General features: G+C 52.2%; 45 protein-coding genes and 3 tRNA genes (1 of these 48 running past the window's edge). 16 read left to right on the forward strand and 32 right to left on the reverse strand.

Translation table 11 applies throughout. From position 1 onward, the window contains the following. The 6 genes from BUB13_RS14555 to BUB13_RS14580 all read right to left on the reverse strand — a co-directional run. A partial coding sequence (locus BUB13_RS14555) for a helix-turn-helix domain-containing protein (protein ID WP_072909505.1) occupies window positions 1-275 on the reverse strand: 275 nt, incomplete at its 3' end. A gap of 98 nt (window positions 276-373) precedes the next feature. Continuing rightward, window positions 374-1,042 (reverse strand): hypothetical protein, encoded by a 669-nt coding sequence (locus BUB13_RS14560; protein ID WP_072909506.1) that lies wholly within the window; start codon window positions 1,040-1,042, stop codon window positions 374-376. Between the two features lie 76 nt (window positions 1,043-1,118). Further along, window positions 1,119-1,277 carry a rubredoxin gene (locus BUB13_RS14565; protein ID WP_072909507.1) on the reverse strand — a complete coding sequence of 53 codons (159 nt, stop codon included), beginning with the start codon at window positions 1,275-1,277 and terminating at the stop codon, window positions 1,119-1,121. A 14-nt stretch (window positions 1,278-1,291) separates the two neighbouring features. Then, on the reverse strand, window positions 1,292-3,721 hold the full coding sequence (locus tag BUB13_RS14570; RefSeq protein WP_072909508.1) for a methionine synthase: 2,430 nt from the start codon (window positions 3,719-3,721) through the stop codon (window positions 1,292-1,294). Beyond that, window positions 3,718-4,641: a homocysteine S-methyltransferase family protein gene (locus BUB13_RS14575; protein WP_072909509.1), complete on the reverse strand. Its 924-nt coding sequence runs from the start codon at window positions 4,639-4,641 to the stop codon at window positions 3,718-3,720. The genes BUB13_RS14570 and BUB13_RS14575 overlap by 4 nt, the downstream gene beginning before the upstream one ends. Window positions 4,642-4,676: 35 nt before the next feature. After that, the gene (locus tag BUB13_RS14580; protein ID WP_208610180.1) at window positions 4,677-5,918 is read right to left on the reverse strand and encodes a NupC/NupG family nucleoside CNT transporter; all 1,242 of its coding nucleotides are present in this window, start codon (window positions 5,916-5,918) and stop codon (window positions 4,677-4,679) included. A 228-nt stretch (window positions 5,919-6,146) separates the two neighbouring features. On the opposite strand from BUB13_RS14580, the gene BUB13_RS14585 reads away from it, so the two are divergent. The 3 genes from BUB13_RS14585 to BUB13_RS14595 all read left to right on the forward strand — a co-directional run bounded on the left by BUB13_RS14585 (window position 6,147) and on the right by BUB13_RS14595 (window position 9,737). Then, the gene (locus BUB13_RS14585; protein WP_072909511.1) at window positions 6,147-7,319 is read left to right on the forward strand and encodes a cyclic di-GMP-binding domain-containing protein, MshE-related; all 1,173 of its coding nucleotides are present in this window, start codon (window positions 6,147-6,149) and stop codon (window positions 7,317-7,319) included. A gap of 8 nt (window positions 7,320-7,327) precedes the next feature. Beyond that, window positions 7,328-8,119, forward strand: coding sequence for a hypothetical protein (locus BUB13_RS14590; RefSeq protein WP_072909512.1), 792 nt, complete (start codon window positions 7,328-7,330; stop codon window positions 8,117-8,119). Window positions 8,120-8,204: 85 nt separating this feature from the next. Beyond that, window positions 8,205-9,737: a sensor domain-containing diguanylate cyclase gene (locus BUB13_RS14595; RefSeq protein ID WP_072909513.1), complete on the forward strand. Its 1,533-nt coding sequence runs from the start codon at window positions 8,205-8,207 to the stop codon at window positions 9,735-9,737. A gap of 12 nt (window positions 9,738-9,749) precedes the next feature. Here BUB13_RS14595 and BUB13_RS14600 read toward each other — a convergent pair whose 3' ends face one another. Continuing rightward, the gene (locus tag BUB13_RS14600) at window positions 9,750-10,352 is read right to left on the reverse strand and encodes a DUF924 family protein (RefSeq protein WP_072909514.1); all 603 of its coding nucleotides are present in this window, start codon (window positions 10,350-10,352) and stop codon (window positions 9,750-9,752) included. Between the two features lie 149 nt (window positions 10,353-10,501). On the opposite strand from BUB13_RS14600, the gene BUB13_RS14605 reads away from it, so the two are divergent. From BUB13_RS14605 to BUB13_RS14625, 5 genes are all read left to right on the forward strand, one after another. Then, complete coding sequence (locus tag BUB13_RS14605) at window positions 10,502-11,641, forward strand: ABC transporter permease (RefSeq protein WP_072909515.1); 1,140 nt, start codon at window positions 10,502-10,504, stop codon at window positions 11,639-11,641. A gap of 1 nt (window position 11,642) precedes the next feature. Beyond that, complete coding sequence (locus BUB13_RS14610; RefSeq protein WP_072909516.1) at window positions 11,643-12,392, forward strand: ABC transporter ATP-binding protein; 750 nt, start codon at window positions 11,643-11,645, stop codon at window positions 12,390-12,392. Between the two features lie 32 nt (window positions 12,393-12,424). Then, the gene (locus BUB13_RS14615; RefSeq protein WP_072909517.1) at window positions 12,425-13,480 is read left to right on the forward strand and encodes an MlaD family protein; all 1,056 of its coding nucleotides are present in this window, start codon (window positions 12,425-12,427) and stop codon (window positions 13,478-13,480) included. Beyond that, entirely contained in the window at window positions 13,477-14,052 is a 576-nt protein-coding gene (locus tag BUB13_RS14620) for a PqiC family protein (protein ID WP_072909518.1), read from the forward strand. Before BUB13_RS14615 ends, BUB13_RS14620 begins: the two co-directional genes overlap by 4 nt. A 61-nt stretch (window positions 14,053-14,113) precedes the next feature. After that, a complete protein-coding gene (locus tag BUB13_RS14625) occupies window positions 14,114-15,010 on the forward strand; it encodes a ComEC/Rec2 family competence protein (RefSeq protein WP_072909519.1) in 897 nt (298 codons plus the stop codon). An 80-nt stretch (window positions 15,011-15,090) separates the two neighbouring features. Here the strand turns inward: BUB13_RS14625 and BUB13_RS14630 are convergent, their stop codons facing one another. Then, on the reverse strand, window positions 15,091-15,570 hold the full coding sequence (locus BUB13_RS14630) for a DsrE family protein (protein ID WP_208610181.1): 480 nt from the start codon (window positions 15,568-15,570) through the stop codon (window positions 15,091-15,093). A gap of 341 nt (window positions 15,571-15,911) precedes the next feature. Here BUB13_RS14630 and BUB13_RS14635 point away from each other — a divergent pair, with 341 nt between their 5' ends. Next, on the forward strand, window positions 15,912-17,222 hold the full coding sequence (locus tag BUB13_RS14635; protein ID WP_072909520.1) for a peptidoglycan DD-metalloendopeptidase family protein: 1,311 nt from the start codon (window positions 15,912-15,914) through the stop codon (window positions 17,220-17,222). A 31-nt stretch (window positions 17,223-17,253) separates the two neighbouring features. Here the strand turns inward: BUB13_RS14635 and ptsP are convergent, their stop codons facing one another. After that, window positions 17,254-19,503, reverse strand: a complete 2,250-nt coding sequence (ptsP, locus tag BUB13_RS14640) for a phosphoenolpyruvate--protein phosphotransferase (protein WP_072909521.1) — start codon at window positions 19,501-19,503, stop codon at window positions 17,254-17,256. Between the two features lie 207 nt (window positions 19,504-19,710). Here ptsP and BUB13_RS14645 point away from each other — a divergent pair, with 207 nt between their 5' ends. Further along, window positions 19,711-21,555, forward strand: coding sequence for an SLC13 family permease (locus BUB13_RS14645; RefSeq protein ID WP_072909522.1), 1,845 nt, complete (start codon window positions 19,711-19,713; stop codon window positions 21,553-21,555). Window positions 21,556-21,690: 135 nt separating this feature from the next. On the opposite strand, the gene BUB13_RS14650 is transcribed toward BUB13_RS14645, so the two are convergent. Together BUB13_RS14650 and ppk2 are read right to left on the reverse strand one after the other, a co-directional pair. Next, window positions 21,691-22,659 (reverse strand): zinc transporter ZntB, encoded by a 969-nt coding sequence (locus BUB13_RS14650; protein WP_072909523.1) that lies wholly within the window; start codon window positions 22,657-22,659, stop codon window positions 21,691-21,693. Between the two features lie 15 nt (window positions 22,660-22,674). Next, complete coding sequence (gene ppk2 / locus BUB13_RS14655) at window positions 22,675-23,412, reverse strand: polyphosphate kinase 2 (protein ID WP_139249399.1); 738 nt, start codon at window positions 23,410-23,412, stop codon at window positions 22,675-22,677. 269 nt (window positions 23,413-23,681) lie between these two features. On the opposite strand from ppk2, the gene BUB13_RS14660 reads away from it, so the two are divergent. The 5 genes from BUB13_RS14660 (at window position 23,682) to BUB13_RS14680 (ending at window position 28,685) form a co-directional block, all read left to right on the forward strand. Then, window positions 23,682-24,749 carry a mechanosensitive ion channel family protein gene (locus BUB13_RS14660; RefSeq protein WP_084092172.1) on the forward strand — a complete coding sequence of 356 codons (1,068 nt, stop codon included), beginning with the start codon at window positions 23,682-23,684 and terminating at the stop codon, window positions 24,747-24,749. 88 nt (window positions 24,750-24,837) lie between these two features. After that, a complete protein-coding gene (locus tag BUB13_RS14665) occupies window positions 24,838-25,650 on the forward strand; it encodes a hypothetical protein (protein WP_072909524.1) in 813 nt (270 codons plus the stop codon). Between the two features lie 22 nt (window positions 25,651-25,672). Then, on the forward strand, window positions 25,673-26,551 hold the full coding sequence (locus BUB13_RS14670) for a mechanosensitive ion channel family protein (protein WP_072909556.1): 879 nt from the start codon (window positions 25,673-25,675) through the stop codon (window positions 26,549-26,551). A 98-nt stretch (window positions 26,552-26,649) separates the two neighbouring features. Continuing rightward, window positions 26,650-27,624 (forward strand): calcium/sodium antiporter, encoded by a 975-nt coding sequence (locus tag BUB13_RS14675; protein ID WP_072909525.1) that lies wholly within the window; start codon window positions 26,650-26,652, stop codon window positions 27,622-27,624. Window positions 27,625-27,659: 35 nt separating this feature from the next. Beyond that, complete coding sequence (locus BUB13_RS14680) at window positions 27,660-28,685, forward strand: DUF21 domain-containing protein (protein ID WP_072909526.1); 1,026 nt, start codon at window positions 27,660-27,662, stop codon at window positions 28,683-28,685. A 74-nt stretch (window positions 28,686-28,759) separates the two neighbouring features. Here the strand turns inward: BUB13_RS14680 and BUB13_RS14685 are convergent. The 9 genes from BUB13_RS14685 to BUB13_RS14725 all read right to left on the reverse strand — a co-directional run bounded on the left by BUB13_RS14685 (window position 28,760) and on the right by BUB13_RS14725 (window position 39,310). After that, window positions 28,760-28,835 (reverse strand) — tRNA-Gly (locus BUB13_RS14685). Window positions 28,836-28,872: 37 nt separating this feature from the next. Beyond that, window positions 28,873-30,162, reverse strand: coding sequence for a tRNA nucleotidyltransferase/poly(A) polymerase-related protein (locus BUB13_RS14690; RefSeq protein WP_072909527.1), 1,290 nt, complete (start codon window positions 30,160-30,162; stop codon window positions 28,873-28,875). A 186-nt stretch (window positions 30,163-30,348) separates the two neighbouring features. Further along, window positions 30,349-31,296 (reverse strand): tetratricopeptide repeat protein, encoded by a 948-nt coding sequence (locus BUB13_RS14695; protein ID WP_072909528.1) that lies wholly within the window; start codon window positions 31,294-31,296, stop codon window positions 30,349-30,351. Window positions 31,297-31,493: 197 nt separating this feature from the next. Continuing rightward, a tRNA-Gln gene (locus BUB13_RS14700) sits at window positions 31,494-31,568 on the reverse strand. A gap of 58 nt (window positions 31,569-31,626) precedes the next feature. Further along, entirely contained in the window at window positions 31,627-32,817 is a 1,191-nt protein-coding gene (locus tag BUB13_RS14705; RefSeq protein WP_072909529.1) for an amino acid aminotransferase, read from the reverse strand. Window positions 32,818-33,015: 198 nt separating this feature from the next. Further along, complete coding sequence (locus BUB13_RS14710; RefSeq protein WP_072909530.1) at window positions 33,016-36,117, reverse strand: efflux RND transporter permease subunit; 3,102 nt, start codon at window positions 36,115-36,117, stop codon at window positions 33,016-33,018. A 4-nt stretch (window positions 36,118-36,121) separates the two neighbouring features. Further along, window positions 36,122-37,183 carry an efflux RND transporter periplasmic adaptor subunit gene (locus BUB13_RS14715; protein WP_072909531.1) on the reverse strand — a complete coding sequence of 354 codons (1,062 nt, stop codon included), beginning with the start codon at window positions 37,181-37,183 and terminating at the stop codon, window positions 36,122-36,124. Then, complete coding sequence (locus BUB13_RS14720; RefSeq protein WP_072909532.1) at window positions 37,170-38,714, reverse strand: TolC family protein; 1,545 nt, start codon at window positions 38,712-38,714, stop codon at window positions 37,170-37,172. The genes BUB13_RS14715 and BUB13_RS14720 overlap by 14 nt, the downstream gene beginning before the upstream one ends. Beyond that, entirely contained in the window at window positions 38,711-39,310 is a 600-nt protein-coding gene (locus BUB13_RS14725) for a TetR/AcrR family transcriptional regulator (protein ID WP_072909533.1), read from the reverse strand. Before BUB13_RS14725 ends, BUB13_RS14720 begins: the two co-directional genes overlap by 4 nt. 175 nt (window positions 39,311-39,485) lie before the next feature. Here BUB13_RS14725 and BUB13_RS14730 point away from each other — a divergent pair, with 175 nt between their 5' ends. Next, window positions 39,486-39,887 (forward strand): PilZ domain-containing protein, encoded by a 402-nt coding sequence (locus tag BUB13_RS14730; protein WP_072909534.1) that lies wholly within the window; start codon window positions 39,486-39,488, stop codon window positions 39,885-39,887. A gap of 41 nt (window positions 39,888-39,928) precedes the next feature. Here the strand turns inward: BUB13_RS14730 and gltX are convergent, their stop codons facing one another. The 12 genes from gltX to BUB13_RS14790 form a co-directional block, all read right to left on the reverse strand. Further along, window positions 39,929-41,323 carry a glutamate--tRNA ligase gene (gltX, locus tag BUB13_RS14735; protein WP_072909535.1) on the reverse strand — a complete coding sequence of 465 codons (1,395 nt, stop codon included), beginning with the start codon at window positions 41,321-41,323 and terminating at the stop codon, window positions 39,929-39,931. 80 nt (window positions 41,324-41,403) lie between these two features. After that, window positions 41,404-42,207: an AmmeMemoRadiSam system protein B gene (gene amrB / locus BUB13_RS14740; RefSeq protein WP_072909536.1), complete on the reverse strand. Its 804-nt coding sequence runs from the start codon at window positions 42,205-42,207 to the stop codon at window positions 41,404-41,406. Between the two features lie 10 nt (window positions 42,208-42,217). After that, a complete protein-coding gene (locus BUB13_RS14745; RefSeq protein WP_072909537.1) occupies window positions 42,218-43,033 on the reverse strand; it encodes a sulfite exporter TauE/SafE family protein in 816 nt (271 codons plus the stop codon). 56 nt (window positions 43,034-43,089) lie between these two features. After that, window positions 43,090-43,163 (reverse strand) — tRNA-Cys (locus BUB13_RS14750). Window positions 43,164-43,224: 61 nt separating this feature from the next. Further along, window positions 43,225-44,019, reverse strand: a complete 795-nt coding sequence (locus BUB13_RS14755) for a hypothetical protein (protein WP_072909538.1) — start codon at window positions 44,017-44,019, stop codon at window positions 43,225-43,227. Between the two features lie 3 nt (window positions 44,020-44,022). After that, on the reverse strand, window positions 44,023-45,399 hold the full coding sequence (locus tag BUB13_RS14760) for a PQQ-dependent sugar dehydrogenase (protein WP_084092173.1): 1,377 nt from the start codon (window positions 45,397-45,399) through the stop codon (window positions 44,023-44,025). 78 nt (window positions 45,400-45,477) lie between these two features. Then, a complete protein-coding gene (locus BUB13_RS14765) occupies window positions 45,478-46,149 on the reverse strand; it encodes a 4'-phosphopantetheinyl transferase family protein (protein WP_072909539.1) in 672 nt (223 codons plus the stop codon). A 3-nt stretch (window positions 46,150-46,152) separates the two neighbouring features. After that, on the reverse strand, window positions 46,153-47,142 hold the full coding sequence (locus tag BUB13_RS14770) for an NAD-dependent epimerase/dehydratase family protein (RefSeq protein WP_072909540.1): 990 nt from the start codon (window positions 47,140-47,142) through the stop codon (window positions 46,153-46,155). Next, window positions 47,139-48,794 carry a fatty acid CoA ligase family protein gene (locus BUB13_RS14775; RefSeq protein WP_072909541.1) on the reverse strand — a complete coding sequence of 552 codons (1,656 nt, stop codon included), beginning with the start codon at window positions 48,792-48,794 and terminating at the stop codon, window positions 47,139-47,141. The genes BUB13_RS14770 and BUB13_RS14775 overlap by 4 nt, the downstream gene beginning before the upstream one ends. Further along, window positions 48,791-49,702, reverse strand: a complete 912-nt coding sequence (locus BUB13_RS14780) for an alpha/beta fold hydrolase (RefSeq protein ID WP_072909542.1) — start codon at window positions 49,700-49,702, stop codon at window positions 48,791-48,793. The genes BUB13_RS14775 and BUB13_RS14780 overlap by 4 nt, the downstream gene beginning before the upstream one ends. Further along, window positions 49,702-50,745, reverse strand: coding sequence for a 3-oxoacyl-ACP synthase III (locus BUB13_RS14785; protein WP_072909543.1), 1,044 nt, complete (start codon window positions 50,743-50,745; stop codon window positions 49,702-49,704). Before BUB13_RS14785 ends, BUB13_RS14780 begins: the two co-directional genes overlap by 1 nt. Window positions 50,746-50,904: 159 nt before the next feature. Then, window positions 50,905-57,671: the 3' portion of a type I polyketide synthase gene (locus tag BUB13_RS14790; protein ID WP_072909544.1), read on the reverse strand. Its footprint extends 160 nt past the window's final position; 6,767 of the gene's 6,927 nt are visible here — the last part of the coding sequence; its start codon lies beyond the right edge, outside the window — the gene reads right to left on this strand; its stop codon occupies window positions 50,905-50,907.

A 57,671-nucleotide genomic window follows, 5' to 3' on the forward strand; every position in this document is an offset into this window, starting at 1 on the left:
GCAAGTTCGCGCTCAAGTCGCTTGATTTTCTGGGCGGGAGTCTCTTTGTCTTTGGGTGATTGGGGCATAACGTGCCTCACAGGCTGGGTCCAGTCCATCTTTCCATGCTTTCTCAACCATGTTAGCACGGTTGAACGCCCCTGAATGCCATAGATCTTCTGAGCTTGCTTGTAGCTCATGTCGCCTTTTTCTACGGCATCAACCACCTTCAACTTAAAGCCCATGGTGTAATCACGCTGAGTACGTCTCTTTCGCTGTCTGTCTGACTTGTCCATCATAAGCCTCCAAGGTGTAAACTTATTTCAGGACGGGACATGCTATTAAAAGAGGGCGCATCGGAAGATGTGCCCTCTTTTAATTTACGAGCAAAGGATCAGTTTAGAATTGCTTTGAGCTCCTGCTCCATTTCCCCAATCTGCACATTATTGATAAACGCCAGTGTTCCCCAGTTCGTCTGTTTGTCTTTAACCGATCGATAAATCTCCGGAGCTGGCTCTCCTGTTCTTTTCGCTAAAAAGAAACAGAGGATCGCTTCTCGGTTGTCGGCTCCGGCCTGGCGAACCGTTGTCAGCTGTTCACTGTCAACACGCATCAGGTAGAGTAATGCTTCATCCACCACGGCGGTCGCAAGCTGCTCATCGTCAGCTTTTTCGAGGGCTGCGCCGATTGCAGACGACAGCTGTTCCTCCAACAACCCGGCTTCCTTCAGTGCCCCACGCCAACTGCCTTTGATTTGTCGCATGGTCATCACGGATTTCGTATCGAGCCCGGAACGAGCGGCGACATAATGGCTGATCCAAAGCTGTTCGGACGGCACTCCACTCATCAGATCTTTGACCAGACGAAATTTTTGCGCGTTAAATGCAACGGCAAGAAAGGAATTCTGCGTGGTCGCAAGCAGGTACGGCACCACTTTTTCCGGATTCTGATGGTCGAAAGTCCGATCAGTAAAACAGTGACAGTTGATGGTCGATTCTTCTGCAACCGCACTATGGGCCAGCAGAACAAAAACTATGAAAAACAAGACAGTCAGTTTGCGCACGGGTCACCTCTTCAGAAGGATTGATTTCCTCTCAACTTAGCAGAAGTTTCCCGTTACGCTTTGACCTAAGTCAACTTCAGTCAAGTGGATCAAACTGATCTTTAGTCGCATAGCACAATGGGCAGACCCAGCTATCCGGCAGATCGTCAAACTCGACGCCCGGCGCGACCTGGTTCATTTCATCCCCCTTGGCGGGGTCGTACGTGTAGCCACAGCAGGTACAGATGTAACGCATCGCTGATCCTTTACTTAAACGGCAAAATACTTGGCTTGTGGATGATGAACGACAATTGCAGAAGTGCTCATCTCCGGCACCATCTCGAAAGATTCGGTCAATCCGACGCCGATCTGCTGCGCCTTGACCAGTTCAAACAGCGGCAGGTGCGCTTCCAGATCGGGACAGGCGGGGTAACCGAACCCGTAACGCGACCCTTGGTATCCCTGAGCCACATAAGCTGCGACATCGGCCTGAGCCTGTTGCTGAAGCCCCATTTCAATGCGCATCTGTTCGTGCCAGTACTCAGCCAGGCCGTCCGTTAATTCAACCCCCAGCCCATGCAGCATCAGGTAATCGTGATAGCTGTCCGATGCGTACAGTTCGCTGGTCATTTCCGCCAAGCGATCACCAATGGTGACGACGAAAAAGCCGACCTTGTCACCGCCCTCTTCCGCACTGCGGAAATAGTCGGCAATACAGAGGTGCGGTGGAGCAGGCTGGCGTGGGAAGTCGAATCGTTTTTCACCACTCGTGGAGTGTACCAGCAGGCTGTCACCCTCGCTGCAGCAGTCAAAATACCCGTAAGCGACTTTCGGCTGCAGCCAGTTCTCGCTCAGGGCCTGATCTTTCAAACGGGCGTACAGCGGCAGTACCGTCTTATCCGTGAGCTCGGCATATTCCTCTTTCGACATTTTCCCACGCCGATAGCCCCAGCGGCCACGGAACAGGGCCGCCTGATTGAGATAGTTGAACAACGGCTCTGCCGGCAGGTCTTCGATAATTTTCTCGCCTAAAAAAGGAACGCTCGGGGGAATCTGTGAACGATCAATCCCTTCCTGCTGTGGTCCCGGTTTATTTGCCGCAACAGCCGCTGATTCCCAACGGGTCGATTGGAGCGATCCCGATTCAAAGTCCCGGATCGCTTTCAACCCGGCAAAAGCATCTGCACAGTAGACCACTTGATTTTCATAGCCGGGGACACAATCCTCGGCGACGAACTTCGGTGTCAGCGCCGCGCCACCGAGCAGCACCGGCTGGGTCAGTCCGGCAGCCTGAAACTGCAGCATATTCTCTTTCATCAGCAGCGCCGATTTGACCAGCAAACCGGAAAGACCGACGACATCAACCTGCAACTCTTTCGCCTTGGCGATAATTTCTTCCGCCGGAACCTTGATGCCGATATTATGCACCTTGTAACCATTATTGGAGAGGATGATATCGACCAGGTTTTTGCCGATATCATGCACATCCCCGGCAACCGTCGCGAGCAGAATACTGGTTCGCCCTTCATCAGAGAGTTTTTCCATGTATGGTTCGAGCAGGTTGACCGACTGTTTCATTACTTCAGCCGACTGCAATACGAACGGCAGCAGCAACTCGCCGCGACCGAACAGCTCACCAACCTCACGCATCGCCGGCACCAGCAGACCGTTGATGATATCGAGCGGCTGCCAGCGACCACGCAACTCGGTCAACAGATCTTCCAGCCCCTCTTTATCACCCTTCAAAACCTTTTGTCGCAGCTGTTCCTCCAGCAACGTATCGCTCTCTTCTTCGTCGCTTTCTTCAACCGCCTGTTCGAAATGCTCGATGAAATTCATCAGCGCATCGTCGCTGCGGTTGAAAAGCAGATCGAGACAAAGCTGCCGATCTTCATCACTGATCGCGACATAAGGCAACACTTTGGCCGCATCGACAATCGCCGTATTCAGACCCGCAGCGACCGCTTCGTGCAGAAACACAGAATTCAACACCTTGCGTGCGGCCGGGCGCAGACCGAAACTGATGTTGCTGACGCCGAGAGTAAAGCCGACGCCGGGCAACTCTTTTTTAACCTGCTTGATGGCATCGAGGGTCTGAATCGCGGCATCGCGCATTTTTTCGTCGCCGGAACCGACAGTGAAGGTCAGCAGATCGAAAAGGATGTCCTGCGCGCGCAAACCATGCTTTTCGACTGCCAGGCGATAAATTTCCTTCGCTGCGGCGACCTTCTTTTCACAGGTCAGCGCCATACCCTCTTCGGTGATCGTCAACGCGACCACGGCAGCACCGTATTTTTTCGCCAGCGCACAGATTTTGTCCAGATTGGCGCCACCGTCTTCTAAATTTATCGAGTTGATAATCGCCCGCCCCGGGTAGAGCGGCAGCACCGCTGACAGCGTTTCCGGGCTGGTTGAGTCGAGCATCAGCGGTGCTTTACAGGAACCGGCGAACAGTTTGACCAGCGTGTTCATGTCGCTCAGTTCGTCACGTCCGGCATAAGCGACGCAAAGATCGAGCACCTGTGCACCCCGTGCTTCCTGATCGAGAGCCATTTTCAGGCAACTATCCCAGTCCTCGGCCAGCAACGCTTCGCGGAAGGCTTTCGAGCCATTCGGGTTGCAACGCTCACCGATCAGCAGCGGAGGAATTTCCTGGTTCAGTTCGACGGCCTGGTAAAGACTGGAGACAGAGACTTTCATCGGCTCACCTCCCGCTGCAACGGCTTAATACCGACCAGCTTTTCTGCCAACGCTTTAATGTGCGCCGGGCTGGTCCCGCAACAGCCACCGACCACGCTGACGCCCTGCTCGGTGACGAATTGATACATCTGCTCGGCAAACTCGTCCGGCGTCATCGGATAGACCGTCTGCCCATCGACCACCTCCGGCAATCCCTGGTTCGGGATACAGGAAATTCTCTGCGGCCAGTGCTGACTAAGATAGTGGATGTGGGAGCGCATATCCTGCGGACCGGTAGCGCAGTTGAGGCCGAGAGAGAAAAGCGGGTACGGCTCCAGTGTTGCCAGCACGGCTCCGATATCGGAACCGACCAGCATGGTGCCCTGCTGCTCGATAGTCACCGAGGCCAGCACCGGCAGCTCCATTTTTGCCGACTCAAGCACTTCAAACACACTGATCAGCGCTGTTTTGGTCTGTAACAGGTCCTGGCAGGTTTCGACAATCAGGCAGTCAACGCCCGCTTCAAGCAGAGCATCAGCCTGTTGACGGGTTGAATCCGCCAATTCGTCGACGTTGATATGTCCGAGCGAGGGCAACTTGGTACCAGGTCCGATGGAACCGGCGACGTAACGACCGGACTGGTCCCCCGCCGCTTTGCGGGCATTTTCTACCGCACGCTGGTTGATCTCTTTGACCTTACCTTGCAAACCGTACTCGCCCAGCACAACACTGCTGGCACCGAAGGTATCGGTTTCGACCACCATCGCTCCAGCATCGTACATGCTCTTGTGCAGTTCCACAATAATCTCGGGCGCGGTTATGTTCAGTACCTCGTTGCAGCCTTCGCAACCGTCCCAGGCCTGCAGGGGAATGTCCATCAACTGCAGGTTAGTGCCACAGGCTCCATCGAAGATCAGTAGTTCATTTTCAGTTAAAGTCATTTATCAACCTTTCTGTCTTAACAGCCTGTCTTTTATCAATATATTAAGCCGACAACTGCGCCTGTCATACAGGTCGCAAAAACTCCGGCAACAATTGATTTCATTCCCAGCGAAATAATTTCATCTCTCCGATCAGGAGCCATGGCCCCCAGTCCACCGATCATGATGCCGAGACTACCGAAATTGGCGAAGCCACACAAAGCATACACCATGATCAATCGACTGCGTTCGCCGAGTTGCTCAACGGGAGTTGCGACCAGCTGCAGGTAAGCGACGAATTCATTGAGGATGGTCTTGGTGCCGAGCAGGCTCCCGGCGACAAAGGCTTCATCCCAGGGGACGCCAAGCAGCCAGACAACCGGGGCAGCAACAACACCCAGAACCCTTTGCAACGTCAGTGGTTCACCAGCCACGTCGGGCAACAGTCCTAGCAGCTGGTTACAGAAGCTGACCATCGCCAGCAAGACGATCAGCATGGCGATAACATTCAGCAACAGCTTGATACCATCCGCGGTTCCCCGGGTGATCGCATCCATCGCACCTGTCGCTTCGCTTCGCTCCATCTCACGGCCGACGGTTGCTTCTCCGACATGCGGCACCATCACCCCGGCGATAACGAGCGCAGCAGGTGCGCTGATGATCGATGCCGTCAAAATATGGCCCAGGGAATCGGGCAGGGTCTCGCGCAGGATGCTGGCGTACAGCACCAGAACTGTGCCGGCGATCGTGCTCATACCACAGACCATCAGCGCAAACAGCTCGCCCCGCGACATCTTCTTCAGGTAGGGGCGGACCAGCAAAGGCGCTTCAACCATGCCGACGAAGATGTTGGCCGCCGCGGAAATACCGACCGCTCCACCAACCTGCAGGCTCTTTTCCAACAGCAACGAGCAGCCTTTCACCAGCAAAGGGAGGATCCGCCAGTAAAACAGCAATGACGATAACGCACTGACCACCAGTATGATCGGTAAAGCACGAAAAGCAAAAACAAAGGATGCCCCCGGAGCCGTTTCGGCGAAAGGCAGGTTCCCACCGCCGAGAAAGCCAAACACCATACTGGTCCCTTCTGTCGTGGCTTTTTCCAGCGCGAGAGTCAACGTGTTCAGCAACAGGAACAGATCCTTGATCGGCGGAAATTTCAGTAGCAATGCTGCCACCAGAAACTGCAGCACGACTCCCGTCACCACCAGCCGCCAGTTGACTTTGCGCCGCTGTTCACTGGCAAGCCAGGCCAGCAGGAGCAGCAGGAGAACACCAAGAACACCTCGATACGCCATCAGTACTCCATCATCAGGTCATGGAAAGAAAAACAGGCACCACTTTACGCAGATGCAGGTTTTCTGTCCAGCACAAGGAAGTGATGTAAACGGGTAAAATAATAAGACTTATGTTCCAACCAAAGATATTTTTTGATAGGCTTACATGATCTGCCACAATGAGTGAACGGTCTTTCCACTGCCTCATTCGAAACAGATGTTGCCAGTATCAAATGAAAAGAGGGGATTATGAGCCAATCTGAACATCGTGTTCGCGAAAGACAGCTGCAAAAGCGACTGGGAGATTACCTGCTATCCAAAGGAACAATTTCAGCTGAACAGCTCGAAGAAGCGATCGAGAATCAATGCATCTATGGCGGCCGTCTCGGCACCAGCCTGATTGAACTCGGGCTGGTTGGGGAAGATGAGCTTGCAAGAATCCTCAGCCAGCAGTTGAAGCTGCACTACATCAAGCCGGAAGCATTGATGAACGTGCAAAGCAATGTCATCAAACTGGTTCCGCGGAAACTCGCCCTGCAGTACCAGATCGTCCCCTACCATAAAGACAAGGGCAAGCTTTATATCGCTATAAGCGATACTTCAGACCTGAAAACCATCGACGAACTCTCGTTCCAGCTTGGACATATCCTCGTCCCCCTGGCGGTACCAGAGTTCCGCCTGATGTTGGCGCTCCACAAACACTATGGCCAGAATCTGACCCCACGCTACGAAAACCTGGCTCTTCAGCTTAAGGTACGCAGCAAAGCAGAAGAAAAAATAAAAAGATCCCAGAGCTTGAAAAAAGAAGCTGTGTCAACAAACACAAATTCTGACGAGGAGGCCTGGCCGCTGCTTGGAGATGACAACTTTGAAGACCTTGGCGGCCCCGCTCCTGATGACGAAACGTACTTCAGCCTGCCAAGCAGTCAACAGAACAAAAACCAGCCTGATTTCAATCATCGCCTGGTCGCGGCCAACGAGCGCAATGAAATCGGCAACGCTCTGATCGAGTTCCTTGCTGAGAAATTTCAGGGCTGTGCTTTAATGCTGGTACGCGACAACCTGGCGACTGGCTGGCTTGGACGACATCAAAATCAGGAACTGTCAACCTTGGCGCAGCTTCAGATCCCATTGCGGGAAGCTTCGATTTTCAATCAGGTGGTCGTCAACCAAGGTCACTACATTGGCATTGTCGGGGATCTCCCTCATAACAGAAGCCTGCTGAGCCACTTCTCATGCAGTCCACCACAAACTGCCCTGGCTCTTCCGCTGATGGTCAGAGAACGCCTGGTCAGCATTCTTTACGTTCAGGACAGCCTTGAGCAACTGGAAAAGAATTTTCACCTCTTGATCAACGCGGCAAGGAAAACTGAAATGGCCTTTTCCATGCTGATTCTCAAGAACAAGATTCTGGCAACCTGATAAAGACAATGGCAACAAACCCGGATCATATTGATCACCAACTGGCTGAACTGCTACAACAGGCTCTCACGGCAAGTGAAGAAGAACTGTTTCAGACTGTCCTTCATAGTGACTTAAGAATTGTCTCAGCGGCACTGAAGAATCGATCCTGTCACGAAGACCACTTACTCGCGCTGCTAAAAAGACGTGATCTGAACGAACAGATCTGTGACAGAATTTACAAGCGGCACAAAAAATCTCTCAGCCATCGGCTATTGCTGGCCCTGGTCAAGTGCAACGCCTGTAGCGATATCACCTTCAGAACGTTGCTACCCTACTTACGCCTGTTCGAATTAGTCGATTTCTGCTTTTTACCGGGCGCCTCCATTGATCGCAAAGTTGCTGCAGAAAGAAATATCCTGCAACGCCTGCCGACGACACCCCTCGGCAATAAAATGACTCTGGCACGCAGAGCCTCTGCACCGATCGTCGCTGAACTGCTGAAGGAAGCGAATCCCAGCCTGACCGAAGCCTGCCTGGGGAGCCCACGGGTTAAAGAAGCGGCAATCTTCCAACTGTTGAACAGCTCACGGGCAACAGCTGATATCATTTCCATGATCGCGCGTCACAGTCGCTGGAAAAACCGCCCTAACCTGCAGCTGGCAATCCTGAAAAATTCACGCACCCCGGCAGTCTGGTTCACTCTCTGGCTTCCCAAACTGTCCCTGCCTGTGCTTAAACAATTGGCGGCTGGGCAGCGACTTAACCCGCAGCAAAAGCAGTTAGTAAAGAAGGAATTAAAAAAACGTGGCGGACATTAGCGTTTGATCGTTTTTTTTGCTTTCATTTCCAAGTACCTGCTCTATAATTAGACATCACAAATCTTCTTCCCCATAGAAAACTGAAATGAATAATACTGATATGGCACTAAAGATCAGAGAAATGATCGAAGAGCAGATAAACCTTCCATCGCCACCGGCTGTCGCAGTGCAAATTCTTAATGCCGTGCAAAAGCAGGATACTTCCCTGCACGAACTGGCCCGGATTATTACTGCCGACCCAGCACTGACAGGGAAGATGCTGAGCATCGCCAATTCCGGTTTCTATGCGTTACCCAACGAGGTTACCAGCATAGAGCGTGCTCTTTCCGTCCTCGGCACCAACCTGATCAAAAACATCGCGCTTTCATTTGTCATTGCCGCGGAGCTACGGGGCGACAAAGCGTCCAGCTTCGATTTTGAATATTTCTGGAAACGCTCTGTCACTTCTGCCGTTGCCGCAGAGTTGCTTGCAAAGCTTCTCAATGCAAATAATGAGGATATCTTCGTAACCGGCCTGCTGCATGACATCGGTGTACTGGTGATGTACCTGAGCAAAGGCGATGAATACACTGCCTTGCTACACGAGCGAAAAAGAATGGTAGCCTCACTCACCGAGCTCGAAAAGCAGAAATTCGGTTTTGACCACCAGCAACTTGGCTTCACTCTCGTCTGTGACTGGGGCCTGCCGGACAAAATAGCGGAACCTATTCGCTATCATCACCTTGCGAGCGAAGCGCCTGAACAGCATCGACAAACCACACAGATCCTTTGGTTTGCCGACTTGCTGTCATCCATCTATACGGAGTCGGACTCAGGGGAAAAAGTCCGCGATCTGCAAAATAAAATGTCGGAAACATTCAATCTTGACGAGGATGCTATCCGTGAATTGCTCGATGATGTCGCAACCAAAAGCATCAGGATTCTAAAAACTTTTGAAATTGACCCCGGTGATTTGAAACCCTACTCGCAGATGCTGCAGGAAGCCAACGCTGAGCTTGGCAAGCTGAATCTTTCTTATGAGCAGTTGGTGATGGAGCTCAAAGATGCAAAGGAAAAAGCCGAATCGCTGGCAAGTGAATTGCGCGATGCTAACTCTCGACTGAAAGAGCTCGTCTCCCGAGATGGGCTGACCGGGCTCTACAATCACCGCTACTTTCAGGAGATCCTCGACAAAGAGATGGCCCGGGCACAGCGCTATCAGTCATCGCTCTCCCTGATTATGTTCGACATCGACTTTTTCAAGGACGTCAACGACAGTTTCGGCCACCCGGCAGGTGATCTTGTCCTGATGAATCTGGCCCGGGTTGTAGAAGGTGCGGTGCGCCCGAGCGACATTGTCGCCCGCTACGGTGGAGAAGAATTCGCCGTGATTCTGCCTGAAACCAACAAGGCAGGGATGCGTGTCTTCAGCGAACGTCTGCGCCGTTGCGTTGAGGGGGTAACCACGCTGGCAGATAATCAACAGATCCAGGTGACGATCAGTGTCGGCGGCACATCGATCGTCCCTGAACAAACCAATCTGGACAAACAGGACTTAATCGACGCGGCCGATCGAGCCCTTTACGAATCGAAACGCAACGGGCGCAACCGCGTGACAATCGTCAATGCGACCGATTAAAACTGAATCGCTCTAGAAAGAAGAGTTCGGCTGCTGCAGGAATTCAAGTTCTTCCTGAGTCGATTCCCTGCCGAGGATCGCGTTGCGATGAGGGTAGCGGCCAAAGCGAGTGATAATCTCCTGATGTCTCAGGGCATAATCGTAAAAACCGGCAAACACCGATCTCCATCGATCCGGCACTTCATCCAGCAAGGCAGCAAACAGCTCTACTGATCGTTGCTGCCGCTTGTTGTCTTCGCTATGCTCGAGCGGCAGATAAACGAAAACCTTTTCCACTGGTCGCAATTTTTCGACCAGCCCCCTTTCCAGCAGCTCTTCTGCCAACTTCAACGCCAAGTGATCGTAAGCAAAGGCCTGTGCCTGGTTGCGAAAAATATTGCGCGGGAACTGATCGAACAGCAGAATCGTTGCCAGGAAGCACCTCTCTTCGGCCGATTTGCCGGCCAGAACTCCGGACGCAGCTGCTTGTGCCAGAACGTGACTGAATCTTTTCTCGATGTCCCGGTCGATTTTTGCATCCTTACCGAACCACAATTTTCCCTGTTGCTGCACAACGTGAAGATCGTCTTTACTGTTTCCAAACCAGAAATGCAGAATCTCTTCAGCAACTTCCATCGTCACCTCCCCTCTCTTCTCACAGCTGCCTAACAGTCTAACGCTAAAAACGGCTTTTCCCACTGATCAGTTTGTTAATCCACTGGCTAGAGTGCCAAACGCATGCTAACCTTTCAGGCATAAACTGTAACAAACTCCAAAGGTTCCAGATGCCTCAGCCAACCCAGGATGTCAAATATCAGCTTGACAGCGGTAACTCGACCGCTGTTCTTTCTCTTTGCGGTGACTGGTGCTTCGATGCCGGCATACCGCAATCGGAGCCGCTGTTTGCGGACTTAAGCCGACAGCAAAAAAATTCTACATTGCAGATCAACTGCGAGCAGCTCGGCAAATGGGACAGCGGCCTGATGACTTTCCTGCTGGCACTGCTCGACACCTGCCGCCAGCACAAAATAGCTGTCGACACATCGCAGCTCCCGGTCGGCGCACAAAAGTTACTGGATCTGGCGACCCGAGTACCGGAACGAAAAGGTGCCCGACGGGCTGTCCTCGGCTTGCCGGTTTTGACGCGGATCGGCAACGTCACCATTGAAATGCACCGCAACTGGGAAGACTTACTCTCATTTCTCGGTGAAACCGTTTATGCCGTCGGCAACATGCTGCGCGGCAAAGCACGTTTTCGGACTTCCGACCTGTTCTACCAGATCGAAGGTGCCGGCCCATCGGCACTGGCAATCATCACCCTGATCAGCACACTTGTCGGTCTGATCCTCGCTTTCGTCGGAGCGGTACAGCTGCGCCTGTTCGGCGCGCAGATTTTCATTGCGGACCTGGTTGGACTGGGAATGGCGCGGGAGATGGGGGCGATGATGACAGCGATTATCATGGCCGGTCGAACCGGTGCCGCCTACGCTGCCCAGCTCGGCACCATGCAGGTCAACGAAGAGATCGACGCGCTCAAAACCATGGGCATCTCGCCAATCGAATTTCTTGTTTTACCCCGCCTGATGGCGCTCTGCCTGATGATGCCGCTGCTATGCATTTATGCCGATTTCATGGGAATTTTTGGAGGAGCTATCGTCAGTGCCTTAATGCTTGATATCTCCTTTTTCGAGTATTACCAGCAACTGCAGTCTTCAGTTGCACTGAAGCATTTCCTGATCGGCCTGATCAAGGCAGCGATCTTCGGTGTTATCGTCGCGACCTCTGGCTGTTTCCGTGGCATGCAATGTGGTCGCAGCGCATCAGCGGTCGGCTTTGCCGCAACCAACGCTGTTGTCACGTCGATTGTACTGATCGTCGTTGCCGATGCCATCGTTACAATAATTTGCCAGATTCTGGGGTATTGATATGGCAACGCAAGCGCATCTCGATATCCGCAACCTGACCATGGCCTATGGTGATGCTGTGATTCAGGAAAATCTCAACTTCACCGTAAAGCGCGGGGAAATTTTCGTCATTATGGGCGGCAGCGGTTGCGGCAAAAGCACCCTGCTGCGCCACCTGATCGGCCTGATGACTCCGTACGAGGGGCAGATTCTGCTCGACGGAACGGATCTCTGGCAAGCAAGCCAGGAGGAACGCAACCAGTTGATCAGCCGCTGTGGTGTCCTTTACCAGGGCGGAGCGCTCTGGAGTTCCATGACATTGGCGGAAAATCTTGAGGTTCCGTTGAAAGAATACACGACTCTTTCGAATAAGCAGATCAGCGAAGTCATCTCCTACAAACTGGCGTTGGTTGGCCTGGCCGGTTTTGAAGATTATTACCCTTCCGAGATCAGCGGGGGCATGCAGAAACGGGCCGGGCTGGCGCGGGCAATCGCCCTTGACCCGGACATCCTGTTTTTTGATGAACCATCTGCCGGCCTCGACCCGATCAGTTCGCGCCTGCTGGATGACCTGATTCTGCAACTGCGTGACAGCCTCGGTGCAACAGTCGTCATCGTCACCCATGAACTGGCGAGCATTTTCACCGTTGGTGACAATTCGATTTTCCTCGATCCCGATGCAAAAACAAGTATCGCCAGCGGTGCACCGAAAGAGCTGCTGGAAACATCGACAGATCCACGGGTCAGAAAATTTTTGACCCGAACGACATAAACGCTTTTTAGCGATCAGCAATAGAGGGTTTTATGCAACGACGCAAACGAATAGATCCACGCGTTATCGGCAGTTTTGTCGTCGGCGCCATCCTGCTCGGCATGGCCGGTTTGATCTTTTTCGGCCCCGGTGGCCTGGTTTCTGAAACCGAAATGTACGTCCTTCACTTCGACAGTTCGGTCAAAGGTCTCACCGTCGGCTCCCCGGTCCGTTTTCGCGGGGTAAAAATTGGCCAGGTCAAGGACATCAACGTCCGGCTGCGGCCATCAGATCTTGAGTTTCACATCCCGGTCATCATTGAGATTGAGCCTTCACGAATCAAGGCCGAAGGTAGCGAGCAGGGATTTATCGATGCCATGAAAGCAACGTTAAAAGGTGGCAACCCGATCGATCGACTGGTCGAGAAAGGCCTGCGCGGGCAGTTACAGCTCGACAGCCTGGTGACTGGTCGCCTCTATGTCAATTTCGACATGTACCCGGATGAACCTGTCTACAATGTCGATTACCCGTCAGAATACCCGCCCCTACCGACCATCAGTTCCAGTCTCGGTGAGCTGACGAAGACATTTGAAGACTTGCCACTACGTGAACTGGCAGACAAGCTGATCCGCTCTGCAGACGGCTTCGAGCGACTTGTCACCTCCCCCAGCCTGCACAGTGGACTGGCCAAGTTCGATGAATTGGCAACCAACATGAACGAGCTGCTGGAGGAAATGAAAAAAGATCTTTCAGGAATCACCGCGGAGCTTTCGGCTACGATGCAGCAGACTCAGAAAACACTGAGCAATATCGACGACAAACTCGGCCCGGCAAGCAGCGAACTCAGTGATACCCTGCAAGCTTTCGCAGCAGCGTCGAAAAAAACTGAACAAACCATGCAGGCGTTCGCTGCTGCGTCCCAACAAACCGAGCAGGCCATGCAGAGTATCGAGCAAATGACCTCTGCAGATTCACAGCTGCAACAACAATTGAGCCAAACACTGCAGGAACTGTCACGCACGGCCCGCTCTGTCCGCTACCTGGCAAATGAGCTGGAGCATGATCCGCAAATTCTGCTGCGTGGCCGTAGCACAGGAGAGAAAAAATGAAAAAAGAGATCATCGCCATTCTCACCCTGCTGCTGTGCCAAGGGTGCATTCAACTTGGCAGCGACACCCAACCGACCCGCTACTACCTGCTTGAACCCTTGGCGGAACCTGTTGTCGCAACAGGCTCTGAACCGCTAAATATCAAACTCGGTCCGATCGAATTTCCCGGCTACCTGGATCGTCTGCAAATCATCACCCGAGGTGCAGACAACGCTATTATCACAGCACCACTCGATCGCTGGGCAGAGCCGCTGTCGGAAAATTTTCAACGCACGCTGCAGGAAAACCTTCACCGTCGCCTCGGCAATGCGGAAATCCAACTTGCCCCCTGGAACCTGAACAGTAAACCCGGCTACCAAATCCTTTTGACAATCAATAGGTTCGATGCAACTTTAGGGAAGCAGCTTAACGTCGATATCCGCTGGGATATTATTTCTTTGTCAACAAACGGTAAAAAAACTAGAGGCCATTTCCTGAGTCAGACAGAAATCGGCAAAAACTACGGGGAAATGGTCAAACAACTGAGTTCTGCATTAGCAAACTTCAGTCATGAATTGGCTGCAAACCTTTGAGAATTGGTCGCAAAGCATCTCTGACCTCTCGACGGATATAAGTGTTAAGGAGCAAACCTGCATGTCAAGAATGCTGGGATATCTTTTTGCAATGTTAACTGCCCCTACCATCTGTTTCAGCGAGCCGGCTAACATCTCTCCTTTACCTGAAGCTGGCAACAACCTGACAATCCATTTCATGGATGTCGGCCAGGGCGACGCAACTTTAATCAATTGTCCTGACGGCAACTCAATCCTTATAGATGCCGGCTCCAGCTCGGGGTTTCCGGGAGGGAAGCTTCGCTACTATCTCCTCAAGCAGGGAGGCATAGCGGGAAAACCCCTTGAGGCTCTCATCATAACTCGCCCGGACGCCAGCAAATACAATCTCGTAACAAGAGCCCTCGACAAGGTGCCTGTTAAAAATGTCTACCTTGCTGGTTCAGAAGCTGAATACAGAGGTATAAAATTCAGCAAATGGCTCAAAGAGATTGACGAAAACCACAAACATTTTCTGCAAGGGAATGAGATCAGTACTTATGAAATTCCAACTTCAGAAATTTCTTGCGGAGATGTACGGCTCTCTTTTCTGACAGCTTCCTCCATTTTGGGCCGTTCTGACCAAAATACGCAGAGCATGGGAGTAATGATCAGCTATGGCGATTTCACAGCCATCCTTACAAGCGACATATCAACCGTAACAGAAATCGATACCCTTGATCGCTACTCCACGCCACAACTGAACGCAGATGTCGTCAAGATAGGCAGCAACAGCAGTTTGGCATCAGCAGTAACTGACCAGTTGTTCGAAACGCTCAAGCCAAAAGCTGTCATTGTAAGCACTGGACAAAAAGACAACGCCAGGGAAAAACCTTTAGCTGCGCTCAGCAATGGCTCCAAAGCCATTTATTCGACAGTGACAGATGGCAACTTGGTTTTAAAAACTGACGGCCGTCACTTTCAGATTTTCATACCTTAAAATACCTACGCCCCGGCCGACCGATTGTGCCGCACTCTAAAGAACAGTGTGTTCTGGTAGCAATGAATTCAGGTATTTAATTACCAAGATAATGTTTTGACCTTTGGGTCGAAAAGAATACCAAGAACCAAATCTTCATTCCCCATAGTAACACCATCGATAAAATCATCTTTCTTTAGGCCAGCAGCTTTCGAGCAGGCCTGACAAGCTATAACCTGTCCGCCATCTTTGATAAAGGCGGTAAGCATATCTTGTATCGATTCGCCTTTTTCTTTCATCAGTCCATGGACATGAGAAGCCCGCTTTTTATCAGCCAGGTATATGCCACGAACATTCAACCAGACGGCTACTGGTTTGTAACCGTTCTTCAGAGCTTTCTGGTGGGCAAAGAGAATCGCTTTTGCGGCGGACCACGTATCATCCGTGGTTAAGTTGACGAAAAGACCACCTTTTGCATCGTGCTCCTCCATGTGACCAGATGCCAGAGATTGAGCCGCAAAGATAATTAAACTAGCAACAAGTATCATTGTAACCATAGAGCCGAATCGTGCCGTTCTCATCAGAAGTCTCCTTTGGAAAAGTTGATTGCAAAGATAGAGCAATACTAACCAGAGTCGTCTACTCATCAAGAAACCTTTTCTATTATGTGATAGTTCGACAACATGAAAACTTCTGAAAGTAGGCATTTCAACCAAACTGGAGGAAGATCACGAACACCGTGACATATGAAAAAGCTGTGGGACAATTCTGTATCTGGTACGCGTAATCATTGACTGACCTAGCGGCTTTTACCTTTCACTGTTTACGAAATCGACTTCTAACCTCAAATAGTCTTGACAACACACCTTTTTCTGTTGCATTCAATTTACGGAATATCTCCTTAAAATGAGAAGCTTTGTAAATGAATGCGATCTGGAAATCGACATCTGCACAACTGAAAAAACGCCGCCGCAATCGCTGCCTGCTTTTGCTTGCCCTGGTCACGTTTTCTTTCTGCACCGGGCTGTATTTTCTCTGGAAGCCAACCTCGCCTGAAGTTTCATCTCCTGCGGTGACTGCCGCTGTTGATAATACGACTACGACCATATCCTCCCGTCCTGCTGAAAAAATTAAAGACAACGTGGATGATACTGTACGTGTTCGTACAATTCAGTCTGGCGACAACCTGAGTATATTGTTTGACAGTGTTAAAATCGGCCAGACAACCATGTTTCAGATCCTGGATGCCGACGAATCCCTGCTGGCTCTCGATATCCTTCGCCCTGGCAATACGTTGACCTTCACTGTCGATGAGGAAAACGGCAAGCTGCAAACCCTTGAACTTTTCATTCATCCTGGGCACCGGGTCATCTATCGGCGCGTTGCAGAGGATAGTTTCGAATACGAGGAGGTTATCCGTGAGGGGCAATGGACCGAACAACTGCTAAGCGGTGAGATTGAAGGGAGCTTCTATCTTTCTGCGTTATCTGCTGGCTTGACTGAACAGGAAACCGGCAATATCACCGAACTGTTTGATAGCCATCTGAATTTCGCCCGCGACATTCACGCCGGGGACCACTTCCAGGTCATCCGCAAGCAGCAGTTGATCGATGGCAGTCTGACAGGTCAAAGCTACATCAAAGGAGTGCGCATTTTTGCTCGCAAGCATTATTACAATGCGTTTCTCTTCGAGGACGGTAACTATTACGATGAACAGGGCGAGAGCCTTGCCAGTGCCTTCAGGCGCTATCCTTACAAAGGGAAATACCGGGTCAGTTCTTCGTTCAACCCTCGCCGCCTTCACCCTGTTACTGGCAGAATCAGCCCACACAAAGGAGTCGATTTCGCCATGCCAACGGGCACTCTCGTGCTGGCGACAGGAGACGGTGAGATCACCAGGGTCAAGAACCATCCTTTTGCCGGGAAATATGTCGAAATACGGCATGACGGCCGCTATATATCGCGCTATTTGCACTTGAGCAGAATAAAGGTCAAACGCGGACAGAGGGTCAAGCGTGGCGAATTCATCGCCCTTTCTGGCAACACCGGTCGCTCAACCGGCCCTCATCTCCATTATGAGCTGCACATCAATGGTCGGGCTGTTAACCCGTTGACCGCCAAAATACCAATGGCCGCGGCAATTCCCAAAAACAAGTTGGCCTCGTTCAAAAGTCAGATAACCACAGATATTGCTTTCATGGAACAGCCCCGCCCCAGCCTTCCTGGTTCCTGAGGCACAAGTAAACTACGCACTTTCCCTGCTTTCAGCGGAAAAGTGCAGCGAGATTGTACTGACCAAGAACGCGTTTAACTAAATCGCGAACCAGGTTTTCATGTTCCAGCAATAAAGCTTCCTGAAGGGTCTGCTCAGCGACTTCTGCTGGTAAGGTCCGTATAAGCCATTTAATTTTCGGCAAGCTGTAAGCGCTCATACTCAAGGCCTCAATCCGCATTCCCAGAAGCAGCACAACCGCTAAAGGGTCGGCCGCCATTTCCCCACAGAGACTTAGCGGTAGATCGAACTTCCGACATTCAGTAACAATCCGATAAACTTCACGCAACATGGCCGGGTGCAAGTTATCGAACATGTGTGATACCCGGGAATTGTTGCGGTCGAGCGCTAACAGGTATTGAGCAAGATCGTTGGAACCGATAGAAACGAAATCGATGCGTTTGGCCAGAAAAGGCAACAGGTTTACAGCGGCTGGCACTTCGACCATTATGCCGACCGGCGGCTTCTCGATATCAATCCCTTCCCCGTCCAGCTGCGCACAGGCATCATCAAGCAGCTGCATAAACGCTTCGAGTTCGTCCACCCGGCTGACCATCGGCAAAAGAATTTTCAGGTTGTGTAGCCCTTCAGCGGCACGCAGAAACGCACGGAGTTGCGTCATGAAGATCGGCCGGTTATCGAGGGTAAAGCGGATTCCCCTCCATCCCAGGTAAGGGTTTTCCTCGCTGAAGCGGAAATAAGGCAAGAGCTTGTCGCCGCCAATATCAAGGGTGCGGATCGTAACAGGTTTCCCGGCATAAGCCTTAAGGACCTGGCGATAGGTCTGCAGCTGCTGCTCCTCAGTCGGGAAGTGATCATGCTCCATGAATGGGATTTCCGAGCGATACAACCCGACACCCTCTGCCCCATGTTTCAGCCCCGGGGAGATATCGGCCATCAGGCCAGTATTGGCGTACAGCTTAATCCGAAAACCGTCAGGGGTCAGGGCCGGAAGATCTCTCAATTCTTCAAGCCCGGCAAACAGGTTGCGCTCCCTGTCTGCGAGATTCCGATATTCAGCCAGGACCTGTGGACTCGGGTTGAGGATGACTTCTCCCTGGTGTCCATCAACAATCGCCAAAGCTCCCTGCTGCCATCTCTTCAACTTACCGCCCCCCATGACGGCCGGCAAACCGAGGGCATTGGCAAGTACCGCTGTGTGGGAAAGCGCCGATCCGGCACGACATATGATTCCAGCTAACTGCCCAGGCTTAAAACGGGCTATATCGGCGATACTGATCAGGTCTCCAGCCAAAATAAGGTTTTGCTGTTCGGAAACGGCTGGCTCCGCACCATTCATACTGGCGTAGATCTTGTTGCCAATATTACGCACATCTTCAGCACGTAAGCGCAGGTATGGGTCATCCATTTGCTCGAAACGGGTAGAAAGATCGGTAACTGTTTCCCTTAAAGCCCCCGGAGCCCAGCTTCCATTCCGTACAGCCGCCTCGACGCTGGAAATTAATTCACGACTGTTCAGAAGCATATGGTAAACGGAAAAGATCGAAGCAACCTCACCCGAAAGTTGATCCCCGAAAGAGAGGGAACCCTGTTCAAGCTGATCACGGCACTGTTGCAAAGCAGTATGAAATCTTTCCAGCTCTAAACTGCTGTCCGAACATTCCTTGTCTGCAACCTCGGAAAGGTCGTTTCCGGAAATCAGGTAAATAGACCCGATTGCAATCCCGGGAGCACCTTTGACACCCTTCAGCCGCTGCATGTCGTCAGGCTGCAGATCAGGTTCGTCTGCCGGATGTCGGTCCCTTTCCAGAAACAAAGTCGCCGCCAGTTGAGCGGCCACGGTCACCAGGAAAGCTTCTTCATCAGAACTGAAGATCCGCTTTTCCTGCTCCTGGATAACCAGCACCCCGATCAGTTGGCGCAGATGGACCAGCGGGACACCAAGAAATGCCTGGTATTGTTCCTCCCCTGTTTCCGGGAAATAGCGATACGCCGGATGTTCCGCCGCATTATCGGTACTTACCGGATGGCTGCTGCTCGCAACAAGTCCGACCAGACCTTCCCCGGCCGATAGTTTTACATTGCCAACAGCTACAGAGGCGAGTCCATCTGTTGCAGCCAAAACAAGGCCTCCATCGGTGTCTGCAATGTAGAGGCTGCAGACGCTGACCTTCATCGCTGAACGGACAGCGCTTACGATATAGGTCATCTGCGTCTCGACAGACTCAGCAGAGGCCGCTTTCTGAACGATCTCTTTCAATATAGACAGAGAATTCTCCATCACTCACCTCCAGTGCAGACAACCAGAAAACTCTGCGCATATTCTAGACGTTTTATTTTTGAACCTCCAAACAAAAGAGCACGCGGACAGGTTCGCTTGTAGGCAACACTTAAAATGAAGAGAAATAATGCGATTTATACAAACAGCCTTATAATTAAAAGACCATTTCAACATGAACAAGGATACGCATAGACTCTGGAGCCCCTGATGGCAAACCTCCCCCCCCTGCCAAATCTGCACGCAATAGCAGTCCTTTTTCTTGCTGTTTTCGCACTGCTGCTGTTTACCCGAAAAAACCTGCCGCTGGAAACCTCAAGCTTTATTATCCTGATATTGCTGGCCATAGGTTTCGAAATTTACCCTTTCCAGGTCGATGGTAAAACCCTGCATGCCGTCGATTTTTTTCAGGGTTTCGGTCACGAAGCACTGGTCGCCGTTTGTGCCCTGATGATTGCTGGTCAGGGCATCGTTCGCACTGGTGGGCTTGAGCCGCTCGGACGAGGCCTTGCCCGTTTATGGAAAATCAGCCCGAGTGTTTCCTTGCTGCTGACATTAATTCTGGCCGCATTCATAAGCGCTTTTGTCAATAATGTTCCTATTGTTGTCCTGCTGCTTCCCATTTTGATCAGCGTTTCAATCAGGACAAAAATAAAAACCTCCTCTGTCCTTATGCCAATGGGATTCGCGACCCTGCTTGGAGGAACCTGCACCACCATCGGAACATCGACCAATCTCCTGGTTGTTTCAGTTGCGGCGGACATGGGAGCGGGGCGCCTGGAAATGTTTGACTTTCTGCTCCCTGGAGTCATTGCCGCCGGAATCGGAATCAGCTATCTCTGGCTGATCGTCCCACGGATCATGCCGGAACGTAAAATCGCCCTGACCGACACCTCCCCGAGAATTTTCACCGCTCACCTGGCGATCCCGGAAGAGAGTTCCAGTGTTGGCAAAACGCTCGCAGAGATCATGCAAAAAGTCGACGATGGCTTGAAGATAAAAGGGATCAGGCGTGGCATCGACAGCTTTACGACACCTCTTCCCAGTGTGGTTTTAAAAGCAGGAGACCAACTGATCATCAGTGACACACCAGAACGGCTAAAAGAGATTGAAGATCTGCTGGATGGAACTCTTTACCAGGATGAAACGCTGGGGAGTCCGGTCGATGAAGACCACCCGCTAAAAGCAGACGACCAGCAGGTTGCCGAAATCGCCGTCGTCCATGGGTCTCATCTGCAGGGAAGAACACTGGGTGGAATCCGCTTTGCAGAACGTTACGGCGTGATTATTCTGGCGATTCACCGTGCAGGTAAAGAGCTGAAAAGAAGAGTCGATTCTATCAATAAAACCCGACTTCAGATCGGTGACATTCTCCTGGTGCAGGGCCCACGCGAACAGATTACCAGTTTAAAAAAAGAAAAAAACATTCTGGTCCTCGATGCCACGATGGATCTGCCCTTCACCAAAAAAGCACCCTTGGCGCTTGGCATCATGCTGGCGATTATATTAACAACCGCTTTCGGATTCCTGCCGATAGCGATCAGCGCATCATGTGGCGCCTTACTGATGATCATGTTCGGCTGTCTTGGCTGGCGTGACGCCACCAAGGCATTAAGCACACAGGTCATCATGATTGTTGTCTCCAGCCTGGCCCTTGGGTCGGCCCTGCTGAAAACAGGAGGAGCTGAATACCTGGCACAACTATTCCTGGCCGTTGGCGGGGACGCATCGCCGCTTGTCATGCTCAGTGGACTCATGTTGTTGATGGCTGTCCTAACCAATATTGTCTCCAACAATGCGACCGCCGTCATGGGCACCCCCATTGCGATCTCGATAGCAACCCAGATGGGTCAACCTCTCGAGCCGTTTGTCCTTGCAGTACTCTTCGGCGCGAATATGAGTTTTGCCACGCCCATGGCCTACAAAACCAACCTCCTGGTCATGAATGCCGGGGAGTACACATTTAACGATTTTCTGCGTATTGGTATTCCGTTGGTTCTTCTTTTGTGGATCACATTGTCCTGGGTTCTTCCAGCGATCTATGGCATTTCGTAATGCCTCCAAAAACTGGCTCGCTTCATCCAAAACTAAACAGCCACTTCCTACGCGGAAGTGGCTGTTTTGTGGCGTACCAAGCTAACATGTCAGCACTTTTTCTGTGACAAAAGGCTCGCTGGCAGAATCAGCCCTTCATACCCAATGAATCCGCCTGAAAATCATCACCTGTCCGGCGACTATGCCAAGTAACATCAAGCAAACGATGATGAAAGCAAAAGGATTTTCGCTGCCGGGAATTCCTCCGACATTGATGCCTAACAGGCCGGTAATAAGGCCCAGGGGTAAAAAGATTGCCGTGATGATTGACAGGATGTAGAGGGTCTTGTTCATCTGTGAGGCGATTCGATTTTCCAACTCTTCCTGGCAGACAGCAGCCCTGTCTTTTGCCGAGTCGAGATCTTCGACATAGCGCGTAATCTGGTCGGCAACTTCGCGCAACAAAATCCTGTCCATCTCCGACAGAAGTTGTGTTTTCTCCGTCTGTAACCGGGTCATCACCTCACGTTGGGGAGACAGGTAACGACGTATGCGAATGATCTGTCGCCGCAGACTGCTCAGCTTGCTGCGCTGCTCGAATGAGCCCCGTTCAAGCACCTCATCCTCCAGCAGGTCGACTTCATCATCAATCTGGTTCAGAACATCTCCGATGCGATACGCAAGGCCCCGCGTCAAGCGAAAGAGGAAATCACCCACATCGGTCGGCCCATTCCCGTCAACAACACTCTTACGAATGTCGTCGACTGCCATAACCTTGCGGTGGCGAATTGAAATGATTCGGTGAGGCTCCAGCCAAACCCGCAGTGAGATCATATCATCGGGGTCTGCCCCCGGGTTCAGGTTGACGCCTCGCAGTATCACCAGCATGCCACAGGGATAAGCAAGGCAGCGCGGCCTGGTATCTTCAGCCAGCAGGGCCTCAAACACAACCTGATCAAGCCCGCTTTCCTCTTTTAACCATTGGTGTGTTTCATCTTCTTTATAGTCTAGATGCAACCAGAGCAAACCATGATCAGAATCCCAATTCCGTATGCCCGGCCAGTCCAGCTCTTTTCCGCCACCTTTTCCGTTCAGCAAAAACGATGCGATCAATGCTGATTCCATAAAACCACCTCAACACTAAGTTAACTCTTGGACGATGCTGGTGTCAGGGTCAAGTCGTTCACCAGTCAAACCTTTGTCGGAATAGTTTACCTTACTGAGGACATAACGCATCGCTTCCAATCGTGCCATATCCTTGTCGTTTCCCTTGATCACAACCCAGGGATTTTTAGGAGTACTGGTTTTGCTGAACATCATCTCTTTGTAGAGCGTGTATTCCTGCCATTTTTCCTGGGCCTTGGCGTCAACTGTACTCAGTTTCCACTGTTTCAGCGGGTTCTGCCGTCGCTCTTCCAGCCGTTCCTTCTGCTCAGACGAATCGATGGAGAACCAGAATTTGATGATGCGAAGACCATCTTCGTGCAGCATCTCTTCCAGCAGAACCACCTGATTGATAAACCTGTCATACTGATCACTGGTACAGAAATTCATAACCGGTTCGACTACGGCACGATTATACCAGCTACGATCGAACAGGACGATTTCCCCGGGGTTCGGCAACTCTTTAATGTAGCGCTGAAAGTACCACTGCCCCATCTCCATGTCCGTCGGTTTCGGCAATGCCACGATCCGGTAATAACGAGGGTTGATGTAGCGCACAAAGCGCATGATCGCACCTCCTTTGCCGGCAGTATCCCGCCCTTCAAAAATGATCAGAAGGCGCTTCTGGTTATCGATGATCGAGCGCTGCAGCGCAACCATTTCCGTCTGCAGGCGAAGATATTCCGGGTCATTTTCAAGTGAAAAAAAATCCATAAGCTCTCTCTATCAGCAGATGACTTTTAGTTGACACCAATGCGATACCTGAACGCTCAAAGAGTAGCCGAAAACCGCCAAGGCACAAGGCCAAGTATGCCACTATTCATCATGCCTCCGCTTGAATTCGGATTATTTCACAAAGCAAACAAAAAAGGCTTAACAACCAGAACGAAACTTTATTTTCATGCCCTGTCAGTTAGACTTGAATTTTAGAAGCTATTCGTTCATATACCCATCACTGTCCAACAAAGAAAAGAATATTTCTGATGATGACAAACGATTTACTGACATATTTTCTTGGCCCACTGCTGGTCGTCTCGTTACTGCTAGTTGTGTTGATTTTATTGAACAAAGCCTTCAACCGTTATCTGCAACAGCAGCCTAAGAGAAAACTGCAGAAGCAGGTCACCATGCTGATTGCGACTCTGTTGCTAATCATCATTACCGTTGTCCTGTTACCTATTGATGAAACCCTGCGTGGCCAGATTCTCAGCCTGTTGGGAATCCTGCTCAGTGCAGCAATCGCCCTGAGTGCAACAACCTTTCTCGGAAATGCACTGGCAGGAATTTTATTGCGCAATCTGCGCAGTTTCAGAACCGGCGATTTTATCTATATCAACGAATATTTCGGTCGGGTTTCGGGGCGTGGTCTCTTCCACCTGGAAGTACAAACCGAAGACCGTGACTTGTTGACCCTCCCCAACCTTTACGTCACCAACAACCCGGTTAAGGTGATACGCGATTCGGGAACTATCGTATCTACAGAGGTGTCCCTCGGCTATGACATACCACGTGGGCAGGTCGAAGAAGTCCTCTTGCAGGCAGCGAAGTCGGCAGGGCTTGCTGACCCCTTTGTGTATCTGGTCAAATTGGGAGATTTCTCCGTTGTTTACCAGGTCAAGGGGTTACTGTCAGACGTCAAACTCCTGCTCTCAGCACGCTCCCAATTAAACGGACAAGTTCTTGATGCGCTTCATCACGCGGGAATCGAAATTGTTTCCCCCAACTTCATGAACACGCGAAATGTCGAACAGACCACCTTTGTTCCCAAGGTGTTGGTGGAAGCGGACGGTTCTACAATAGACAGAAACCCGGAAGATATTATCTTCGACCGGGCGGATCAGGCGGAAACCCTGGAAGAACAAAAGGCTGCTTTGGCAGAAATTGAGCAGCAGATACAAAAATTGGACAAAGCAGAACCGCAAGAGGGTGTCGAAAAGGCGAAACAAAGACGAGAAGAAAAATTGAAACAACAGCACAGCATACTGAAAGAAAAGATCGAGCAGGCGACAGAAGAATTAGCCGCCGAGAAAGAATCGGGAAAACAAGCCTGAGCGAAAGAGACGAGCAAAACAGAGGAAAAAACAATGATTTCGCACGGGCACCGCCAAACTGGTGGATAGAAGGCACAACGGGGCTATTATGACAACAGAAGACGCAACATTATCATCTTCGAACTGGTGGGGAGACTTTCAACTGTCAGTCAATGAGTCGTTACGCTGGACAATCGGCCATTTTTCACTTCAAGTCCTGCATCGTGAAAAGGAGTGGCTGATCTGGCACAAGACGACCACCGACACCCTTGCAGATGACGCGCTCTGGCAGATTGAAAAGAATCAGGAACTCAACCTGGACGAGGGAGACGTTCAGCGCCACGTTTTCAGCAACACAGAAAACCTGTTCTCTATCTCCCCCAAGCTGGCAGACCGCCCTGTCGTTGTCAAAACAGCGAAGCCACTGCATATCCAGACGAAACAGCAGATAGACCTTTATGTCAGCTTACCGCTCTGGTTTGCGGTTTCGGCACATAAAAGCAAAATCGATTTACAGGAAGTGCCAATCATCCGCCCATCGGACACTTGGTTTGGCGCTTCGACCCGGTCCGGCGAACTCAGCTATGCCAGCACCACTCAGGGACGCCTTTATCTGAGCGATCTACCCCAGCGTCCGCACCGTGCCATCTCTCAAGTCAAAATTAAAAATCAGGCGGACAAACCGCTGCTTCTGACCCAATTCAGTTTGCCGGCCCCTTACCTCTCATTGTTTGATACTGGTCACGGGGGACTGTGGACCGAAGCGATCACTTTACTGAACGACGATGACACTGATATGGCGAAGGTTTCTTTTTCCGAGGCTCCTCCCTCCCCATATGCCAAGGCGAAGAAGATTACCAAGGCGCGTGAGAAAAAGGACCGTAGCATGCTGCTGAACACATTCAGCACACTGTTCAGTTGAGAGAGGACACATCGTGGATTTACTGGAATATTTTGGAGATTTGAGTAATTTCATTGAGAAAGAAACGCTTTTCAACGCTGCCCAGGCGCTGGTTATTCTTCTGGTCGGCTATGGAGTCGCTAAAATTGCATCAAAGTCAATTGGCAAGGTGTTTAAAAAGCACGCATCGACCCATCAGCACATTCTTCTGCAAAGAGCTGTTTTCTATTTTCTGTTTGTCTTTTTCCTGATTGCCGCCCTTAAAGAGATGGGCTTCGAACTGTCGGTGCTGCTCGGTGCGGCGGGTATTCTCTCCGTCGCTATCGGTTTTGCCTCGCAGACATCTGCTTCGAACCTGATCAGTGGCCTGTTTTTGCTTGGTGAACGACCTTTTGGCGTCGGGGATATTATCAAGGTCGGTGGAACAACAGGAGAAGTCCTGTCAATTGATCTGCTGGCAGTCAAAATTCGCACCTTCGATAATCTTTTTGTGCGGATTCCGAATGAAACGATGCTCAAGTCGGAAGTCACCACCCTGACGCGCTTTCCAATTCGCCGTCTCGACCTGCAAATCGGTGTCGCCTACAAAGAGAATATTGAAAGAGTTCGCGAGGTATTATTCGCCGTTGCCGACAAAAATCCGCTGAGCCTGGAAGAACCGAAACCACTTTTTATCTTCCAGGGATTCGGCGACTCGGCGCTGAACCTGCAGTTTTCGGTCTGGGCCAAGCGGGAAAACTTTCTTGATCTGAAGAACAGCATCCAGTACGAAATCAAGCTTGCTTTCGACGAACATCAGATCGAAATCCCCTTCCCCCACATGACTCTTTACACCGGCAGCATCACCGAGCCTTTCCCGATCCGTCTGGTGGCAGACAACGAGGGGCAAGTCAAAGCCGAGAACGACAAAACAGGTGTATAACGTTGACACTGACAGCTCGATTTATGGTTTACAACCTACTGCAGAGATGCTGGGTCCAAGTTAAGAATTTAACGCTCCTTCACTCGGCAGAGGGTTAAATAGTGATTTCTATAATCGCAATTATTCTTGGCCTGCTTCTTTTACTCTGGAGCGCTGATCGTTTCGTTGAAGGGTCAGCCGCTGTTGCCAGCCACTATGGCATGCCGCCGCTGCTGATAGGTATGCTGGTTGTCGGTTTCGGCACATCTGCCCCGGAAATGATCGTGTCTGCCCTGTCGGCCTTCCAGGGTTCTCCCGGCATCGCTTTAGGCAATGCCTATGGTTCAAACATTACCAACATTGCCTTGATCCTTGGTTTAACAGCCATCATCAGCCCGATTACTGTTCACTCCCAAGTCCTAAAGAAAGAACTGCCAATTCTGGCTCTGGTAACTGCGTTAACGGTGGGACTGTTGCTGGACAAGCAATTAGGACGGCTTGATGCTTTCATCTTGCTGGCTGTTTTTTCTTTGCTGATGTCCTGGTCCATCTGGCAGGGCACGAGAAAGAAAAGCGATTCTCTGGCGCAGCAGATGGAACAGGAACTGGATCAACGCAGCATGTCACTCGGGCGGGCGACATTCTGGCTGTTTCTCGGCCTGATATTGTTGATTATCAGCTCCCGTGTCCTTGTCTGGGGAGCAGTCGATCTGGCCCATAAATTCGGCGTCAGCGACCTGGTTATCGGATTGACGATTGTCGCTATCGGCACATCGCTACCGGAGCTTGCATCTTCGATTATCGCGACGCGGCGCGGTGAGCACGATATTGCACTCGGCAACGTGCTGGGGTCGAACTTGTTCAACACTCTGGCAGTCGTCGGAATTGCTGGTGTGATTAAGCCGCTGAAAGTTCCCCCGGAGATTCTTTTCCGCGACTTGCTGACTATGGGACTGCTAACAGTCTCCTTGTTTGTGATCTGTTACGGGTTCAAAGGTCGGACCGGTAAAGTTAATCGTGTGGAAGGACTGCTTCTACTGATTGCCTATGCGGCTTATTCGACTTATCTTCTGACAGGCATTGCGAACCCCTGATTCTATGGAAACATTGAATATTTTCTGGAGCTGACATGGATGCTTTGATCTGGTTGGGTATTTTATTTTGCGTCAGTCAATCTGCGATGTTTTCAGGTTTGAACCTCGCTTTCTTCGGTATCAGTCGTCTGCGCCTGGAAATAGAAAAAAACCATGGGAACGAAGCAGCCAAAAAAGTTTTGCGCCTACGGGAGGATTCAAACTTTCTACTGGTGACAATCCTTTGGGGCAATGTCAGCATCAACGTCTTACTGACACTACTATCTAATTCGGTCATGACCGGAGTTGCCGGCTTTCTTTTTTCAACCTTTGTCATTACCCTGGCTGGCGAGATTACCCCACAAGCCTATTTTTCCCGTCACGCTTTGCGTATGGCATCCCTGCTCAGCCCAGCGCTGGTGTTCTATCAGAAACTTCTTTACCCCGTAACCAAACCATCAGCAATGCTTCTGGACGCTTGGCTGGGAAAGGAAAGCATTCAGTATTTTCGTGAAAAGGATATCCGGGAGATCCTTCGCCAGCACATGGCAGCCGAGGAAACAGATGTCGATCACCTTGAAGGCACAGGTGCAATGAACTTTCTCGCAATTGATGATTTGCTCGTCATTGATGAAGGGGGCGATATTCTGCCTGAAAGCATTATCCCCTTGGATAACCAGCAGGGGAAACTGGCATTCCCAGCTTTCGCACGCGACAAAAACGATCCATTCCTCCAAGCGATAACCTGTTCAAATAAAAAATGGGCAATTTTAACTGATGCCAATGGCTTTCCCATTTACGCACTTGATACCGATAAGTTTTTGCGCGGAGCCCTGTTGTCTTCGGAAAATTTCAATCCATGGTCCTGCTGCCATATTCCCATCATTGTTAATGATCTGAAGTTACCTCTCGGTGAGGTGATAATGAAGCTCAAAGGAACCTATAGCCGCACCAGTGACGACCCGATCGATAAAGATGTTGTGCTCGTTTGGGGTGAAAAAAAGCGCATTATCACCGGCGCGGATATTCTTGGCCGGTTACTCAAAGGAATTACGAAACTGGGCGCAGCGACCGCGAAATAGGTTCACACTGAAAAAGCAGAAAGACCTGAAAACAAAAAGCACCTGACAATGAATTGCCAGGTGCTTGATTATAATGGAGCGGGAAACGGGACTCGAACCCGCGACCCTCAGCTTGGGAAGCTGATACTCTACCAACTGAGTTATTCCCGCATGCGTGGCGCAGTATAGAAACTGGCAAACGTCTTTGTCAATCTGATAATTGTTGCTGCAGCCATCTACTGGCGCTTTCCGCTGAGTTGACTTGCCCGTCCAGTTCAGCTTGCTTTATCCGCGTCTGCCATTCTCCAATACTGCTATCCGGTTGATCGTGCAGCAGTTCCCTGAGCTGATGTCCGTCAAGCAGGTCCGGCACTCGGCCAAGCTTCTGCTCCTGATAAAAAGAACCGAGCAGATTATATACTTTATCGAGGCTTATTTTCTGTTCGTAAATTGCCCAGTAAAGCAGCTGTTCGTCAGGAAAATAGCCGAGCTGTTCAACCAGCAGGGCTTTTTTTCGGCTATCGTTCAAAGTTGCTGCCAACCGGTACCAATCGACAGATGGCGCCTGTTGAAGGCTGATTATAACTCTTTCCTGCTGGCGACTGAGACGAAGGGTTTTGTGTAACAGTTCATCAAGCTTTTCAGGGCGGTAAAAACGCAGCAAAGTTGCCAGAAAAAAGATCGCCCTGCTGTTAAAGGGGTCTGTCTGACCTTCATTGTCTGCAATACCTGCCTCTATCTTTTCGATTGACTGCTGCAGCGACGTCAGTGCAGAGACCGCTAAATCCCTTTGATAATCAGGCTGGCTTTGACCAAGGAGCACCTGCAGCAGGCCACTGCTTTCCAACAGAGTGAAGCCCTCAACAGCATCCGGAGAAGAAAATATTTTCCCGAGTTCATCCCGGATTCTCTCTCCTGCAACGTTTTTCAGCAACTCGGCATGCTCTTTTATCAGCGTGAAACTCGCATCATCCAGTTTCACTGGCAGGGTCACTGCGTGGCGGATCCCTTTAAGCATGCGTAAAGGATCATCCTGCAGACTTCGCTCAGAGCAAAAGCGCAGGCACTTGCTGTGTAAATCATCCTGCCCCGAAAGCGGATCAAGCAGGCTAGGCTGATTCAACTCGCCGTCCAAAGGTAGCGCCATTGCGTTGATGCGAAAATCGCGTAATGACAAATCACCTTCGATCGTTGGTGCCCGCAACGGTGTAAAATCGACGGTTAGCCGGGATGACGTCAATACCCTGCTCTGAGATCTCTCTTCATCAAGCCAGAACCAGCGTCCGGCGACCTTGCGTGCCCACTTCTGCGCAGCGGCACTCGGATCACCCACCGTTGCGATATCGATATCGACAATCTCTTTCTGCAGCAGCAGATCACGTAGAGTCCCGCCAACCAGCCAGGCAGAAATCCCCTCTTCAGCAAGTATCTGCCGAAGCACTTCTAAATCCGGATGGCTGACAAAGAGTCGGTCGACTCTCTGGTTGAAATTTGTCATCTAAACCCCCTTCATGCCAACTCACAACCAAAACCGAGAAAAAGAAAAGACCTGCAGAGCAAGCCTTTTCCAAACTTAATGATCAATCAGATTTTTTCTTACCACGATTCACCAGCATCAGGATCAGGTAGATAATTGTGCTGATGACCAGAATCAAAAGCGTGTCGGCAAAAAACTCACTTCTCATCATGCCTCCTTGGCAGCGATTTCGTCCTGAGCTGCCTTATGCTGTGGATCAATTTCCAGCGTTCTGGCAAATGCCTGCGCCGCGTCATCCTGGCGACCGTCCTGCTTGCGGCATAGACCGAGGAAATAAAAGAATTCAGCATTCGGCAGTTCCTGCGGCAAGCGACCATCGGCGGCGACTTCTTCCATTATAGCGCAGGCATCAGCATATTTTTCATTGCTGTAGCAGCTCATCGCAACACCAACCTGCTCCAAGCGATCCAACAATGGCTGTCCTGGAAGATCTTCACTTTCGATCCTGTCTATCCGCGACCGCAACTCATCCTTAGCTTCGCCCTCTTCCAACGCATCAGAAATAATCCGCCAGTACAGTTTCGCCTGTGGATAGCCCCCGCTGAAATAGCAGATCTGTGCCAGGTAATTGAGGTTCTGCAAATCGTCGTTGCAAACCCTGCGGGCTTTTTCAAGCCAGAGCCGAGCTTGTCCCATCAGCTGTCTCACATCGCCCAGTTCGCTGTAAACCATTGCCAGTTCGTAGTAAGCCATGCCAATGTTCTGCAGCACGCCGAAGTTTTCAGGCTCCATCAGTGCCAGCACTTTGAGCATATTGATTTTTTCACGAACAAATTCAGGTTCGACCTCTTTAACATCAAGAATGATGATTTCAGAACCAAGGTCAGAGACATGAAAGGGATAAGCTTCTTTGAGAATACGAGCGTAATCCGGGGCATGCGGGCAATCAGGGAAACTCCGCAGGTAGGTGTTCAGGCCTTCACCGATAGCTCGTTCTGAAGGTTGTTTTCCTTCTTCCATATCCTTTAAATGAATCGGCAATGGAATTTGTGGAACATCGATTTCAGCATCTTCACCGATCGTCAGGGTCATTCCTTCCGGTGGCATCCAGAAGTCGAACTCATTCTGCTCAAATGTTTTTACGGTTTTATTCATTGGTTCCCTCGTGATAGATAAAATTCGAAAAATTGAATCTAGCTGAAAAAACCACTCGGAAGCAACTCATCTAGACAGATTTGTGTAATTTTCATGGCAGGAAAACAAAAAGGATGAAGCCGAAGCTTCATCCTTTTTGCTGTTATCCCTCAGGATAACTATCTTTATCTGTATCAGGCGTTAGCCTGTATCTATAGTGGCTGGGGCACCAGGATTCGAACCTGGGAATGCCGGAATCAAAATCCGGTGCCTTACCGCTTGGCGATGCCCCAACGCAACGAGACCGAATTTTTAACAAAGTTCATTTCCAGCGTCAAGTAGAAAACTTTCTTAAAGAACGGCTTTGATCGCATCGCAAAGACGATCCATGTTATCGGGGGTCATACCAGCAACATTGATACGACCGGAACCGACAATATAGATAGAAAACTCTTCACGCAGACGGTCAACTTGATCCTTGGTCAAACCAGAGAAGCTGAACATCCCGCGCTGCTCGATAATGGTAGAGAAGTCTTGGGTGACGCCCTTGTCTTTCAGGGTCTTAACAAACAGGTGACGCATTTCGTTAATGCGGTTACGGATGTCAGCAACTTCCTCGATCCACTTCGCCTTCAACTCGGGATCGCTGAGAACAGTCGCAACGATCTGGCCTCCGTGAGAGGGCGGATTCGAATAATTGTAACGGATCCGCAATTTGACCTGGCTCATCACGGTTCCAGCCTGTTCAGCGTTATCAGCGACGAGGGTCAAAGCTCCGGTTCTCTCGCGATAGAGACCGAAATTTTTGGAGAAGCTGGAGCAGATAAACATCTGCTTAACCTTTTTGACCAGTTCCAGCAGACCCAGACGATCCTGCTCAAGACCATCGGCAAGGCCATGATAGGCGAAGTCGACCAAAGGAGTTACGCCTTGGGCAGCCAGCAGGTCACCAATGATGGCCCACTGTTCCGGGGTGGGATCGATACCGGTCGGGTTGTGGCAGCAGCCATGCAGCAGGATGACATCGCCAGCCGGGATGGTTTTAATCGATGCGCACATGGCGTCGAAATCGAGGCCGTTCGTTGCTGCGTCGCGATATGCATATTGCTTGCACTCGACACCGGCCGCTTCGAAGATAGTGTTGTGATTGGCCCAGGTCGGGTTGCTCAGCCAGATTTTCGCACCCGGATGGACGATATTCAGATAATCGCCGGCAACCCGCAGAGCACCGGTCCCGCCAGGACACTGAGCAGTCGCAGCACGCTTGCTGGTGATAATCTCATGCCCTTCACCAAACAGCAGCTTCTGCACTTCGGCACAATAGGCAGGTTCACCGGTCATCGGCAGATAGCCTTTGGAGTTTTCCTGTTCAAGAATACGTTTTTCCGCCTCTTTCACAGTTTCCAGAACCGGGGTCTTGCCGGTCGCGTCCTGATAAACGCCAACGGAAAGATTAATTTTTTCAGGGTTCGGGTCGGCCTTGAACAGCTCGGTCAGACCGAGAATCGGATCGGCAGGTGCGGTTTGAACATTCTCGAACATACGGGTTAACCTTTCATCTATTTAGGTTTGATGGAGCCTTCCAGGCAAGGAAGCGAGAGCTCCAAATTATTATCTCTCTCCATAAATAAATCGAATTGAATAGCAGCATTTTCTACCGTAAGCACCTGCCCTTGTCAATCGCGAGTTGGCTTTATTCCAGCAATAATTGTGCGTATAGCAACATGCAAAAAATACGGGCTATTCAACCACCTTACTGCGCCAGAAATTTCGCCGCGCCGACTCAGCCAAAGAGTAAAGCACCGGGACCACAACCAGGGTCAGTAAAGTGGCAAATGCCAGCCCGAAAATAACCGCCACTGCCATCGGTCCCCACCAGTCAGCCGACTCGCCGCCAATTTCCCAGGTAAAGGTTTTGAAATCAAAGCTGACACCAATCGCCATCGGCAGCAGGCCAAGGATGGTGGTAACAGCCGTCAGCAACACCGGCCGAAAACGCACGGTGCCTGCACGAACCAGTGCAGCATTCAGCTCCATTCCTTCTTTGACGAGCTGATTAATGTAATCGATCAGCACGATGGCGTTGTTGACGACAACCCCGGCCAGCGAGATCACGCCGATCCCCGTCATGATAATACCGAATGGTGTCACTGTAATCATCAAGCCGAGGAAGACACCTGTCAGCGACAGGACGATGGATGTCATCACGATCAAGGTCTGCAGTACTGAGTTGAACTGGGTGATCAGCACCAGCATGATCAGCAGGATAGCACCGACAAACGCCTTCGACAAAAAGGCACTCGCCTTCTGCTGCTCTTCCTGCTCACCGGAATAATCGATGTTGTAGCCGGACGGCAGTTCCAGCGCTGACAGTCGTTGCTGAACCTCTTTGAGCACTTCGTTGCTGTTGCGGCCAAAGGTGTCGGCAGAGATGGTCACCACCCGTTTCTGGTCGATGTGTCGGATCGAACCGAAACCGGTACTCAAGCGGATATCTGCGATAGTCGACAGCGGCACCGGCGAACCGTCGAGAGCCGGAACCAACAGGTTCTCGATATCGGCCACCGAGGTCCTCCGCTCGGCAGGCATGCGGGCGATAATGTCGTACTCGTCCTCGCCTTCGCGGTAGACGCCCAGCTTGGTGCCGCTGATCGCTGCCTTGACCATATTGGAGATCTCCGAGGTGGAAAGATTCATCAGGCTCGCCTTTTCCCGGTCAACATCAACCCGGATCTCCGGTTTGGCTTTGGCGAAATCATCTTTCAGGTCGACCAGTCCCGGCACATCTTTAATCAGGCTGCGAGCGTCTGCCACGAGCCTGTCGAGGACATCGATCTCCTCGCCACTGATTTCCACGCTGACCGGCGGCCCGGTCGGTGGTCCCTCTTCCTGCTTCTCTGTTTTAAACTCAGCGCCTGAAAGCGGCGCGATCAGGTTGCGCAACCGGTCGATAACGTCACGCGAATCCTCGGCGCGGTCTTCACGGTCGAGGAAATCGAGAGTAATCTTGCTGAGATTCGACTGAACGCTGTCACCACCTCCCTGATCACTGCTCGATACACCAACCTCACTGACAACATAGCGAATATCCTGCTCCTGCAACACGAAGTCCTCGACCTTCAAAGCCAGCTGGTCACTTGCCTCCAGGTTGGTTCCTTCCGGTGCCTTGATTTCCACGAAGGCCCGGTTCGGTTCGATATCGGGGAAGAGTTCGACACCATGCCCCAACACAGCGTAAGTGAGAATAATGCCGATCAGCAGCACGAATGACCCCATGACGACCAACAGCCGATGCTGCAGCGCCCAGACAAGAGAGCTCCCGTAAATCTGGATGATCTTTGCCGGTTCACGTTCGGTCAAATCGGCATTTTTACCCAGCGACATGAAGTGACCGCAAAGAGTCGGGTTGATCACCAGTGCGACAAAGAGCGACGCACTCAGAGTGATGATCAGGGTGATGGGCAGATATTTCATGAACTCGCCCATGATACCGGGCCAGAAGGTCATCGGGAAAAAAGCACAGAGCGTAGTCAGGGTCGAGCTGATAATCGGCCAGCCGACCTCGGCAGCGGCAATCTTGGCAGCACGAATACCGGAATTGCCTTCCTGCATATGGCGGTAGATGTTCTCGACGATAACAATCGCGTTATCGACCAGCATCCCCAGCGCCAGGATCAGGCTGAACAGTACGACCATGTTCAGAGTAATACCGAGAAGTTGCAGCACACCGAAAGAAAGCAGCATCGAAAAGGGGATCGCCAGCGCGGCAAAGATCGAGTTGCGCAGGCCGAGAAAGAGAAAGAGGACCGTGACCACCAGGATCAGCCCGGTGATGATGTTATTCTCCAGCTCAGAGACCATGCGACGGATATCCTTCGACTGGTTCAGCGTCACCGACAACTCGATACCTGGCGGCGTCTGGGTATCGGCATACTGCAGCAGCGCGAACACCTGGTCGGCAACCTCGATGATATTAGCACCGGTTCGCTTCTTGATCGCCAGTGTCACGCTTTGCTCACCATCCAGTCGGGCGCTACTGTTACGATCCTCAAAAGAATCGACAATATTGGCGACATCTTTAAAATAGATGACCCGACCGTCTCGCTCAGTCAGCACCAGGTTGTCGATCTCGGCGGGGTCAGTAAACTCTCCCGGTATCCGCAATAAGTATTTCCCCTGACCGATATCGATACTGCCGCCGGGAATATTGACGTTCTCCTGTTGAATGGCGCGGATGACTTCACTGAGAGAGATACGGTAAGCGAACAGCCGGTCGGGATCGAACTCAACGCGGATTTCACGTTCGCGACCACCGGTAATGACGACATCGAGTACTCCGGAGATCTGTTCGATGCGATCTTCCAGTTCTTCGCCAACCGTCTTCAGCACCGTCTCGTCGACCGGGCCGGAGACGGCAACCATCAGGATCGGGAATTCCGACATGTTGATTTCCAGGATCGACGGATCATTCTCCAGGTCGGTCGGCAGGTCGCCTTTCGCCTGATCAACCTTGTCACGCACCCACTGCAGAGCGTTGTCAATATCGACATCCGGCGTGAACTCGATGGTGATCATCGAAGACCCTTCCGCACTGACCGAACGGATCTCCTCAACATTTTTCAGGCCCTTGAGCTTCCTCTCAATGGGATGAGTGATCAGGCTCTCGATATCTCCGGACGCCACTCCTTCATAAGGCGTCACAACCAGCACATAGGGAATCGTAATGTCAGGCGTCGATTCACGCGGCAGGACAATATAGCTGTAGATACCGACAACAAGAATTATCAGCATCAACGCAAAAACAGTGCTGCGCCGATCGATGGCAACGTCGGAAATCAGCATCGATCTAATTCTCCTGCAGGGCGACTTTTGCCCCGTCAATCAAAAGCTGCTGCCCTTTGACAATCAGTCTCTGGCCGGGCTCCAACCCGGACCGAATGACGATCCGCTGATCAACCGAGCTACCAGTTTCCACGTTTTGTCGCTTGGCAATACCGTTCTCCTCAACAAAAACCAGTTTTTCTCCATCACGATCAAGCACGGCAAAAAGTGGTGCCGAGACAACCTGCGACAACTGCTGACGAACAAATCGCGCCCGCACGATCATCCCCGGTCGTAATTCGCCCTTTTTATTGTCGATGGAAATTTTCGTCCGATAAGTCCGGGTCGTGGCATCGGCAGAAAAAGCGATGTGTTCGATACGCCCGGTGAGGGTCTGTGCCTGCCGGTTATTAATAATGGCCGGGATAACCTCGACCTGCTGATCAACCTGCAGAAAAGGAACATCCTTTTCAGGCACGTCGGCAATCGCTTTTAGCTTGTCCACCTGCACCAGGCGCAGCAGTGGCTTGCCCGGGTCGACGTATTCGCCACGATCGACATAGTGCAGATCGACAACACCACTGACCGGCGCTTTCGGGTAACATTTAGCCAGCTGCAAACGGGTTGCTTTCAACGCCATATCAGCAGCAGTCAGAGCATTCTCCAGATCCTCAACCTCCTGCTCGCTGACCAGACCTTCCCTCGCAAGATCACGAAACCGCTTCAGCTTGCGCTGTGTTGTGGCAAAATTCTGCTCTTCCCGCTCGAGACTACTCTTCAATGTATCGGGGTCGATTTCCAACAAAGTAGCCCCGGATTTTACTCTATCCCCTTCCTGGTAATTGAATTTGCGCACTGGCCCGGCGATCTCGGCAGAGATCACCAGATCCTCCCAGGCTTCCAGTCCGGCTGGCAGGGTAAAAGTTTCTTCCAGATCCACCGGCTGCACCCGCTCGACGGATACCGAAACCACCTTTTCCGGGGATTCGATTCTGGCATCCGCATTTTCTTCCGGGCCACCGCAACCAGGCAAAAACAGGAGCAGCAGAGAAAACAACAGGATGTATTTGAGATTACATGATTTCACGGCTGCTCTCCTCCGTTGCGGGTACCAGTGTGATACTGTGTTTTTCGAGAATAATCCCGCGGCTGTAGTCGAATTGAGCGAGGCTGATAAAGTATTGCGCCAAGGCGTTGATTCGGCCGATCCGGGCGTTGATCATATTGTCCTGAAAGGAGATGATACGAAAGCTGTCGGACAATCCTTCATCCAGCCGCCGTTGCTCTTGCTGGAGGGAGAGTTGCGCCAATTGCTCGAAACGCTCTGCCAGGCGGACCTGCTCGTATGCCCGCAGTAGGTTGACCTGTTGTTGCTTCAACTCGGTTTTCAGCAAGGCCTCCTGATCCATCTGGCGATACCTGGCCTGTTCGTTCTGCAGCTTGGCCTGTTGTACGCGTGACTTGGCCGCCCGATTTTCCCATGGCATCGAAAACTCTAAACCGACCGACCACTGGTAACCATCAGTGTCGGCGGCACTGGTTATCGATTGTTCCCAGGATCCGGAATAAATACTGCTGTTGCCGCTGCGCTCATTCCCGGACAGTCCGTTGATACCTGCCTGCATGTTAAGGTCGAGCTGAGGCTTGAGCTGGTTGCGGAAATAATCCTGCTGCAGCGAAGCGTTTCGTACATCATAATCTGCCAGTTGCAGGGCAATGCTTTTGTCCATAGCAGCAGCAAACAAGTCGCTGAATGCCGGCAGCTCCGGCTCCCGCAGATCGGTCGAAAAGGGATAGAGCGAAGCTGCATTGAACTTTTCCGGTAACGCATGGTTCAGCTGCCGGTTCAAGTCCTCAAAAGTCAGTTCCATCTCCTGCCGGGAAAGCGACAGGTTCAGCTCCCGGTTGGCCAGCGCGGTTTCCGCCTCCTGAACCTCGGAGACCGGGATGACCCCGGTAACGAAGCGTCGACGGTTGGCGTTGTACAGTTCCTCCGCAAGGACCACGGCCTCGGTGCGCAGATCAACCACCTCACGACCGGCTGCAAGTTGCACCGCAAATACCTCGACCTGCAGAGCAAGAACCTGCGCCTGTAGTTGATATTGCAGTTCAGCCTGACTCATGCGGTTGCGGGCAATTTTGATATCGGTCGCATTGGCTTCGCTGCCGTAATTGCGCAGCAGCGGTTGAATCAGGCTCAGGTTCAAGCCCGTGCGATATTCCGGATCGAGTTGGCTGGTCGAATCGTTGTCATCTTCCCATTCCGAAAAGAGTGATAACGATGCCAGCAGGCCAGTACTGAACTTTTTGCGCACACCAAGCTCGCCGTTCAGGACATCACTGTCGCTGGTCGAGTCGTAACCGGTGATAGAAACAGGGGTAGATGTTTCAACCAGGCCGAACGTTGCAAAAACTTCGCTATCGAAAACTGCGAGATTCTGAGTCAGTGCTTCAACAGTGACCTGAGTATTCAGCTGTTCCACTTGCAACCCGATATTCTGCTCAACCCCGAGAACGATCAGATCACGCAAAGTCTTCGTTTCCGTCGTCGCAGCGCCAGCCTGAAACGGCAAAAACAGGACAAGGATTGGCAGTATTTTTCGCAAAATAGGCGTCATGGCTTTATCCCATCGATAAATTGTCTGAAAAATATGCTCAGCCCATTCTCAACGTCTTCGGCAGTTTCCGAATAGCCTCCGTAAAAACCTGCAAGAGCAGCGAAATAAAGGGAGAAAACATGTGCCGACAGATAATAATAATCCTGGCCCGTGGCGATCTCTCCCCGCTGCGCTGCAGAACGGAAGATATTTTCAAGAAAATCAAAATAATACTTGTTATGTTCTTTCAGCGCCGGATTCGCTTCTTCAGGGAAAGAGGTTGCTCGCATGAGCTGACGCCCGAACTCCCGATCCCTGGTGACAAACCTGAACATAATCATGAAAAATTCAAGCAACTGCTCATGCAGGTCAGAAGCGCGGCTCTGCTTCGTTGCCAGCTCACTGAAAGCTCCTTCCAGCTCATCGTCGCAGTAAGTCAAAAAGATATCGACCTTCGCGGAAAAGTACGTATAAACAGTAGCTTTGCCAATTCCGGCAACAGTTGCAATATCTTCGATGCTGGTTTTTTCAAAACCTTTATTTGAAAATAACTGCACCGCGGCATCGATAATTGCTTTTCTGGTTTCTGCTTTTTTCTGTTCCCTCAGGCCCGCCATTTCTCCTCCAGTTAAAATCTCGAATGCGGTCGAGTTTAGCAGGGAATTACAGAAAATCAAGAAAAAGTCGAACAGGGTCGAGTTTCGCCAATAAGAGCTATTTTATTTAAGGTTTGCAATCATTTGGCCGATGAAATATCATATTTAGTAACATGATGAAAAATAAGAGGAAATGATGAATACTGCGACTGCTGAAGAAAATGGCACCCCGTCCGCCGATTTAAGACAAAATCTGCGCGCACCGCTGATCGTACAGAAGATTCGCATCGACTCGGACCGGCCGGTTTTTTTCGGCTACAGTAAAAACATCAGTCGCAGCGGTCTTTTCATCGCCACTACGAATCCAGCCGAACCTGGAGATCAGCTCGACCTGGAGATCCCCCTCCCCGGCTCGCTCGAAGGAACAATCCGCTGCCGCTGCGAAGTGGTCTGGCGGCGCCCCTTCGGCAATCACCTTCCCTTTGAACTTGGTATGGGAATCAGATTCATTGACCTGCCGAGCGAACTGTCAAAACAGATTGATGACTGGATTCACGAACAGCACAGACTTGAAGCAGAAAAAGAAAGCCCGACCTGATTGGCCGGGCTTTCTTGCATCTAGCTTTCCTGCGATTTGCTTTACAGCGTTGCGAGTGCCTGTTCAATTCTCGCCAATGCTCGCTCTTTCCCCAACACCTGCAACACCTCATAAATGCTCGGGCTGGCGGTTCCGCCGGTCAGGGCAACGCGCAACGGCTGGGCGACCTTGCCGAACTTCAACTCAGTCTGATCCATGATTTTGGCGAAAGCCGCTTCAAGCTGTTCTTCGTTGAACAGCTCGCAGGTGCCGAGCTCGCTCAGGATCGCTTCGAACACCGGTTTCTGCTCAGCTTTGAGAAACTTGTTTTTTGCCTTCTCTTCGTACTCAACGGTATCAACAAAGTAGAAAGCGGCGCCGTCGGCCATTTCGGCCATGGTGGATGCGCGCTCCTGCAGGCTTTTGACCGCTTCAACCAGGTCAGGACCCTGCTCGGTCGCAATTCCTTTCGCGGACAGGAAAGGTTTGAGCAGTTCGGCCAAACGAACCGGGTCTCCGGTTTTAATGTAGTGTGCATTCAGCCAGAGCAGCTTTTCCGGATTGAAAACACCGGCCGAACGACCAACGTTATCGAGGCTGAACTTCTCGATCAGGTCATCCATACTGAAGATCTCTTCATCTCCGTAAGACCAACCGAGGCGCACCAGGTAGTTGACCATCGCTTCCGGCAGGAATCCTTCTTCCTGGTAAGCCATAACAGAAGTGGCGCCATGACGCTTGGAAAGACGCTTTTTGTCAGAACCGAGGATCATCGGAACGTGGGCAAACTCCGGCACAGCATAGCCGAGCGCTTCGTACAGCAGAATCTGGCGCGGCGTATTGTTAACGTGGTCGTCGCCACGAATCACCAGGTTGATACCCATTTCGGCATCGTCAATGACCACAACCAGGTTGTAGGTCGGAGTGCCGTCGGTGCGGGCAACGATCAAATCGTCCAGCTCTTCCAGTCGCACAGAAATTCTGCCCTTGATTCTGTCATCAAAGGCAACCTCTTCCTTGCCTTCCGGCAGTTTAAAACGAATAACATAAGGAGCATCCGGGTGATCAGTACGGTTGCGACAGGTACCATCATACTTCGGTTTGCGACCTTCTTTCATCGCCGCTTCACGCTTGGCATCCAGTTCTTCCTGGGTGCAGTAACAGCGATAAGCCTTACCCTCATCAATCAACTGCTGAACTTTTTCTTTATACAGACCAAAACGCTCCGACTGGTAAAAGGGACCTTCGTCACAGGAGAGTCCGAGCCAGTTCATCGCATCGAGAATGGCATCAACCGATTCCTGGGTCGAACGGGCAACGTCGGTATCTTCGATCCGCAGAACATATGTCCCGCCCTGCTGTTTTGCCAGCAGGTAGTTGAACAGTGCCGTACGGGCGCCGCCAATATGCAGGTAACCGGTCGGACTGGGGGCAAAACGAACTCGCAAGTCTGACATTTGAACTCCTTGTTTTCTGAACATAAAAAAGACCGCAACAGCGGCCTTTTATACTGTTTTTATCTGGCTGAAGGCAAGTTTTAATCGATGCTCAGCGCGGCGTAACCGACCACCCGACTGTTGTCGCCGTTGACCTGACCTGAGTGAGCGTAGCGTACCAGCTTGCACTCGCCAGCCCCCAGTTCTTTGGCGGCAACCATCGCCACCACGGCAGGCAGAACACCGCACATGCTGATGCGATTCTCCACCACCGTTCGATATAGCGCTTGAGGGTTGAGCTCGGTCATCGCCGAGATCGCCATGAAATCAAGCTGTTCAGTCGTATCGGCATCAAGGAAATGATTCATGTCGCTGCTCGCCAGCAACAGCACATCTGCTGCGACCTGATTCAAAACTGCAGCGATATTGCAGCCAAGCTGCACAGCATCCTGATAGCTTAACGCGCGTAACGAGATCGGTAAAATCTGCAAATCAGGCTGCCGGCGCTGAAGAAACGGTAGCATCACTTCCAGAGAGTGTTCATTCTGGTGGGCACGATCATCGACTGCAAGCTGCGGAATCTGCGCGCACATCATTTCGCGGAGCGCTGCTGCAATCGGCACCTCTCCCAGAGGCGTCGCCCAGCTTTGTGCGCCGGTGACAGCAACATCCCGCCCGGCACCCTGATGATTCGGGCCGATCAGAACCACGGTGCGAGGAATTTCTGTCGCGGCAATCACCTCGCCAGCAACAGCGCCTGAGTAGATATAACCAGCATGGGGAACAATAATCGCTTTGGCAGGCTGGGGAACAATGTCGGCAGGCAGCAGGTGGTCGAGTTCGCGGTTCAGGCCACGTGCATCACCCGGATAAAAACTTCCGGCCACGGCAGGCTGACGGATCATAGCGCCTCCTTTATCCGCTGAGCAGAATTTTTGCGCCGATAAATACCAGTAACAGGGCGAACACCTTGATCAGGTTTTTCTGGCTGGTGCGGCTCGCCAACTTCACACCCAGACGTGCAAACCCCATCGAAACAGGCGCGACAACGGTTGCAACTAAAACATTAACATATCCGAGCGACAACGGCGCCGTTTCCGGCAGTTGCAGACCATGAAAAACATAGCCGAGGGTTCCGGCAAAAGAAGAGACAACGATCAGCGCACTTGAATTTCCGACTGCCAGATGAATCGGCAGCTGCAGAACAATCATCATCAGCGGCACAGCGATAATTCCGCCACCGATACCAAAAAAAGCAGAAAACAATCCCCCGGCCAGACCGACCAGCGCCAGCTGTTTACTCGGTGGTTTATCATCTCTTTCAGGGGGCATGTGCGGATGATAGAACACCAGCTTGTAAGCAATGACAAATTGCAGCAGGCCAAAACCAAGCTTCAGATGTTTTCCAGGCAGGAAAGCTGCCGCCGTTGAGCCGATGATCGCACCGACAATTCCTCCAAGCGCCAGCCAGCCGACCATATGCCAATCGACATTGCCTCTTTTGCGGTGTCCGAGCATACTGCTGAAAGCTGTCGGTATGATAATCGCCAGACTGGTGCCGAAAGCGGTATGGACAATCAGATGGTCAGGAAAACCGGCCAGGGGGAACAGCCAGAGAAAGAGCGGAACCAGGATCACGCCGCCGCCGATGCCGAGCAGACCGGCAAGAAATCCGGCAAAAGCGCCGAACCCGAGAGTCAAGGCGATGATCTGTGCTGAGAACAGTTCCATAAGCCCGCGCGAAAAAAAAGAGTGCCAGCCGTTAGCGACTGGCACTCTGGATTTTTTGGAGGCCCCGACCAGATTCGAACTGGTGATAAAGGTGTTGCAGACCTCTGCCTTACCACTTGGCGACGGGGCCGTTCATGCCGATTTGGCGTGCGCATTGAAGTACCAAATCGACCAAGGGGTGTCAAGAGAAATTAGTCGGCTGGGTCAATTCTAATTTCCAGTCGTTTGTCCGACTCACCATCGCTACTGCGCCAGCGGATGATTGCCCGGCTGACTTTATCCCTGTGCATGAGCTGGTTGCCGAGCGGGTACCATTCTCCGAGAGGCACCTGCAAACGGGTACGAAGCTGGGCAAAGTCGATTTGTGGTGGCTGAGTACCACTCTGTTCTGCGTTGCCGATATAGGGCTCAACATCGACCAGCACCTTGTCTTCAACTATTTTTTCCGGGTAAATCCAGAAACCGGTTGCAACTTTTTTATAAGCCGTACTTGCCGCATAACCACTGTTTTCACCGCTAAACGCCGCCCACTGTTGAGTGTACGGGATATCGCGACCGACCTCGATCAGCCCCCTGCCCCCCTCAACCAGCAACAGGCTCTGCTCACTGCTTTGTTTCGAATTGCCCAGATGCGTACTGATTTTCGCTGAAGTGGTCACTCCTGCTTTAGTGTTGTAACGAACAGTTCCGGCACTCTCTTCGCCTGCAACCTGCCGGTTCTCACTCTGCCGTACTCGAATCAGCAGGTTACGCTGCACAACATCGAGTAACTCTATCAGTTTGACAGCGGCCTGCAGTGACTCTCCATCGGCAACCAGAATCAGATGCGACCCTGCAGCCTGCACCTTTTCATCATTGTCCAATATTTCTCGGACCTGGCTTTCAAGGGATGACGCGGCCCGATGCTTCACCTCGATAATTTTCACCTCGGCGAATGCGCAAAGGGGTAAAGTTGACAGCAGAATCAGCAGCAGAATTTTTTTCACAGGTCACTCCTGTTGCGGCCAAGTTATGCGGTAGATTGCGTTGGCCCTGTCATCGCTTAAATAGAGACTCCCGTCCGGTCCGACCAGGGGAGCCACGGGACGCCCCCACGCCGTCGTTCCCTGCAACCAGCCGAAAAGAAATTCTTTCGGCTTATCCGGTCTGCCGTTAGTGAACGGAATGCGCACCAGCTTGTAGCCGGTCGGTTGGCTGCGGTTCCAGGAACCGTGAAAAGCAACGTACATGCTCTGCCGGAAGCCTTCTGGTGCATTCAACCCGTCACCGAATGCAATCCCCAGAGGAGCCGAGTGCGCCGGCAGATCCACCGCGGCGGCAATTGTGTCGGAGCAATTGCCATTCGGAAAAAGTTCAGGGTCGGCGACCTGATCGCCAAAACAGCGCGGCCAGCCGTAATCAGCACCGGCAAAAATTTTATTGATTTCATCCGGCGGCAGGTTGTCGCCCAACATGTCGCGGCCGTTATCACTGCCCCAGAGCGCCTTGCCATCACCTGAAAACGCCAAGCCAACCGTGTTACGCAGCCCTTTGGCGTAAATACTCGACTCTCCGGTTTCGGGATCAACCTGCAGCACTGTCGCCCGCCTTTTATCTGCTTCGTCACAAGCGTTGCAGCGCGAGCCGACCGACAGGTAAAGTTTGCCGTCGTTGCCCACGGCCAGTGAACGGGTCCAATGACCACCATCATCCGGCAAGTTTTCAAGCAGAACAGTTATCTCATCGACCTGATTATCCTGATCTTTATCCCGCAACCGTAGCAATCGCGATGTTTCTGCGACATAAAGCGTGTTTCCGGACCAGATCAGACCATGAGGTCGGTCGAGATCGACATGATAGAGCAACGGCTGCTCAGCAAAACCGTCTTTGTCGCTGTCTGTAAGCTGATAAATCGCATCGAGCTCCGGGATGGACACATAAAGCCGGCCAAGCGGATCAAAAGCCATCATTCGCGTCCCACCGGGCAAACGCGCATACAACTGCACCCGCAGGTCGGTGACTCCTGCCAGTTTACGTTCTTCTGCAAAGACGCCTTTTCGATCCTCTTCACGCACCTCCAGAATCACAGGTTTTCCCTTTTGCACCTCTTTTTCCATCCGCTGCAGAAAATCGATAACGGATATCTTGCCATCAGGGTAAACCTGATTAACTGTTGCGATCGACAACGCTGCCATGACGAACACAGCCAATGCCGTGCGCATGGCGTTCAGCTGCTTCCGCACAATTCCGATACCGACACCGAGCAGCAACGCGGGAACCAGGTAGTAAAAATCGCTTTGCAATGGGATGGCCTGAGAAAAGAATGCGCTCAGCCAACCAGCGAACACCATGAGACAGCCGCCAAAAATTATCAGTGATCGTGACATCGTCAATTTCCGGTGAAGAGGTTTAAATTATTAGAATAGCACAGGAATGGCGGGGGAGCGACTGGGGCTGGAGAGAAATCAGCTGAAATCGTATTTGTTGATGATTGCAACCGGGGCAGAAAAAGTGACCGCGGCGGCATACCCCCTGGTCAGATAAAAATGTCTGCTGAATTCATCGGCCCCGGTTGTTTGCCCGGCGCTAGAGAAGCCCCCCCCCTGCATTTTCAACCAAGCCTCTTTCTGAGTCCACAGCCGGTAGAAGATTCTGAGCTGTCGTATCAGGCTGGCAGCCTCCAGAAGAGTTCGTTCAGTAGAGGAAAAGTAGCGTTGCGCCAGTAAATGGTAATCGAGAGTGTGATCAAGACCTTCAATATCGACACCAACCTGGCCTTGGCCTACTGCCAGTACCCCCCAGCGACCGGAATGCGCCAAGTTGAAATCAACACCTGCAACGCCCCGCAATCCCGGTTTGCCTTGCTCAGCATAGACAAAAGCGATCGCTGAGGGCTCGCAATGAAGGTAACGGCTCAGGATTTGGCGTATCCGGGCGCGGGCACAGATGAACTGCTGCTGTTTCTCTTTGAGCAGCAAGCGCCCGGCACGAGCAATTTCATCATCAGTTAAAAGAGATTTTAGCTGGTCGGTCTGGACTTCGGGCAAGGCAAGCGAAAAGCGCCAAAGGTCGATTTTATCGGGAGAAACAACAGGACGCTCAGGTGCAGTACGCCAACAACCAACAGCAATACCCATCTGTCAACCTTTTGCCAGCCAGTCCTGCAGGCGCCGCATTCCTTCATCAATAGAGACCTTCGGCTGATAACCGAAATCTTCCTTGGCGTTGCTCAAGTCGAACCAGTGGGAAGTCGATAATTCACGAGCAACGAAACGGGTCATGCGTGGTTCCCCCTTCAATTTGAAAGTGGAGTAGATTTTTTCCAGCACTGCCCCGGCAAAATATGCCAGGTCAGGAGAGATGCTCCTGGTGACCGGCGGTAGATTGCCTGCGGCCAGAATCCTGTTGACAACATCCCAGAGAGGCAATGGCTCGTCGTTGGAGAGAAAATAGGCTTTGCCAGCCACCTCACTGCCGATCGCGAGCTTTTCAGCTGCCTGCAAGTGGGCTTCGGCCGCGTTATCGATGTAAATCGTATCGACCAGGCAATCGCGCTTACCGATCTTAAGCAAGGCCCCTTTACGCCCTCTCTCCAGAATACGCGGCACAAGATGGTTATCTTCCGGCCCCCAGATCAAGTGCGGCCGTAGCGCCACGGTGGCCAGATTCTCATCATTCGCCATCAGTACCAGTTTCTCGGCTTGCGCTTTGGTTTGCGGATAGTAAGCGTGGAAATGACCCGGATAGGGGATCGACTCGTCAACACCTTCCATGTCGGTGCCATCAAAAACAACACTCGGTGAACTGGTATAAACCAGGCGCTCGATACCATGCTCGCGGCAGGCCTGGATCACATTTTGGGTGCCAACCACGTTGGCAAGATAATAATCTTCGTAATCACCCCAGACCCCAGCTTTAGCCGCAACATGAAAAACGATATCGCAATCGACGGCAGCAGCACGCACAGCAGCATAATCATTAAGAGCACCCGAAAAGTGGTTCACTCCAAGAAGCGAAAGCTCCGGGTACTCACTTCTCGAAAAAGAATTAACTTTCCAACTCTTAGCGAGCAATAGTTTAACTATTGCCTTACCTAAAAAACCACCACCGCCAGTAACCAGAGCTCTCATCTGATTTGCCCCTTAGCCCAGACCGCCAGTTTCTCGCGGAAGATTTTTGCATTGTGCCTGATATCGACCGGGAAAGCAGGATGGATCAAAATATGCCCGATCGGCTGAATCAGTTCATGCTTCTGCGTCAGTAATTTCAGTTCACGGATGATCTGGGCATGTTCATTTTTATCGATCCCCGGCTCAAGTTCGATACAGATCACAGGTTTCATGTTTCCGGGCTTGCCAACACCGACCAGTGCCGAACGAAAGACTTTCGGGTGAGTATTGAAGATCGCTTCGCAGGGGATCGTGTACAACGTCTTATCAGTGCAGGTCACCCGATGTGCCTTACGACCACAAAACCAGATCCGACCATAGTTATCACGATAACCGAGATCGCCCATACGATGGTAAAAGGTCGCATTCGGCGGATCGAGTATTTTTGCCAGATCAGTCGATTTCTTCCGATTGAAATAGCGCCGGGTGACCTGCGCTCCGGAAACAACAATTTCTCCGATTTCATTGGCCGGTACTTTCAAGTCATCGTTCCACCAGTCGATCGGTTCATCGGTCGTGCTGATGATCTCAAGCTTGATGCCGGGAACCGGCATGCCAACACAAACACCGAAGCCGTTATCTGTCGCTTTCCGGGTATCTTGCAGAATTTCTCGACTGCCGATGGAGCAGACTGGCAATGATTCGGTCGCACCGTAGGGAGTAAAAACCTCAACGCCCTCTCCCAGCATTTTCGTAAAACGCTCCAACACAGATGCCGGGACCGGGGCACCGGCCGAAATTGCCCGTTTCAGTGATGGCAGCTTTATCCCATTCTCTTCACCGTAGCGGCCAACACGGTTGATCAGTGCCGGGGACCCGAACATGGTGGTGATATTGAATTTTTTGATTGGATCGATAATGTTCTTCGGGTCAACCGAACCGGGGCGGGTAAAATCCATCACCGGCACGACCGAGCTCATCCCCAAAGCCGGGGCAAACAGGGCAAAGAGCGGGAACGTCGGCAGGTCAATTTCGCCCGGTTGAATATCGTAAACAGCTTTGAGCTGCTCAACCTGGGCGATAAAATTTCCGTGGGTATAAACGACGCCCTTCGGCACTCCAGTACTGCCACTGGTAAAAAGAATGGCCGCCGTTTCTCCGCTCTCGGTTTCCACCACGCGATAGGGTTTATCGGCGGGTGCTTTACGTTTAATGCCACGCAGGGTTGAACCGCCCCAGAACAGCTTACCGCCGACGGTCAACAAAGTCTTCAAGGTCGGCTTACCCCAGCCGAACAACAGCCGCGCAACGTGCGCTTTCGGAATACCGACAAAGGCTTCCGGTTCTGCTTCTGCAAGACAGATCTTGAGATTTTTGATGCCGATACCTGGATCGATCATGATTGGCACTGCACCGACCTTGAACAGGGCAAAGGTCAGGGCAAAGAATTCAAGTCCCGGGGTCACCATCAGCGCGGTATGAACGCCACGACCGATACCGATCTCCTCGAGGCCATGGGCAATCCGGTCGCTCTCCCGATCAAGCTGCTTAAAGCTGAAGGTTTTGTACTTCTGCCCTTTTCCGGTCGGAATATGGATGGCGGGGGTATCCGGCTGCCGACGCGCCATCGCCGGCAGATGCGCCGCGATGTTGGTCAACATGCCGGAACTCATAAGGTTTGTCCCGGAAGCGGATTCTCAGCAAGGAAATCGCGAATGATCGGAATCACATCCTCTTTGGCGTCTTCCAGGATGTAATGGCCGCAGTCAGCAAAGCTGTGCACTTCTGCCTTCGGCAAGCGCTGCTTCCACTCCTTGAGAAAGTTGACGTCGAAAACGAAATCCTTTTCGCCCCAGCAAATACAGATCGGCAGGTCGGCAAACTGCTGCAGATTCTCATCCACTTCACTGACAATATCGTAACCAGGATCGCCCTCTTCCAGCGGAATGTCCTGCACAAAACGCAGCGTTGCAACCCGGCTCTGCCAGCTATCGTAAGGTGCGCAATAGGCTTTGCGTAGCTCCACCGGCATCGATTTGCGTTTGCAGCCGATAAAAGCTGCGCCCCGAGCGAAAAGATTGAACCCCTGCACCAGAAAAGCACCGAGCTGGGTATCGCGACAGATACGCAGTGCAACCGGGAAGGTTTTGCTCTTCGGCAAATGGAACGCGGCAGTATTCATGAACACCAGTCGCGCGATCCGCTCGGGATACCGGGTGGCGTAAGCCATGCCGATCATGCCACCCCAATCGTGCAGCACCAGGGTAATGTTCGATTGAATATCGAGATGATCAAGCAACGCTTCGAGATCATCAACCCGTTGCTTGAGAGTAAATGAATACATCGAATCTACCGGCTTGTCCGACAGGCCGCAACCGATGTGATCCGGTACGATAACGCGATAATCATCACGCAACTCTTTGACCAGGTTGCGATAATAAAACGACCAGGAAGGATTCCCGTGCAGCATCACCACCGGGTCGCCTTTGCCTTCGTCAAGGTAGTGATATTTCAGCTGACCGAGTTGAAGAAAATTTCCATCGAAGGGGTATTCTTTTTTCATCAAAGGAGTATCGAGCATCACCACTGAATCCCCATCATCAAACAATTCAAGCCGCTGCCGATGCCGAGAAAACCGACAAAATCACCCGGCAGCAGAACATCACGCTCTTTGGCGATCGCCGCGGTAATCGGCAGGGAAACAGTTCCCATATTGCCGAGGAATTCAAAAGTCGTAAAATCCTTCTGCGGCGAGATACCGATCGTCTGCAGTATCAATTTCTGGTGCGCTTCCCCGACTTGATGGCAAATAACCTTATCGACCTTATCCGGTGAGATATCGAGCTCAGACGCAAAAGCATCCCAGGTCCGCTTACCCAGTTCAACGCCATGCTTCATAACGGCGACGGCATCAGTCGACATGTAAGGGATATGATTTTCCGGCGAATCGACACGGATCCCCCAGCGGCAAAGTTCGTGGAATTCCGGTTCGGCGACATTAACGCCACCAAGCAGCTTCGGCCGTCGAGAAGGGGTGAAGGAGCCATCGGTCAGCAGGACAGCCGCGGCACCAGAACCGCCGGTCATGGTTGCCAGCGACTTGGTGAACAGCTCCATCGATGGATGGCTGTTCATCTGCTTGATCATAATTTCGTTGATTTCGCGCGAACTTTCACAGGCAACAACCAGGCCGGCACGAATCTGTCCCAACTCAATCCGGTTGGCGATATCGAGCACGCCATTAAGCACGCCGAGACAGGCATTGGATAGATCGTAAACCGCGGCATTCCCCTTAACCCCCAGCGCCGCAGCAACCTGGCAAGCCGTGGCCGGTTCAAAATGCTCGCGGCAAACCCCGGCGTAAACCACGGCACCGATATCCTCCGGCGAGATATTCCTCTCCTGCAGCGATTTTTTCGCCGCGGCAATGGCTCCATGAGAAATCGGCGTATTCGGTTTCCACCAGCGCCGCTCACGGATGCCGGTTAAGGCTTCGAGCTGGCCCGGAGCAATATGCAAGGCTTCGTAGGTTGGCTGTAAACGGCTTTCCAGTTCGGTGGATGTAACCACGATCGGTGCCAGTTCGTAGCCGACCGATTCAACGTAGACGCGAGAATATTTCATCAACTCACCAGAGATTCATTGTCTGTTCTGAACAATCAAGAAGCAAAATAATCGGAGTAGGTTTTTAACATGGAAAGAGCCGCGAATAGAAGGGAAAATGCAATCCCACCATTCACGGCTCTTTATTTGCGCATCGGTGTTTCGATTAGACGGCTGAAATCAGGGGTGCAACCGCAGGGAAAAATCATGCAGTTGATAAATCACCTTGCCATCAACCGAGAGGAAACCGTCAGCTTTGAGCAGCTTCTGCTGATCATCAGCGAAAGTGATAACCGCTTCAACTTTGACTTGGTCATTACTCGGGACAATCTGCCCGCGATAATTCCAGCTGTGCTTCTCGTTCAGCGCGATTGTTTCAAATTTACTGCTCGCACTAACGCCCCAACGCTTCGCCGCTGCCACCTTGAGCAATTGCAGGAAAGATTCTAGCCCCAAAGATCCAGGACAGACAGGATCCTGATAGAAATGTGCCTTGAAAAACCACTCATCGGGATCGATCTGTTTGAGTCCACGAATATATCCGAGTTTGTTCGGCCCGCCGCCAGCAACAAATAGATCGATCTCATCGATCATGCGCATTTTCTTTTCCGGAAATGGCGCATCGGTCGGGAAAGCAAAGCGTTCTCCCCTGCCCTCATCTTCGGCGGTCGGCTGATAAAGTTGGGCTCCGCGCACGCCGACCTGCTGGGCCAGAGACTCAGCGGAGAAAAAACCAAATACGGTGTCGCCGGTGTAGACCGGACCGTGCTTGTCATAGATTTCGAAATCGTAACTCTGAATGATCATGCCACCGCTGCTGGCAACCCGGGTGATTTTGACATTGGTGGTCAAGGTTCCGGACTCCGGAGTCACCGGACGATGCTGTAGCGCGTTGCCGTCAAGGTTGCGGAACGACAGATCGGTATCGCTGGTCAGTGCCGAACCAAGATAAGCCGCCAGCCATCCACAAGGCTGCAGGCCGGTTTCGAGCAGCACGCTGAATGGCATTTCCGGTTGACGCCCGGCAGCGAAATACCAGGCATCGGGTGGCACATCGTATTCAGCCTCGACAGTCACCCCTTCAACAAGTTTCCAGGGTTCGCCGTTGATCGCAACGATCCGGTCGAGGAACTGGAATGGTGGTCCCGGCAGACGCGCGATCTTCCGCTCGTTGTCGAACACCTTATAGGGTTCACCGAAGGCGTCAGAGGGGTTGCCGATGGCGAATGCAGTGATGCGATCGGTATCGTAAAGAACCTGTTTCTGTTTCGGTACGACGGGAGCAGCAACCTGCCCAGACCATAGCGCTTCAACCTGCTGTCGATCCAGACCGGTCAAACGACAGGTCATATTCGGGATTTCGACAATCGGCTTCCCGTCGGCAAACATCAACGCATCGACAATGGCATAGGGTTCCGGCCGGTAGCCGAGCTCCTTGATACTGACCTGGTAGGTCACCGTTTTGGTCGACTCGATTACCTGTCCACGGCACTTGAGGCCGCTATCTACTCCGGGAACCGGCTCACACCAGGCTTGACCCCCTTCACCGATCCAGCCCATGCGTAGCAGGAAGATGCGCAGGGTGTGCATACAGCATTCGTACATCAGGGTACCAGGCATGACCCGATCATCGACAAAATGACAGGTCAGGAACCAATCCTTTGGATCGATATCCATCTCGGCGTTGATCTGGCCAAGTCCGTAACGCCCACCTTTTGGATCGAGCTTGACCACCCGGTCGACCAGTTTCAAGTGGCCACCCGGCATGGTGTACGGCTGCTGCAGGCCGAGATTGGCGAATTGTGCACCGAAACAGCTTGCCAGATCACCACGGTACAAGGCATCGATCTGCGCTTCGTTGTAACTTTCCACCTGCATCGGCACCAGTTCGCGCCAATCATCAGGCAGTTTGCCCGGCTGTGGCATCAGGTCGAGCTTGGTGTGGACAATCCCCTGACCTGCTGCCAATTCCTCCTCGGTAAAGAACCCGGCACAACCGTTCTGCATCGACATCAGTGGCTCGCCGTTGACCGTTGCCTCAAAATTGAAACGGAACAGGTAGGTCTGGTCCTGGCGAAAGAAATGATCGATTTTGATATCGTAGTGGATAGTGTCGCCAACCACCGGCAATCCGCGATGGAAGGTAACCACCGCATCTAGCAGACGGTAGACCGCTTTGCCTTTATGAATAAAATCGATGCCGAGGTAGCCGGACAGAAAAAGATCCGCCTGTCCCGCTTCGACCGCCACGCAGGTCGGAATCCGGCCACCGTCGAGATACCAGCGATCCGCAGTGACGTCATGCTCGGTCACCACCCGGCCACTGGTCATGGAACGTGGTTCACCCTCGACAGTAAGAATCCGGTCGACCAACATCAAGGGTTCATCCGGCAGACGTACGCGGGTCGGGTAAGTATCGACTTCAGCAAACTCGGGGCCGAGCATTTTCGCAACCGAACCGATGGCGAATTCCATACACATATCGCGGTCGAAGGCGACTTTCGGTATCGGCTTTACCGGGCTCCTTGCAAACACCGGAGCCGAAGCAGCTTGTTCAACAGGCAAAGGTGAGATCTGCGGAATCGGCTCGCCATTGGCCGCCATCTGCTGCAGCAACGACATCTGCAGACTGATATTCTCAGCCAGCGTCTGCTCCATGGTTCTGGCAAACTGCAGATAGGTTTCGTGCGCCTGAGCACTGGCCGCTGCCGATTCAGTCAACTGCTGCAGAAACGGATTCTGCAATTCAGCTGCAGGCGGCATTTCCTGTTGAGTCTTTTCAATCTGTTTAACCGCTTGCGCAGCAGCAGGCGCAGTCGCCGCTTTCAATCGGGTCTGCACTGTCGGCTTCGTTACCACCGGTTTCGGCGGTGCAAACGGCTGCCCACCGATCTGGGTGTGAATCAGAGCCTTTGGCGCAGCTTCCTCTTTTGCCACTACGCCATAAAGTGCAGATAAATCAACATCAACCCCTTCAGACAGGCACTGTGCCAGCAAGCGTAAAATCATCGAAGCCTGATCCTGATTAGCAACACAGGTCGGGCGGGCGAGATGCGGTCGTTCTTCAAGAATACTGTGAATCATCCGGCTGCAGGAATTGCCGGGGCCAACTTCGATAAAAATTCGCACACCATCGGCATACGCCTGTTCGATGACACGCGGATAATCGATAGTATCAAGGGCTTGCTCAAGGATGGTATCGGCACAATTGTCGCGTGAGAGCTGGTATTTTGCGCCGCGTGCGCAACTGTAATAATCGATCCCTTCCGGCGGGGTCGTATCGAACAGGTGCAACTCGCGATAGGGTGTCGCGACAGGCCTGGTCACTTCACAGTGGACGGTTGTCACGCCGCGAAGCTGGATCATGTGGCAGCCGATCTCCTGCACAAGTTGTTCAACCTGCTGGCGATCCCCGCCGATGACACATTCTTTGTAAGTGTTGATAATCAACAGGTAGGCGCGATCTTTACCCTGCAGGTGCCGGCGTACTTTATCCGCGGGAGCGTCGATAATACCGAGAATCCAGTCAACCTTTTTTCCTGGCGGCAGATTCCAGGTTTTCGCTGCAGCTTTGCAGGCCCCGCCCAGATCCTCGGTAAACAAGGTCGACTTGCTCAGGCGTCGCAGCATGCCGTCCCGTTCCAGCCACGCATTGGATGAAAACAGGCCGGAAGATTCGCCGAGACTATAACCGCTGATGGCATCCGGCTCGAGACCGAAGCTGCGAACTAGGTCGCTGATTGCGGTGCAAAGCGCTACATGTGAGATCACCAGCGCGTTGTGATCCTCATAGATCGGGTCACTCAGCTGTTTGCCCCAGAAATGTTGAGGCTGATATTGGTCGGCCAGATAATCGCTATTCCTGTCTTGCGCGGCATAAACTTTCGGCCATTGTGCCGACAGTTCGCGACCCATCCCGGCAAAGTGGTTACCGGACCCGGGAAAAACAAAAGCCAATTTGCCTGCATCGGCCAGAGGCTGTGGGCTAAAGAACACGCGATCCCGAGCAACTGCCGACAGATTTGGTTGACCGTTTCCTCCCAAAGCTTTATCCGGCTGCTCACTAAGCGATTTTATCGCGAAATCGATCTGTTCAGACAATTCCTGGGCAGAACCGGCAACGAAAGTCAGACAAAGCTTGCCGACCGATTTATTGCTCTTATGCCAATGAGCTGCAAGCCTATCAATGGCCGACATCCTGCTCTGGGCAGCAAATGCTTTGAGCTCGCCTGCTCCGGAAATAAGCTCCGCAACAGCATCGGCCCGTAATGCAAACAATCCTTCAGCCAGTTCCCCCAGCGGTCGCACGGAATCTTCGACCGTTGACCCCTCGTAGGCTTCCAGTAAAGCATGCGAACAGCTGCCATCGACACTGATCGAGCTCACCAGCGCCTGGCTGCGCCCATCGGCCCGGTTGCGCAACCAGTACTGTGGACCTGCGGGCAAGTTGAACTTGCGTTTACCGCGAATCCATTCATAGCGCAGGTTATCGACATTACGCAGCGGCGGCAGAATCTGCCTGTTCAGGCAGAGTGCGGTCTTAACCAGTGATGCCAAGCCGGCAGCCGAACCTGCATGGCCAATATCGGCTTTGACGCTGCCAACATAACAGGGAATATTACTCTCCTGCCTACCGAAATACTCACCCAGCACCTGGGCTTCAGTCTGATCTTCCGAGGTAACGCCACTTCCGGAGGTTTCCAGGTAGCCGACCTGAGACGGGCTGCTTCCCGTGTCGCTGTATAATTTCTGCAATGCAGACAAGTAAGTTGCGGAATGAACCTGCGCTTTTTCGGACGAACCACCGACAGCAGTCCCGATACCCTTGATTACAGCATAGATCCGGTCACCATCCTGCTGGGCATCTTCAAGCCGTTTCAGAACCACGGCGGCAGCGCCTTCACCAACCAGGGTTCCATCAGCACTCTGATCAAAAGGTTTGATTTCCCCTTTGGCAGAAAACGGCATACCTGAGTGCTGGCCGAGCACCGAACGCAGGTCTCCCGCCATATCAACGGCGCCGACAATCGCCCGGTTGATCGCCCCCTCCTGCAGCGCCCGTACTCCAACTTCAAGCGCCCGCAAACCGGAATTCTCTTCGCTCGACAGGGTAAAACTGGGACCGCCGACTTTGAACTCTTTGGCGAGACGGCTGGCAACGATACTGCCGAGGGCACCCATGACGCGATTCGCCGACAAGGCAGGCCCGGCAGCCCGGCGCAATTCAGCGATCCACCCCTCCAAGTCAGTATCGCTTAAGTTCAGGTCAAGCTCGTTTGCCCAAGCTTTAGCCAATTTCTGGATGCTCCAGCGAAAGGTGAAGTTGGTCGCGTTAAGATCGAGCCCTGTGCCGATAAAAACACCTGTGAAAAGCTGATCTTCGTTGCGCAAACCGGCATCCTGCAACGCTTGGTCAGCGACATCGAGCATCAGCAACTGACGCGGTAGCATCTCGATCAGTTCGGTAGGCGGAATACGGAATTTACCCGGGCTGACGGAAGCATCCGGCACAAAAAAGCCCTTGAAGGATTTTTTCAGCCCAGCGACGTCCCGGATCCATTCGCTCTCCTCAGCTCCCCACCAGTTTTCCGGTGCCGTCGGTTCAATCTGTGCGTCGCCGCCGAAAACCCGCTGTAGAAATTTCTCCAGCGAATCCCAGGGGCCGAAATGCGCCCCCATGCCGACGATAGCTATCGGTTGGGATTTTTTCCGGCTGGCAGGCAAATAAGCGACTGAACTTTTTGCAGATTGCTGAGGCAGCCACTCTTCGACCAGCAAATGAGCGTTGATACCACCGAAGCCGAATGCGCTGACCGCTGCCCGCCGCGCACGTCCAGACTTAGGCTGCTGCCAGTTTTTCGTTTGATTCAGGATACTGAAGGGACTGTTCTGCATGGCCATTCCGTCGGCCGGCTGTGCGAAGTTAGCCGTCGGTGGCAGAGTCTGATGTTTAAATGCCAACAGGGTCTTCATCAGAGCGGCAGAACCGGCCGCCGTGAGCAGGTGGCCGATATTCGATTTGACCGACCCGATAACACACTGCTGTCGTTGCCAGCCCTGATCGCCCCACAAAGCTTTCAAACTGGCAAACTCGACAGCATCACCAACCGGAGTCCCGGTGGCGTGACACTCGATCAGGTCAACATCGCTCGGTTGCCAGCCGGCGGCTTTGTAGGCGGAGCGCATCGCCCGCAGCTGGCCTTCGGAAACTGGGGCTAGCAGGCTGCCACCGATATCGTTCGACAGGCCGATACCGCGAATCACCGCGTAAATATGATCACCATCGCGAACCGCATCTTCGGTCCGTTTCAGCACAAAGATACCGCAACCCTCACCAACCACCAGGCCGTTGCCATTCTGATCGAAAGGCGAACAGGTTCCGGTCGGCGACAACGCCCGTAATTGTGAAAATCCCATTTGCGTATAAAGGGAATCGGGACGCGAAAGTCCACCGGTAAGCATGGCATCGGCGCGGCCGGAGAGCAGTTCATCGACCGCCAGTTTGATGGCGTAAAGGGATGAAGCGCAGGCGGCATCAAGAGTAAAACAGGTGCCACCGAGGCCAAGAGCTTTCGCCAGCATCCCGGCCGGGAGTCCGGCAACGTAGCGGTTCAGGGGGTTGATCGGACCTTCGATGGAATCGACCGATTTGCCAAGCAGTTTTTCAGCAAAGGTACGCCCCAAGTATTCGCGCGCCATGGCCGAGGATTTCTCAGACGGCAACGCAAGGTTGCCGATGATGATGCCGGTGCGGCTGCGGTCTAGCTTATCAGTTTTGGCATCGGCGAACGCCTGTGAACCGGTGCGCAGCAGCAAACGAAACATCGGGTCGAGCCCGGCAAGAAAATCGGCATCGATATCGATGCCGGGGATATTTCGCGTATCGTCTTCGTCAGCCAGAAAACAGGCTTTTTTTGAATAAACCTTGTCGGCCGCCCCCACCAGCG

This window comes from Malonomonas rubra DSM 5091 (genome assembly GCF_900142125.1).
In the GTDB taxonomy this organism is placed as follows: Bacteria; Desulfobacterota; Desulfuromonadia; order Desulfuromonadales; family Geopsychrobacteraceae; genus Malonomonas; species Malonomonas rubra.

What these genes read in the sequence shown, in the direction of transcription:
- BUB13_RS14565 (WP_072909507.1), bottom strand. Translation starts at nt 1,277, where the DNA reads ATGCGTTACATCTGTACCTGCTGTGGCTACACGTACGACCCCGCCAAG.
- BUB13_RS14570 (WP_072909508.1), bottom strand. Translation starts at nt 3,721, where the DNA reads ATGAAAGTCTCTGTCTCCAGTCTTTACCAGGCCGTCGAACTGAACCAG.
- BUB13_RS14575 (WP_072909509.1), bottom strand. Translation starts at nt 4,641, where the DNA reads ATGACTTTAACTGAAAATGAACTACTGATCTTCGATGGAGCCTGTGGC.
- BUB13_RS14580 (WP_208610180.1), bottom strand. Translation starts at nt 5,918, where the DNA reads ATGGCGTATCGAGGTGTTCTTGGTGTTCTCCTGCTGCTCCTGCTGGCC.
- BUB13_RS14585 (WP_072909511.1), top strand. Translation starts at nt 6,147, where the DNA reads ATGAGCCAATCTGAACATCGTGTTCGCGAAAGACAGCTGCAAAAGCGA.
- BUB13_RS14590 (WP_072909512.1), top strand. Translation starts at nt 7,328, where the DNA reads ATGGCAACAAACCCGGATCATATTGATCACCAACTGGCTGAACTGCTA.
- BUB13_RS14595 (WP_072909513.1), top strand. Translation starts at nt 8,205, where the DNA reads ATGAATAATACTGATATGGCACTAAAGATCAGAGAAATGATCGAAGAG.
- BUB13_RS14600 (WP_072909514.1), bottom strand. Translation starts at nt 10,352, where the DNA reads ATGGAAGTTGCTGAAGAGATTCTGCATTTCTGGTTTGGAAACAGTAAA.
- BUB13_RS14605 (WP_072909515.1), top strand. Translation starts at nt 10,502, where the DNA reads ATGCCTCAGCCAACCCAGGATGTCAAATATCAGCTTGACAGCGGTAAC.
- BUB13_RS14610 (WP_072909516.1), top strand. Translation starts at nt 11,643, where the DNA reads ATGGCAACGCAAGCGCATCTCGATATCCGCAACCTGACCATGGCCTAT.
- BUB13_RS14615 (WP_072909517.1), top strand. Translation starts at nt 12,425, where the DNA reads ATGCAACGACGCAAACGAATAGATCCACGCGTTATCGGCAGTTTTGTC.
- BUB13_RS14620 (WP_072909518.1), top strand. Translation starts at nt 13,477, where the DNA reads ATGAAAAAAGAGATCATCGCCATTCTCACCCTGCTGCTGTGCCAAGGG.
- BUB13_RS14625 (WP_072909519.1), top strand. Translation starts at nt 14,114, where the DNA reads ATGTCAAGAATGCTGGGATATCTTTTTGCAATGTTAACTGCCCCTACC.
- BUB13_RS14630 (WP_208610181.1), bottom strand. Translation starts at nt 15,570, where the DNA reads ATGAGAACGGCACGATTCGGCTCTATGGTTACAATGATACTTGTTGCT.
- BUB13_RS14635 (WP_072909520.1), top strand. Translation starts at nt 15,912, where the DNA reads ATGAATGCGATCTGGAAATCGACATCTGCACAACTGAAAAAACGCCGC.
- ptsP (WP_072909521.1), bottom strand. Translation starts at nt 19,503, where the DNA reads ATGGAGAATTCTCTGTCTATATTGAAAGAGATCGTTCAGAAAGCGGCC.
- BUB13_RS14645 (WP_072909522.1), top strand. Translation starts at nt 19,711, where the DNA reads ATGGCAAACCTCCCCCCCCTGCCAAATCTGCACGCAATAGCAGTCCTT.
- BUB13_RS14650 (WP_072909523.1), bottom strand. Translation starts at nt 22,659, where the DNA reads ATGGAATCAGCATTGATCGCATCGTTTTTGCTGAACGGAAAAGGTGGC.
- ppk2 (WP_139249399.1), bottom strand. Translation starts at nt 23,412, where the DNA reads ATGGATTTTTTTTCACTTGAAAATGACCCGGAATATCTTCGCCTGCAG.
- BUB13_RS14660 (WP_084092172.1), top strand. Translation starts at nt 23,682, where the DNA reads ATGATGACAAACGATTTACTGACATATTTTCTTGGCCCACTGCTGGTC.
- BUB13_RS14665 (WP_072909524.1), top strand. Translation starts at nt 24,838, where the DNA reads ATGACAACAGAAGACGCAACATTATCATCTTCGAACTGGTGGGGAGAC.
- BUB13_RS14680 (WP_072909526.1), top strand. Translation starts at nt 27,660, where the DNA reads ATGGATGCTTTGATCTGGTTGGGTATTTTATTTTGCGTCAGTCAATCT.
- BUB13_RS14690 (WP_072909527.1), bottom strand. Translation starts at nt 30,162, where the DNA reads ATGACAAATTTCAACCAGAGAGTCGACCGACTCTTTGTCAGCCATCCG.
- BUB13_RS14695 (WP_072909528.1), bottom strand. Translation starts at nt 31,296, where the DNA reads ATGAATAAAACCGTAAAAACATTTGAGCAGAATGAGTTCGACTTCTGG.
- BUB13_RS14705 (WP_072909529.1), bottom strand. Translation starts at nt 32,817, where the DNA reads ATGTTCGAGAATGTTCAAACCGCACCTGCCGATCCGATTCTCGGTCTG.
- BUB13_RS14710 (WP_072909530.1), bottom strand. Translation starts at nt 36,117, where the DNA reads ATGCTGATTTCCGACGTTGCCATCGATCGGCGCAGCACTGTTTTTGCG.
- BUB13_RS14720 (WP_072909532.1), bottom strand. Translation starts at nt 38,714, where the DNA reads ATGACGCCTATTTTGCGAAAAATACTGCCAATCCTTGTCCTGTTTTTG.
- BUB13_RS14725 (WP_072909533.1), bottom strand. Translation starts at nt 39,310, where the DNA reads ATGGCGGGCCTGAGGGAACAGAAAAAAGCAGAAACCAGAAAAGCAATT.
- BUB13_RS14730 (WP_072909534.1), top strand. Translation starts at nt 39,486, where the DNA reads ATGAATACTGCGACTGCTGAAGAAAATGGCACCCCGTCCGCCGATTTA.
- gltX (WP_072909535.1), bottom strand. Translation starts at nt 41,323, where the DNA reads ATGTCAGACTTGCGAGTTCGTTTTGCCCCCAGTCCGACCGGTTACCTG.
- amrB (WP_072909536.1), bottom strand. Translation starts at nt 42,207, where the DNA reads ATGATCCGTCAGCCTGCCGTGGCCGGAAGTTTTTATCCGGGTGATGCA.
- BUB13_RS14745 (WP_072909537.1), bottom strand. Translation starts at nt 43,033, where the DNA reads ATGGAACTGTTCTCAGCACAGATCATCGCCTTGACTCTCGGGTTCGGC.
- BUB13_RS14760 (WP_084092173.1), bottom strand. Translation starts at nt 45,399, where the DNA reads ATGTCACGATCACTGATAATTTTTGGCGGCTGTCTCATGGTGTTCGCT.
- BUB13_RS14765 (WP_072909539.1), bottom strand. Translation starts at nt 46,149, where the DNA reads ATGGGTATTGCTGTTGGTTGTTGGCGTACTGCACCTGAGCGTCCTGTT.
- BUB13_RS14770 (WP_072909540.1), bottom strand. Translation starts at nt 47,142, where the DNA reads ATGAGAGCTCTGGTTACTGGCGGTGGTGGTTTTTTAGGTAAGGCAATA.
- BUB13_RS14775 (WP_072909541.1), bottom strand. Translation starts at nt 48,794, where the DNA reads ATGAGTTCCGGCATGTTGACCAACATCGCGGCGCATCTGCCGGCGATG.
- BUB13_RS14780 (WP_072909542.1), bottom strand. Translation starts at nt 49,702, where the DNA reads ATGCTCGATACTCCTTTGATGAAAAAAGAATACCCCTTCGATGGAAAT.
- BUB13_RS14785 (WP_072909543.1), bottom strand. Translation starts at nt 50,745, where the DNA reads ATGAAATATTCTCGCGTCTACGTTGAATCGGTCGGCTACGAACTGGCA.